Here is a 54,188-nt window from a genome sequence, read left to right as displayed (position 1 = left end):
CGATCACCGGCCACGTCGCCCGCCGCTCCAGCCCCGAGGTCCGCGCCACCCGCTGGATGTCGGCGATCCGGTCCATCGCCTCGTCCAGGGCCTCGGCCATCCGCCCGTGCATGTACACCGGGTCGTCGCCGCTGACCATGATCGGGTGGTAGCCGTGGCCCCGGAACCGCTGCAGCAGCTCGTCCTCGGGGATGCGCGCCGACACCGTCGGGTTGGCGATCTTGTAGCCGTTCAGGTGCAGGATCGGCAGGACGGCGCCGTCCTGCACCGGGTCCAGGAACTTGTTGGAGTCCCAGCTGCCCGCCAGCGGCCCGGTCTCGGCCTCGCCGTCGCCGACGATGCAGGCGACCACCAGGTCCGGGTTGTCGAACACGGCCCCGAAGGCGTGGGCGAGCGCGTAGCCCAGTTCGCCGCCCTCGTGGATGGAGCCCGGGGTCTCCGGGGCGACGTGGCTGGGGATGCCGCCGGGGAAGGAGAACTGGCGGAACAGGCGCTTCATGCCGGGCCCGTCGCGGCTGACGTCCCGGTAGACCTCGCTGTAGGTGCCCTCCAGCCAGGCGTTGGCCACGGCGGCCGGGCCGCCGTGGCCGGGGCCCATGATGTACATCATGTCGAGGTCGCGGGCCTTGATGACCCGGTTCAGGTGGGCGTAGCAGAAGTTGAGCCCCGGGGTGGTGCCCCAGTGGCCCAGGAGGCGGGGCTTGATGTGCTCGGGGCGCAGTTCCTCCCGCAGGAGGGGGTTGTCGAGCAGGTAGATCTGGCCGACGGAGAGGTAGTTGGCTGCGCGCCAGTAGGCGTCGATGCGTTGGAGTTCGTCCTGGCCGAGTCCCATGCTCTTCTCCCTGGATGGTGTGGTCGGGGGAGTGCGGGGATCGGCGGGCTCCCGGGTGAGGGGGAGGGGCTCGTCGATCAGGGCCACGGTAACCGCGGGGGATCGCCGAACTCCAGACGCCGAGCCGGTCCGGTGACCTTCGGGGGGATGCGGGGTTCGGGCGCCCCGAAACGGTCATTCGATGGGATGGAGGGTGCCATGGGCATGAACTTCACAAGGACACGCAAATGATGCATAAAGCATGTTATGCATCAAAACTCGGTGGATGGGGGTGGGGGTGGAGCGGGGGACGCCCGCCGTTCGGCACCCGGCTGCTTCCGGCTGTTGCCGGTGGTCGGAGCCGGAGAGGGCGCCGGGGACCGACGGCGGTGGGGTGCGGGGAGTCGGGGGCCGGGATCTCCGGGGGCCGACGGAGGTGGCCCTGGGGGGCATGGGTCAATGCCGGCGGAACGCAGCGGGCGGTGCCGCCCGGGAGTGATCCCACCGGTGGCGCGGGAGCCCAGGTGACGAGTGTGCGCGGGCGGTCGAAGACGCCGCGGGCGATGGCCGGCGGGCCGATGTCGCGGGCGGGCGCCCGGACCGCAGGACATGACTCTCCGGATTCGCAGATCACCTTCCGCGGTCATCGATCCTGTGGCCGACGTGCCGCCTGGGCGCGCCGCCTGTCGGCTCGCCCCGGATTCCGTCGGCGCTCGTGCGCGCGGGCGTTCGTCGAGCCCCGGGCGTCCGTGTGCCGCGCGGCGGGATGGCGCTCGAGGCCCCGAACGGCGGCCGGAACACCGGAACGCCTGCGGTGCGGGCGTTCCAGCCCCTCTCGGCCTTCTCGTGCACGCCGCCGATAATGCACATTATGTCAAGTAAAACGTTGGAGCGCCCTCCCCACAGGGTTTCCCGGCTCTCATCTCGAGGACAGAACCTGACCTCCACTCTTCCTAGGGTGGATCCACGGACACGGAGCCACCCCCGAGGAGCACGATGGGCACCCCCACCACTTGGCAGGACATGACCGCGCGACGCCTGTGGCGGCACGGGCTCGCCGCCCCCGGCGACAGCGCCGCCGACGTCGTCTCGGCGATGTGCGGCGCCCACGCCCAGGTGATGTCGGCGGCCGAGCTGTCCGTGGGACTGCGTCTCAAGGGCGCGGACCGCACCCGCGTGCGGTCCGCGCTGTGGGACACCCACGAACTCGTCAAGACCTTCGGGCCGCGCGGGACCGTGCACCTGCTGCCCGCCCGGGAACTCCCCCTGTGGTCCGCGGCGCTGGAGTCCGCCGAAAACGCCCGGGGAGGCAAGGGCGCCCACAACGGCCTGCTCACGCCGGAGCAGGTCCGGGAGCTGGAGCTCGCCGTCACCGAGGTCCTCGCGGACCGGGAGCTGACCGTAGACGAGCTCACCGACGCGCTGGCCGAGCACGCGGGCCCCTGGGCGGCGGACCGGGTCATGGAGGCCTTCCAGGACAGGTGGCCGCGCTGGCGGGCGGCCACGCAGACCCTGGCCAACCGGGGTGCGCTGTGCTTCGGCCCGATGCGCGGGCGCAGGGTGACCTACACGAGTCCGCGCCGTTGGCTGCCGGACTTCGCGCCCGCGGAGGCCGGGGCGGCGCTGGAGCACGTGGTGCTGTCCTATCTGCGGGCGTACGGTCCGGCGACGCCGCAGCACTTCGCGCAGTGGATGGCGGCTCCCCGGCGGTGGGCGAGCGCGCTGTTCGCGTCGCTGGAGGGGCGGATCGAGCCCGTGGAGGTGGAGGGGACGGTCGCCTACCGGGTGGCGGGGGACGTCGGGGAGGCTCCGGGGTCGGTGCCGGAGGTGCTGCTCCTCCCCTATTTCGACGCCTACACGGTGGGGTCGCACCCCCGTGACGTGGTCTTTCCCGGTGCGGTCGGGCGGCGTGCGCTGGCGGCGGGCCAGGCGGGCAACTTTCCGGTGCTGTACCTGGACGGGGTGGCCGCGGGCGTGTGGCACCAGCGGCGTTCGGGGCGTCGGCTGGACGTGACGGTGGAGGCGCTGGTGCCGCTCTCGGCGGCCCGGCGCGAGGCCGTCGCGGAGCGGGTGGAGCGGATCGGCGAGATTCTGGAGGCGGTGCCGCGGTTGACGTTCGGCACCGTGTCGGTGGGTCCGCACGCCTGAGGGGTGGTGCCCCTCCCCCGGTGCCCGGCGCCGCATGCGCGCGGCCTCCTGGGGCGTCCTCCGCCTGTCGTGGTCAGGGGAATCGCTTGCGGATCGCCGCCGTGATCGCTTCCGGCGCGTGCTCCTGGATGAAGTGCCGTGCGTTCGGCAGTTCGACCACCTCCAGGTCGGTGAAGGCGGCGCGTATCCGCGGGAGCGAGGTCCTCGGGCGGAACACCATGTCCTTCATTCCCCACACCACCAGGGCGGGCTTGTCGCCGAGCAGGGCGGGCACGTCCCGGGAGAGCCGGTCCAGCAGCGGGCGGGCGGCGCGGATCTGCCCGGGCATGGCGGCGAGGCCGCGGCGGGCCTGTGGGGTGGGCTGTACCGCGCGGTAGTGGTCGGCCTCGTTCGCGGTGAGCGTGCGCCTCAGTTCCGAGAGCATGACCCGTTCGATGAGGAAGTTCTGTTCGAGGATCCGCCGCTGCATGGGAGGGCTGCTCATGATGACGCTGAAGGCCCGGTTCGCCAGGGCGTCGACCGGCCAGAACACGGTGTTGCCCAGGACGGTCCCCCGCAGGCGGTCCGCTCGGCGGGTGGCCGCTCCCAGACCGATGGGGCCGCCCCAGTCGTGTCCCATCAGGACGAACCCGTCGAGTTCGAGGTGGTCGATGAGTTCGCCGAGGACGGTGGTGTGTTCGGCGACGGTGTAGCCGAAGGCGGCGGGGCGTTCGGACGGCCCGAAGCCCAGGTGGTCCACGGCGATGCAGCGGTAGCGGTCGCGCAGGTCCTTCACGAGGTGGCGGTAGAGGAAGCTCCAGGCCGGGGCGCCGTGGCAGAACAGGATGGTCGGCCCGGTCCCCTCGTCGATGTAGTGGACCCTGCCGGCGGAGGAGTCGAACCAGCGCGACTGGAAGGGGTACAGGTCTGTGTCGGGGACGAAGCCGGTCGGCACGGGGACTCCTTCTGTGGTGTGTCCGCCGCCCGGACGTCTCCGTCCGGTCGCGCCGCCGCGAACCCTTTGCGTGGAATTTCAGGGCCACCCTACAGAGCGGTCGCGCGGCGGGGGTCGCGGGCCCGTCGTGTGTGCGGGCGCCGTAGGCATCGGACGGGTGTTCGGTGATGTGCGTCACTCTGGGATGGCGTTTGCGGTTGGGTGTTCGGGTAGTGGGCTGGTGCACTCGCAGCTCCGTCCCGTACGGGTTCCGCAGTCCCGGGGCGTGTCGAGCGCGAGTGCCGGCCGCGCGCCGATCGGGGGGTGACGTGCGTGGCCGCGCCGTAGCCCCGGTCCGGGGGGAACCGGGTGACGGCGCTCCGAGAGGGCCCCTGCGCGGCGCCGCGTCGCGCGGGGGCCTCCGGGAGCGGGGACACTTCGTCGGCCGGCGAAACGAGTCGTGCCTAGGTTTTCGACCATGACTTCCGACGGACATCTGCGTATCGAACCCCGCATCCTCTACTTCGGGACCCCTGTGGCCCTGCTTTCGACGATCAACGGTGACGGGACGCCCAACCTGGCGCCCGTCTCGTCGGTCTGGGCGTTGGGGATGACGGTGGTGCTGGGGCTGGGGGCCACCGGGCAGACGGCGCGCAACCTGGGGGAAGGTGCCGGGCTGGTGGTGAACCTGCCCTCTGCCGACCTGTGGGAGCGGGTGGAGCGGTTGGCGCCGCTGACGGGGCGGTACCCGGTTCCCGAGGGGAAGCCGCCGGGCTGCCGGTTCGAGGCGGACAAGTTCGGTGCGGCGGGCCTGACGGCCCAGGCGTCGGAGCTGGTCGGTCCCCCGCGTGTGGTGGAGTGCCCGTTGCAGTTGGAGGCCGTGGTGCGCGAGGTGCGGCCGGACGGTTCCGGTGCCCATGTGGTGGTGGAGGCCGAGGTGGTGCGGGTGCATGCCCGGGAGGATGTGGTGGTGCCCGGGACCGACCATGTCGATCCGGAGCGCTGGCGGCCGCTGGTGTACAGCTTCCGGCACTACTTCGGGCTCGGTGCCGAGGTGGGCCACTCCCACCGCTCCGAGACCGCCGGGGGCCGCTCCCCCGCGTCGGTGCGGGGTGTCGCGTCGTAGGGCGGGTGCGTTCCGTTCGGCCGGCCCCGCCGTCCGGGGCCGGCCCTCCCCCATTGGTGGGTGCCCGGTACTGACAGGATCGGCCGTGTCGGTCCGGTGCCCGGGGTGCGGCCCCTCCCCTGCCGGGCCCGCTCGGGTGGAGGTCGCCGGTGGTGGAATTCGTGTGCGCGGGGTGCGGGGCGGTGCTGAGCGCGCCGGTGGAGCGGGTGGTGCTGCCCGACCACGCGCACCAGAAGTGGGGCAACGGTGTGCTGATGCCGGTGTTGATGCGTTCGGGGACGTATGCGGTGGACCCCCGGCGGTCGGGTCCGCCGTGGCTGCCGTGGGAGGCGGTGGACGAGGCGGAGGCGGCGGCCCACGGTGTTCTCGCCCCGGTGCACTCGGTGCCCCTGGGGGCGGCGGGGGCGGTGGTGCTGGCCCCGGGTGACGTCCGCGGAACGGTGCTGGTGACGGAGTGGTGTGCCGGTTACTGCTGCGGCTTGGACGGGTCCGCGGGGCCGAACCTGGCGTGCGCCGGGTGCGGGCGGGCGGTGGGCGCCCGGATCGACGACTGTTCGCTGTGGCAGTCGGTGCGCCTGGAGGCGGACGCGGTGCGGGCGGTGGGTTCCGGGTCCGTGCCTTCGGGGTGGGCGCGGGCGCTGGCGGATGCCCGGTGGGAGGAGCCTCCGGGCGGGGCGGCGCCGGGGCCCGGGGCGGGGGCGTGGCCGAGGGCCTCGGCCCTGGAGGGTGTGTGGGAGGCCGCCGCGGGGGCGGCGCTGGCGCATCTTGTGGTGGCGGGGGCGGGGGTGGGCGTGGTGTGCGAGGGGGCGGCGGCGGTGCTGTTCTCGGCCGCGTGCGAGGCGCTTCTCCCGGCCGGGGACCGGGGGTTGCGGACGGCGCTGGCGGGTCCGGGGCTCGGTGTGCCGGACGCGGATGTGCTGGTGGTGCCGGTGCATCCGCAGACGGGCGAGGTGTGGCGGCCCGGTGGGGGTGCGCCTGTGGTGCCGCTCGCCGCGGGCGCCTGGGCGCACCTGGCGCTGCCGGGCGGGGCGGCGTCGGCCCTGGCGTGGGGGCGGGCGCCGGAGCCGGCCCTGCTCGATGAGGTGTCGGTGGGGGTGCTGCCCCATCGGCGGTTCCGGCCGGACCGGGGGGTGTTCCTGGATGTGCTGGCCCGGCTCCCGCGGGTGAGGGAGCCGGTGGTGCGCGCGGTGTACGAGCGGGTGCAGGTTGCGTGGGACGCGTTCTAGGCGGGGGTCAGAGGGGGCGGGACCAGGTTTGGCCGGTGAGGTCGGTGCCGAAGGAGTGGTGGCGGTTCTCGGCGGTGAGGGTGAATCCGTGGGCCTGGTAGATGCGGCGGGCGGCGGCCAGGACGCTGTTGGTCCACAGGGTCATCCGGGTGAATCCGGCCTGGCGGGCGAAGTCCAGGCACTGGCGGACCAGGAGGGTGCCCAGGCCCAGGCCGCGGGCGGCGGGGTCGACCAGGAGCAGGCGCAGGCGGGCGGTGTCGGGGGCGTCCGGGTCGGGGACGCAGAAGACGCAGCCGGCGCGGGTGCCGTCGACTTCGGCGATCCAGGCGCCGCGGGGGCCGTCCTGGTCGGTGTAGTCGGCGACGATGCGGGCGACCAGTGCTTCGAAGTCGGTGTTCCAGCCGTATTCGCGGGCGTAGATCTCGCCGTGGGCCTGGATGGTCCATCCCAGGTCTCCGGGGCGGTCCAGGGGCCTGATCTCGGCCTTCGGTTCTCCCATGGCCGCACCTCCGTCACTGAAACACTCGTTTCAGTGCGATGATAGCCCCGTGACGGCGGCGGGAACAAACGCCCCTTCGGCGCGCGAGAGCGAGCTGCTGGAGGCGGCCTACACCTATGCGCTCGGCCATGGTCTGGCCGAGCTGTCCCTGCGTCCCCTGGCGGCGGCGATCGGGTCCAGTCCGCGGGTGCTGCTCTACCTCTTCGGGAGCAAGGAGGGGCTGATCCGCGCCCTGTTGGCGCGGGCGCGGCGGGACGAGCTGGACCTGGTGGACCGGGTCGGGCGGCGGGCCCGCGGGCGGGGCGGCGACCTGGCCTCGACGGCGCTGGAGCTGTGGCGGTGGCTGGCCGACGACGCCCACCGGGCGCTGTTGACCCTGTGGGCGGAGAGTTACGTGCGTTCGCTGACCGAGCCGCAGGGGCCGTGGGCGGGGTTCGCCGAGGCCACGGTGCGGGACTGGCTGGAGCTGCTGGCCGGGGCGCAGGACGTCGGGGAGCGGGGGTCCCCCGAGGGGGTGGCGCGGCGCACCCTGGTGTTGGCGGTGCTGCGCGGTGCGCTGCTGGACCTGTTGGCGACGGGGGACGTGGAGCGCACCACCGCGGCGGTCGGGCTGGCGCTGTCCCGGGCCGGGTGACTCAGCCGGCGGGTACGGCGCGGCGGAAGGTGCGCCGGTAGGCCGCCGGGGAGACGCCCAGGGCGGCGCGCAGGTGCTGGCGCAGGGAGGCGCCGGTGGCGAACCCGACCCGGGAGGCGACCTCCTCCACGGCCAGGTCGGTGGTCTCCAGCAGGTGGCGGGCGCGTTCCACGCGCTGGGCGGTGAGCCAGCGGCCCGGGCTGGTGCCGACCTCGTCGGTGAAGCGGCGTACGAAGGTGCGCAGGCTCATTCGGGCGTGGGCGGCCAGGTCGGCGAGGGAGAGGGGTTCGTCCAGGTGTTCCAGGGCCCACTGGCGGGTGGCGGCGGTGCCGGTGCGGTCGGGGTCGGGCACCGGGTGCTCGATGTACTGGGCCTGGCCGCCGTCGCGCCAGGGCGGGACGACGCACATGCGGGCGACGTGGTTGGCGACCTCGCTGCCGTGGTCGCGGCGGACCAGGTGCAGGCAGATGTCCACTCCGGAGGCGGCGCCGGCGGAGGTGAGCAGGTCGCCGTCGTCGACGAACAGCACGTCCGGGTCCAGGTCCACGTGGGGGTACCAGGCGCGGAAGACGTCGGTGAGCGCCCAGTGGGTGGTGGCCGGGCGCCCGTCCAGCAGGCCGGCGGCGGCCAGGGCGAACGCGGCGGTGCAGATGGACACCAGGCGGGTGCCCGGGCGCAGTCCGGCCAGGGCGGCCAGCAGTGCGGGCGGGGGTTCGCGGGTGATGCGCCCGGTGTCGAACGGGGGGATGACGACGGTGTCGGCCCGGGCCAGGAGTTCGGGGCCGTGGTCGACGGTGATGGAGAAGTCGGCGTTGGTGGGGACGGTGGGGCCTTCCAGGGCGCAGGTGCGCACCAGGTAGCGCCCGTCGGCGGAGCCGAACACCCGGGCGGGGATGCCCAGTTCGAAGGGGTAGACGCCGTCCAGGGCCAGGACGGCGACGAGGTGCGGGCGGGGTTCGGCGCTCATGGCATGATCGTATCGAAAGATGGCGATCATGCCATTGTCCGTCGGTCGGCCGCGGAGCAGGCTGGTTCCCATGAGTCACACGAGCGATGACGCGATGATGCGGGCGGTCTCCCAGGACGCCTACGGCGGCCCCGAGGTGCTGCGGGAGGTGCGCCTGCCCCGGCCGGTGCCCGGGCCGAGCCGGATCCTGGTGCGGGTGCGCGCCGCCGGGGTCAACCCCACCGACTGGAAGCACCGGGCGAACGCCGGGTTCCTGGACCGGCTCCCGCTGGTGCTGGGCTGGGACGTGGCCGGTGTGGTGGAGGCGGTCGGGTACGGGGTCACCCTGTTCGAGCCGGGCGACGAGGTGTTCGGGATGCTGCCGTACCCGTACGGGGTCGGCTCGCACGCCGAGTACGCGGTGGGGCCGGCCCGGGCGTTCGCGCGCAAGCCGGCCGGGATCGACCACGTCCAGGCCGGGGCGCTGCCGCTGGTGGCGCTGACCGCCTGGCAGGCCCTGGTGGACACCGCCGACGTGCGGCCCGGGCAGCGGGTGCTGGTGCACGCCGCCGCGGGCGGGGTGGGGCATGTGGCGGTGCAGATCGCCAAGGCCCGCGGGGCGTACGTGATCGGTACCGCCAGTGCGGCCAAGCACGGGCTGCTCAAGGAGTGGGGCGCCGACGAGGCGGTGGACTACCGGGAGGTGGACTTCGCCGAGGTGGTGCGCGATGTGGACGTGGTGCTGGACCCGTTCGCCGGTGAGGTGCTGGACCGGTCGCTGGGGGTGCTGCGGCCGGGCGGGATCGCGGTGTCGATCCTGGCGGTGACCGCCGGGCAGCGGGCCCGGGCGCGGGAGCTGGGGGTGCGGGTGGCGGGCCTGCTGGTGGAGGCCGACCACGCGGGGATGGCGGCGATCGCCGATCTGGTGGAGCGCGGTCTGCTGCGGGCGCACGTGCAGGAGGTGTTCCCGCTCGCGGAGGCGGCCCGGGCGCACGCGCTGGGCGATACCGGGCACGTGACCGGCAAGCTGGTGCTGGAGGTCTGACCGCGGGGCCGTCCCTGTCCGGGGCGGCCCCGGCTTTCGGCCTCTTTCGCGGCGGGGGCCGGGACCGCGCCTGCTCTCGAAGAGGTCACTCGTTGTCGGCCGGAAGCAGGTGCGTCGCCAGGCGCAGGGTCGGGCGGCTCATCCGGTGCCGGTGCTCGGCGAGGAAGTCGAGCAGGCGTCGTCGATCGATCTTGCCGGCCTCGCGCAGAGCGGTGCCGACCGGTTTGGTGACGAGTTCACTGGGGTCGTCGAGTAGGAGATCGGCCAGGGCGAGCGGGTCGTCGAGGTCCCCTTGCCTGATGAGCCAGAAGGAGGCGGTGATCGCGGTCCTCCGCTCGATCGCCGCCTCGGACCTCGCCAGATCGAACAGCGGTCGACGCGACTTGTCGAGCAGGTACCAGCCGACGACACGCGGGGCCGAGCGGTCGACGAGGTCCCAGATGTTGATGAATTCGTGGTGGTTCATGTAGGTCTCGTAGAGCCGACGCCGCCCGTCGTCGTCCAGGCTGCGGTGCCGCGCCTTGAAGTCGAGGATCGAGACGCCGACCATGCGCATCTCGTACCACGGGCCGGCCAACAGGCCGGGGACGTGGGAGAGGTCGATGTCCTCCCACTCCTCGGCGGTGTCGAACACCTCCCGCATCCGCACACCGATCGCGTCCAGGCCGCTGTCGGGCGGCAGGCGTCGCATGATCTTGTCCCTCTCCGCGGGGCTCTGCCGGTTGATCAAGGCGTCCTGGATCCGCTCAAGGGGCTGTGCCATTCCGCCGGCCTTCCTGTCGTCGGTCGGTGTTCCGGGGAACCCGCCGGTCCGGGCCCGGGCCACGGGTGAACACCCGGGACCGGGGCGGGTCCCCGATTCCAGAGAACACGTCAGAGCGTCCCGATGCCAGAGCGCGCGTCGCCCGTGTGCGGGCCGGGCCCGGGGGGTCGCCCGGCGGTCTCGTCGTCGGTCGGCGGGGTTCCGGCCGGTACGGCGGTGGCCGCGGTCGTTGCGCCTTTCCCGGCGGGGTCGCCGGACCGGTCCTCCCCCGGTCGTCTTCTCCCGTGTGCCGGCCGGGTGTACCGGTCAGGCGGTGGCGGGTTCGGGGAAGGGGACGCCGGCGGGGCGGCGGTGCGCCCAGGGGCGGGCCCGTTCCAGCTGGGCGGCCAGGCGCAGCAGGAGCCCCTCCCCCGCCGCCGGGGCGATGAACTGCACGCCCAGCGGCAGTCCGGTGTCGGTCCAGTGAAGGGGCACGGACATGGCGGGGGTGCCGGTGAGGTTGGCCAGGAGGGTGAACGGGGTCGCGGTCAGGTTGTTCATGACCTCGGTGGTGACCAGGTCGGTGCGGGTCACCAGCCATTCGGTGCGGGTGCGCACCAGGAGGCGTTCGGCGCCGCGCAGCCAGGCGGGCGGGTCCAGGCGTCCGATCGTCACCGGCGGGCCGGCGATGGTGGGCGTCAGCAGCAGGTCGTAGCGGGAGTGGAAGTCGGCCAGCGCCAGGATGTGGGCGTTCCAGCGGTCGTGGCCGCGCACGTAGTCGCCCGCGGTGCGGGCCCGGCCCATGGCGGCCAGGATGAGGGTGTCGGGTTCGAAGTCGTCGTCGGTGCAGCCGGTGTCGGCCTTGACGCCGTCGACCAGGGCGGCCATGGACCCGTACCAGAGGGTGAGGAAGTCCTCGGTCAGGGCGCGGCCGTCGATGGCGGGTTCGGCCTCGGACACGTCGTGGCCCAGGTCCTCCAGCAGGGCGGCGGCGTCGCGTACGGCGCGCACGGCCTCGTGGTGGACTCGGGTGCCCAGGGGCGATCGGTCGGTGAAGCCGATGCGCAGCCTTCCCGGTTCGCGGTCGGTCTCGGCGGTGTAGGGGCGTTCGGGCGGGGCGATGGGGTAGGGCGAGGTGGGTTCGGGGCCGGCCATGACGTCCAGGAGCAGGGCGCTGTCGCGGACGGTGCGGGTCAGGACGCCGTTGACGGAGGCGCCGTGCATGGGTTCGCCCCAGGCGGGGCCGAAGGGGACCCGGCCCCGGCCGGGTTTGAGGCCGAACAGGCCGCAGCAGGCGGCGGGGATGCGGATGGAGCCGCCGCCGTCGTTGCCGCCCGCGGCGGGTACGACGCCGGCGGCGACGGCGGCGGCCGAGCCTCCGGAGGATCCGCCGGGGGTGTGGGCGGTGTTCCAGGGGTTGCGGGCGGGGCCGAACTCGCGGGGTTCGGTGATGCCCTTGGCTCCGAATTCGGGCACGTTGGTCTTGGCGAAGGGGACCAGGCCGGCGTCGAGCCAGCGGCGGACGATCTCGGCGTGGCCGGTGGCGGGCACGTGGCGCAGGGCGCGGTTGCCGGCGGAGGTGGGGAATCCGGCGTAGTCCTGGAAGAGGTCCTTGAGCAGGAAGGGCACTCCGGACAGGGGGCCTGCCGGGGGGCGGGCGGCCCGGCGGCGGGCCTCGTCGTACATCTTCAGGACGAGGGCGTTGAGGCGGGGTTCGACCTGTTCGGCGCGGTGGATCGCGGCCTCCAGCACCTCGGGGGCGCTCACCCGGCCCGTGGCGATGAGGTCGGCCAGGCCCACGGCATCGTGTTGCAGGTATTCGTCGACTCGCATGCACGGAACCTAACACCGTTATGAAACGTGTTCTAGTTCTGTGCGGCTCACACTCGCAGGGTCTCGCCCTCGCGGGCGTGGGCGACCGGGCGCCCCAGGGCGGCGCCGGCGCGGGCCGCGGCCCGCTCGGGGGTCAGGGAGGGGCCGGTGTGGGTCAGGACCAGGCGGGCCGCCCCGGCCTCGGCGGCCGCGGCGGCGGCCTCCTCCGGGGTCAGATGCGCCCGCTCCTCCCCCGGCGGCGGGGCGTCGTGGTCGGCCTCGCACAGGAACAGGTCGGCGCCGCGGGCGGCGGCCGCCAGCTGCGGGCAGGGGGCGCTGTCGCCGCTGTAGGCCAGGGTGCGCCCGTCGTGGCGGGCGCGCAGCGCGTAGGCCGGCACGTCGTGCACCACCGCGTGCGAGGTCAGTTCCAGGTCGCCCAGGCGCACCCGGTGGCCGTCGTGCAGGTCATGGAAGGAGAACGTGTTCTCCAGGAACGCGGTGTCGGGTCGGCCGAAGAACCCCGCCAGCCGCCGCGCCAGCCCGGCGGGGGCGTAGACCGGGATCGGCCCCGCGGCGGCGAGGCCGCCGTAGCGCAGCGCGTAGAACGCCGCGGCCAGGTCGGCGCAGTGGTCGGCGTGCAGGTGGGAGATCCACACCGCGTCCAGGGCGGCGGGGTCGGCGTGGGCGCGCAGGGCCGCCAGGGTCCCGAACCCGGCGTCCACCCACACCGACCGCTCCCCCGCCCGCAGCAGGTACCCCGAGCAGGGCCGGCCGGGCAGCGGGGCGGGTGAGGCCGTGCCCAGCACGGTCACCGTCATGGTCATGCCGCGGCTCCGGGGCGCAGGCGGTCCAGCAGGCCGGGGGTCTCGGGGTAGGGGCGCTCGGCGGGCAGCAGGGCGGCGGCCGCCTCCGTCTCTCCCCGCCGGACCAGGTCGTGGACGCGGTGGACGGCGGGGGTGGCGTCGGTGATGGAGACGATCCACTCGTCGGCGTAGCGGGTGGAGGCCTCGCCCGCCAGCCCCAGCTGGAGGGAGCGGTGCTCCAGGGGGCGCAGGCGCAGGTCGCGTTCGGGATCCCACTGCACCCGGGCGGGGGCGGCGGCCAGCTCCCGCCGCCAGGCGTCGCGGTCGGCGTGCACCCCGGGCCTGTAGTGGGACAGGCAGGCGCGGCGCAGCGCCCACTCGAAGCCCTCGCGGGTGATCTCCACCGCCAGCACCGTCTCCTGGCCCTCCTTGCGGGCCCATCCGCACCGGTACATCATCCACAGGTACGAGGGCTTGATCCAGGTCATGCGGCCGCGCTTCCAGTCGGCGGGGAAGCGGCCGTCGCGGGCGGCGGGCAGCCCCAGGCGCGGGGAGTAGGCCTGGTAGACGGTCACCGTGGTGTCGGTGTACCGGGCGCGGATCTGGTGGAGCGGGACCTCGGTGTTCACGGTGTTCACCCTGGCCGCACCCGCCCCGCCCCCGCAAGCCGATTTCGCGGCGGTCAGCGGCCGTGCAGGGGGACGGCGGCCTTGAGGAGCATCTCCGCGTACTCGTCCTCGGGGTCGGAGTCCAGGACGATGGCGCCGCCCGCGCCGACGGTCAGCTCCTCGCCCCGGCGGACGGCGGTGCGGATGGCGATGCTCAGGTCCGCGGCGCCGGAGTCCGACAGGTAGCCCAGGGCGCCGGAGTAGACGCCGCGCGCCGACCCCTCCAGGGCGTCGATGATCTCCATGGTGCGCAGCTTGGGGGCGCCGGTCATGGACCCGCCGGGGAAGCAGGCGCGGACGGCGCCCACCGCCGACACGTCGGCGCGCAGCCGCCCGCGGACGGTGGACACCAGCTGGTGGACGGTGGCGTAGGACTCGGTGTACATGAACGCGGGCACGCCGACGGTGCCGACCTCGCACACCCGGCCCAGGTCGTTGCGGAGCAGGTCGACGATCATGAGGTTCTCGGCGCGGGTCTTGGCGCCGGTGCGCAGCTCCCGGGCCAGGCGGGCGTCGGTGGCCGGGTCGGGGTGGCGGGGGGCGGTGCCCTTGATGGGGCGGCTCTCGGCCTCGCCCTCGCCCGTCACCCGCAGGAAGCGCTCGGGTGAGGCGCTGAGCACGCTGGTGGGGCCCAGGCGCAGCAGGGCGGCGTAGGGCGCCGGGGAGGCGGCCCGCAGGCGGCGGTAGAAGTCCAGGTCGGTGCCGGTGTAGCGGGTGTGCAGGCGGTTGGTCAGGCAGATCTCGTAGCTCTCCCCCGCCGCCAGCTGGGCCAGGCACTCCTTGATGTCGTTGAGGTAGCCCTCGCGGGGGCGTTCCAGCAGGCCGGCGGGGTCTTCGGGGGCGGCGGCCGGGGGCGGGGCGCCCAGCGGGGGGAGGTCGGCCAGGGCGGCGGCGGTGGCCGCCAGCCAGGCGTCGCCGTCGGGTCCGTCGTCGGCGCAGACCAGGTGGGTGCGGCCGGTGTGGTGGTCCACGGCGACGAACCGGTCGCAGCGCAGCCACACCGCGTCGGGGGTGGGCGGGGTGTGGGCGGCGGGGGCGCCGCAGTCGGCCTTGAGCTCGTAGCCGAAGTAGCCCACGTACCCGCCGGTGAACTCGAAGGGCAGCGGAGCGGGGGTGCGCGGCCGCTGCCGGCGTTCCAGGGCGTCGAACACGGTGCCGGGCTCGGTGGCGGCGGTGCCGTCGGGGCGCCGGACATGGACGGGGCCACCGACCCGGTAGGTGAGGACCTCGCCGGTGGCCGCGCCCAGGAAGGAGAAGCGGGCCGGGCCCTGGGGGCGGGAGCTGTCCAGCCAGAACGCGTACCCGGCGTCGCCGTACAGGCGGGCGAAGGCGGCCTCGGTGTCCACCGCGCCCTCCAGGGTGCGGGTACGCGGTGCGGGGGCGGCCCCGGGGAGGGCGGCGGGAGGTGCGGGGCGCGCGGGCGGCGCCGGGGCGGGGCGGTGGGGGCGGGCCAGGTCCAGGAAGTTGCCGATGAGGGCGGCGCCGTGCTCCCCCGCGATCGACTCGGGGTGGAACTGCACCCCCCAGCGGGGCAGGTCGCGGTGCTCCAGGGCCATGACCACGCCGTCCTCGGCCCAGGCGGTGGCCGCCACGGGGGCGGGCAGGGGTTCGGGGACGGCCAGCGAGTGGTAGCGCACGGCGGTGAAGTCCTGGGGGATCCCCGCGAACAGGCCGGTGCCGGTGTGGCGGACGCGGGTGAGGTGGCCGTGCCGGGGCTGGGGAGCGGACTGGACGTCGGCTCCGGCCAGGTGGGCGATGGCCTGGTGGCCCAGGCACACGCCCAGCACCGGCAGGGGTGTGGCGGCCAGCAGTTCGGGGACGCGGCCCAGGTCGCGGGGGTGCTGGGGGCGGCCCGGGCCGGGCGAGACGACGACGGCGTCCAGGTCCGCGAAGTCGAACCCGTCCCAGGCGGGGTCGTCGTTGGTGAGCACGGCGGGCTCGGCCCCGGCGACCTCGGCGATCAGCTGGAACAGGTTATAGGTGTAGGAGTCGTGGTTGTCCACGAGCAGAACGCGCATCCCGCCCCTTCTCCTGTGGATGGCGACATTCCAGGATACGGGGAGCCCGCCGGGGTCCGGTCGTCCACAGGGGCGCGGTGCCCCCTGGTGCGGGCGGGGCGGCCCGGGTACACAGGAAGTGGGGACTTCCCCTCGTTGAAGGGAGTACGCGGTGACCGGTCTGTTCGTCGCGGTCGCGGTCCTGGTGCTGGTGGCGCTGGGCGTCTATCTCGCGGTCACCGTCTCGGCCTCGGTGGGCGCGGGCAGGGCCGACCCGGGGCCGCGGCGCCCACCGGTGGACCGGGCCCAGGAGGAGCTGCGGCTGAGGTACGCGCGCGGGGAGATCGGCCGGGAGGAGTACCTGCAGCGCAAGATCGACCTGGAGTGAGCCCCGCCCCGTTCCGGGGCGGCGGTGCGGCCCGGCCGTGGGCCGGGTCTCAGTGGTGCGGGATGGGAACGCCCGCGGAGCGGAGCTCGGCCTCGACCAGTGCGTTGAGCCGGGCCCAGGCCGGCGACCGGTCCTCGCGGTGGTGGTCGATCATCCCGTACCGGGTGGCGGTGTCGGGTCCGATCCTGAAGTCCGCCGGCACCGCCAGCAGTTCGCGGTCGGTCAGCAGGTTGGCGGCGATGGCCGTGGCGAGCTCCTCGATCCGTGGGTCCTCGGGTTCCCAGGACTCCGCCTCCACACTGCGCTTGATCAGGTCGACGTACCCGGGGTCGTCCAGCCGGTGTTCGAGGTTGGTCAGGAAGTGGTCCAGGCCCTCCGGTGCCAGCGCCCGGAACAGCACCAGGGCCTCGCGTTGGCCGGCCACGTAGTCGGGACCGAAGCCGAGTCCGGCCATCCGGTCCAGGACCGCGAGGGCGCGGTCGGACAGCAGGGCACGGTCGTCGGCGAGCCGGTACAGCGCGTCCCGTCGGGCGATCAGGTCCGTGATCCGGTCGGTCAGACGCCGCTCGACGTCGGTGAGGGCGTCGGCGAACCGCTCCGGGTCGGCGTCGAGCAGGGACGCGATCTCCGACAGCGGTACGCCTGCGGTGGCCAGTGTCCGGGCCTGGACCAGCCGCAGCAGGTCGTCCGAGCCGTACCTGCGGTAGCCGGAGCCGTCACGCCGCGGTTCGGCGAGGAGGCCGAGCCGGTGGTAGTGCCGCACGGTCTTGACCGTGACCCCCGCGAACGCCGCCGCCTGCCCGATCGTGACGCCCTCGGCCCGGTCCCCCGTCATCGGTTCGGCCCGGGTGTGCGGTCGCGGCAGGGCGTCGTGCCCACGGCCTCGGCCGGGGTGTGCTCGCAGGGCGTCGTGCCCGGGGTCGGATCCGGAGATCTCCCCGAACGGGGCGGGTTCGCTGTGGTCACATGGTGAGTGTGCACCCTGCCCCTGGGGCGGGGTCAACCCGCGCGGCCGTGGACCGAGGGGGCGCGCACGGTCCCGCGCCCCGACGCGCCGCCCCTCGGCCACGGGTCGTCGGAATGGCGCGGGAAATCGGGGCTTGACCTTGCCCCGAGGTCAAGGTCGACGCTCGGGGCATGAGCGAAACGAACAAGACCGACCGGAACAACGAGACCACCGGCGGGCAGGACCGCCCGGAACTGCGGGCGGCCCTCCAGGAGATCGTCGACTCCGGGTTCGCGGGGGGTGCAGCTGCGGGTGAACGACCGGGGCCGGGAGTGGGTCGGCAGCGCCGGGGTGCGCAAGCTGGGCGAGAGCGGTGAGCCGCCGACCGACGGGCACTTCCGGATCGGCAGCGTGACCAAGACCCTGGTCGCGACCGTGGTGCTGCGGCTGGTGGCCGAGGGCGTGATCGGGCTGGACGACCCGGTGGCCGACTCCCTGCCCGGGTTCGGGCTGGACGGGAGGATCACGGTGCGGATGCTGCTGCAGCACACCAGCGGGGTGTTCAACTTCACCGGCGAGTTCGAACCCGACGGGACCCTCCTGCCGGGGATCCCGGCGCAGGGCCGGGAGTACGTGGACGGCCTGTCCCGCACCTACCGGCCGCAGGAGCTGGTCCTGCTGGCGTTGTCCGAGCCGGCCCGGTTCGAGCCGGGAACGGGCTGGAGCTACTCCAACACCAACTACGTGCTGGCCGGGCTGCTGGTCGAGGAGGTCACCGGCCGCACGCTCGCCTCCGAGATGCGGCGGCTGATCCTGGAACCGCTGGGGATGTCGAACACCGTGTCTCCGGAGGGCTCGCCGGAGATCCCCGAGCCGCACGCCCACGGCTACTACCGGTACGAGGACGAGGGCCGGTCGAAGCTGGCCGACGTCACCCGCATGAACCCCTCCTGGGCGTCCAGCGCCGGTGACATGATCTCGACCACCGAGGACCTCCACACGTTCATCTCCGCGCTCATGGGCGGCAGGCTCCTGCCGGCCCCGCTGCTGGCCGAGATGTGCACGCCCCACCCTGAGAGCGGCGACTTCCGCTACGGCCTGGGGCTGTTCGTGGAGGACACCGACTGCGGAGGCACGGTCTTCCACCACAACGGCGGCTTCGCCGGCTGGGCGGCGCTGATGTACAGCACGCCCGACGGGGGCACGACCCTCACCGCCTCACTGACCGTCGGGGACGGCGAGCTCGACTTCGCCGCCGTGGCGCAGGCGTTCGAGAAGGCGAAGCGGCGGCTCGTCGCGGAGGTCTTCTGCGGCGGGTCCCGCACGGCGAGCTGAGAGCGCTCCCGGACCCGCGTGCCCTCCAGGGGCGGCCGGGGTACGGCGGGGGGATGCCGAGGGGGCCGGCCCCGGTGTGCGGCGGGACGGCGCGGTCCTCGTCGCTGAACCCCCCTTGACGCGCACCCGCACGGCGCCTTCGCGTGCGGGTGCGCGGATGCCCGCCGCCTCCGGGGTCGCGGGGGCGGTGCCGGCGGCGGGCGGCGCACCGCGGGCTCGGGTCGGTCCCGGTACGCCGGAGAGTGCGGTCCGCTCCCCCGGCCCCCGCCCGGGCCGGGGTGGGCGCCGGATCCGGTGGCGGATGGGGGGTGACAAACGCGGAGGGGTCGTGTACGGTGTGCCCCGTCCTGTTGTCTACGAATGAGGTGGACGTTGCGCATCTGAGGTTCGCGATCATCACGCGGCACGGCCCCGACCGGCCGTTCGCCACGGCCCCGGGCCGTCGGCGGATCCGCGTGGATGGAACCTCGGTGCACGAGCCGTCCCCCAACGGGACCCTCTCACCCCTCCTGTCGGCCCCGGCCGCGTGGTGCTCGCATACGAAGCCCCTGTCACTTCGCTTCCGTATTGCGAGAGAACCATGTCCCAACCCACTGTCGCCGGTGCCTCCGTGGCCGTTTCCGCCCTGGGTTTCGCCTGGGCCGACGGCACGTCCGTTTTCGAGGACCTGTCCCTGACCGTGGGCCGCGGCCGCACCGGTCTGGTCGGCACCAACGGCTCGGGCAAGTCCACCCTGCTGCGGCTGCTGGCCCGGAGGCTGCGGCCGGCCTCGGGGTCGGTCACCGTCAGCGGCCGCCTGGCCTACCTGCCGCAGAACATCACCCTGGACACCGGCCTGCGCGTCGACCAGGCCCTGGGCATCGCCGACACCCGGGCGGCGCTGGCCGCCATCGAGTCCGGCGACGTGTCCGAGGAGCACTTCGAGGCGGTCGGCGACGACTGGGACGTCGAGGAGCGCGCCCTGGCCACCCTGGGCGGGCTCGGTCTGGACGGCATCGACCTGGACCGCACCGTCGGGGAGATCTCCGGCGGCGAGGCCACCCTGCTGCGCCTGGCCGCCCTGCTGCTGGAGCGGCCCGACGTCCTGCTGCTGGACGAGCCCACCAACAACCTGGACCTGTTCGCCCGCAAGCGGCTCTACGACGCCGTGGACTCCTGGCGCACCGGCACGCTGATCGTGGTCAGCCACGACGTCGACCTGCTGGAGCGCGTGGACCGCATCGCCGAGCTGCGCTCGGGGTCGGTCACCTGGTACGGGGGCGGCTGGTCGGACTACCAGGAGGCGCTGGCGGTGCAGCAGGAGGCGGCCGAGCGCGCCCTGCGGGCCGCCGACGCCGACATGAAGCGCCAGAAGAGGGAACTGGAGGAGACACAGGTCAAACTGGCCCGCCGCCAGAAGCAGAACCGCAGGGTGCAGGCCCAGGGCGGCATCCCCAAGATCGCCGCCGGCAACCTCAAGCGCTGGTCCCAGGAGTCCTCGGCCAAGCTCAAGGGCGTGCACGAGGACCGGATGCAGGAGGCCCGCGAGCGCCGCGAGGAGGCCGCCGAGGCCGTGCGCAGCGACGCCGAGATCAAGGTGGAGCTGCCCGAGACGGCGGTGCCCTCGGGGCGCGAGGTGCTCAAGGCCGAGGGGCTGACCCCGGTGCACGGGGCGCTGGCGAACGCGGACCTGTGGGTGCGCGGCCCCGAGCGGATCGCCCTGGTGGGCCGCAACGGGGCGGGCAAGACCACCCTGCTGCGCACCCTGCTCGGGGAGCTGGAGCCGAGGGAGGGGTCGGCGCGGGTGTTCGTCCCGGCCCGGTTCCTGCCCCAGCGGCTGGACGTGCTGGACGACGCCCTGACGGTGGCCGAGAACGTCGAGCGGCTGGCGCCGGGGGTGGAGGACCAGCGCATCCGCGCCCAGCTGGCCCGGTTCCTGTTCCGGGGGGCGCGCTCGGCGCAGGTGGCGGGGACCCTGTCGGGCGGTGAGCGGTTCCGGGCGGCGCTGGCGGCCCTGCTGCTGGCCTCGCCGGCTCCGCAGCTGCTGATGCTGGACGAGCCCACCAACAACCTGGACGTGTCCAGCGTCCGGCAGCTGACGGGGGCCCTGGAGGCCTACGAGGGCGCGCTGGTCGTGGCCAGCCACGACCTGCCGTTCCTGGAGTCGATCGGGATCACCCGGTGGCTGTTCGTGGGCGAGGAGCTGGTGGAGACCACCGCCGAGGGGGTGCGCGCCCTGCTGGCGGGCGAGCCCGCGGAGTGACGCCGCGCGCCCCGCCGCACCCGCGGCGGGGCGCGCCCGGTCATGCGCCGGGGTAGTCGCCGAAGGACCACAGGTTGCCCTCGGGGTCGCGGACGGTGAACTCGCGGGCCCCGTAGTCGGTGGTCTCCAGGGGCCGGACGATGTCGGCGCCGTGGCCGGCGGCCCGCCGGTACAGGGCGTCGGGGTCGGCGGTGACGACGTAGGTGCCCGCGGTGCCGGGCTCGCGCGACCACGCCCGGCCCGGGGTGTGGTCGCCGAGCATGATCCCGCCGGCCCCCTCGGGCCACAGGAGTTCGGCGTGGGCCACCCGCCCGTCGGCGTCGTCGTGGCGGGCGGTGGCGGTGAATCCGAAGGCCCCGGTGTAGAAGTCGATGAGCGCCGCGGCGTCACGCGCCTGCAGGGTCGCCCATACGCGCGGCCGCAGGGCCGCGGTGGCCGGGGTGGTGGTGTCGTGTGTGCTCATGGTCCCAGGCTCCCCCGGGGCCGGGCGCGGTGTCTTGTACGTTCCGGAACTCCCGGGCGGCCCAGGCGGCCGGGGGCAGCCCGGCGAAGCGGCCGAACTCCCGGCTCAGGTGGGCCTGGTCGGTGTACCCGGCCGCGGCGGCGGCGCCGGCCAGGTCGGCGTGCCCGTTGCGGCGGATCCCCGCGGCGATGCGGCAGCGGGCGTGGTCGAAGCGCATGAGGCGGGCCACGGTCTTGGGCGGGCGGCCGACCTCGCGGTGGAACAGGGTGCCCAGGTGGCGGGGGGTCAGGCCCACCTGCCGGGCGATGTCCTCCACGCGGGCCCGGCCGCCGGATTCCTCCAGCAGCCGCCAGGCGCGGACGAGTTCGGGGCGGGGGCGCCGGTCGCGGTAGCGGTCGCGCAGGTGGTCCGCGATGAGCGCGAACCCGTCCTGCCAGGTGGAGGTGGCGGTGAGGCGCTCGTGCAGTTCCCGGCCGCGCGGGCCGGTCAGGGCGAGCCCGTCGTAGTCCTCCACGCCCAGTTCGGCACAGGGGACCCCGAACAGGGAGCGCACGGCCAGGGGGTGCAGGGCCAGCTGCACCCCGGCCTGGCCGGGCTGCTGGCGCACGTGGGAGGCGCTCAGGTGGAGTCCGCCCAGGAGGACGGGGGCGGGTCGGGCCGTGGCCAGGGAGCGGGCGTCGGGTGCGGCGCGCACGCCCTCGTCGAGGCAGACGATGAAGGTGACGGTCGCCGAGGGCAGGCCCAGGTGGACCGCCTCGGGGACCGCCAGGGCCCGGTAGCCGACCATCGACACGACCCCGGGGGCGGTTCCGGCGGGGGCGGTGGCGAACTCCCAGGCCCGCTCCGGCTCGTCCATGCCTTCGACGCTAACAGAGCGGGCCCGCGCGGGTCGGCGGTCCGGCGGGTCAGCCGGTCATCTCCTCCAGGGTCTTGCCCTTGGTCTCCTTGACGAACCTCCACACGAACAGCAGCGACAGCACCGCGAAGCCGGTGTAGACGAGGTAGGAGCCGCTCAGGCTCCAGTCGCGCATGCTGGGGAAGGTGACGGTGACGGCCCAGTTGGCGATCCACTGGGTGGCGGTGGCCACGCCCATCGCGGCGGCGCGGATGCGCAGCGGGAACATCTCGCCCAGCAGCACCCACACCACGGCGCCCCAGGACAGGGCGAAGAACAGCACGAACGCGCTGGCGGCGGTCAGGGCCACCACGCCCCAGCCGAAGCTCAGGGTCACCTCCTCGCCGACGGCGGTGGCGTGCCCGAACGCGTAGGCGGCCACCGCCAGGGCCAGTGCCATGCCGGCCGAGCCCACCAGGAGCAGGGGGCGGCGGCCCACCCGGTCGACCAGGGTGATGGCCACGACGGTGCCGACGATGTTGATGATCGAGGTGAACAGGCTCAGCAGCAGCGAGTCCCCCTCGGGCACGCCCACCGACTGCCACAGGGAGGAGGAGTAGTAGAAGATGACGTTGATGCCCACGAGCTGCTGGAACGCCGACAGGGCCATGCCGATCCAGACGATGGGCAGCAGTCCGAGCCGGCCGCGCAGGTCGCTCAGCCTGGGGCGCGTCTCCGAGCCCAGGGCCGACCTGATCTCGGTGATGCGCCGGTCCAGCCGGGCGGGGCCGCCGCCCTCGACCTTGGCCAGGATCTCCTTGGCCTGGTCCACGAGTCCGACCCGCACCAGGTGGCGGGGCGATTCGGGGATGACCAGGGTGAGCAGCAGGTAGACGGCGGCGGGCACCAGTTCGGCGCCCAGCATCCACTGCCAGGCCTGGAGGGGGCCGAGCATGTTCGAGGCGCTGCCGCCGGCGGCCAGGGCGATGAGGTAGTCGGCGAGCTGGGAGACGGCGATGCCCAGCACGATGGCGAGCTGTTGCAGGGAGCCCAGGCGGCCGCGGTGGGCGGCGGGGGCGATCTCGGCGATGTAGGTGGGGGCGATGACGGAGGCCATGCCGATGGCGATGCCGCTGAGCACCCGCCACAGGATGAGGTCCCAGATCGCGAACGGCAGCGCCATGCCCACGGCGCTGACGGCGAAGAGCACGCCGGCGATGCGCATGGTGCGGATGCGCCCGTACCGGTCGGCGAGCGAGCCGGTGACGGCCGCGCCCACCGCCGAGCCGAGCAGGGCCGAGGCGACCGTGAACCCCAGGGTCGCCGAGTCGACGCCGAATCTGGCCTGGATGGCGTCGACGGCGCCGTTGATGACGGCGCTGTCGTAGCCGAACAGGAATCCGCCCATGGCCGCCGCGGCGGCGATCATGGTCACCTTGGCGAGGTCGCCTCCGCCCTCCGCGAGGCCCTCGGTCGCCCCCGCGCTGCCTTTCCCGGTCACACCCGCTCCCTTCCGCGGCGGCGCGCGCCGCCGGTCCCGGTCAGGGTGGCGGGGCGGGTGCGGGGCCGGCGGGCGCGACACCCCGGGGCGGGGCGAACCCGGGGGCGATCATGCCCGGGCCTTGGTCCGGGCCCGGGCGTGCGGGGTGGGCGGCCCCGGGTGTCAGCCGGTCATCTCCTCCAGGGTCTTGCCCTTGGTCTCCTTGACGAACCTCCACACGAACAGCAGGGAGAGCAGGGCGAACCCCGCGTAGATGAGGTAGGAGCCGCTCAGGGTCCAGTCGCGCATGCTGGGGAAGGTGACGGTGATGAGCCAGTTGGCGAGCCACTGGGTGGCGGTGGCCACGCCCATGGCCGCGGCGCGGATGCGCAGGGGGAACATCTCGCCCAGCAGCACCCACACGACCACACCCCAGGACAGGGCGAAGAACAGGACGAACGCGCTGGCCGCCACCAGCGCCACGGCCGCCCACGCGAACGGCAGGCTCACCGCGTCCCCCTCCACGACCGCGTGCCCGAACGCGTAGGAGGCGGTGGCCAGGGCGAGGGTCATGCCGGCCGAGCCCACCAGCAGCAGGGGTTTGCGGCCGATCCGGTCCACCAGCGAGATGGCGATGACGGTGCCGACGATGTTGACGATGGAGGTGAACAGGCTCAGCAGCAGCGAGTCGGACTCGGCGACGCCCACCGACTGCCACAGCGAGGAGGAGTAGTAGAAGATGACGTTGATGCCGACCAGCTGCTGGAACGCCGACAGGGCCATGCCGATCCACACCACGGGCAGCAGCAGGTAGGGGCCGCGCAGGTCGCTCAGCCTGGGGCGCACCTCCGAGCCCAGCGCCCGGCGGATCTCGGCGATGCGGCGCTCGACCCGTTCGGAGCCGCCGCCCTCCACCTCGGCGAGGATGGTGCGGGCCTTGTCGAGCCGGCCCACCCGGACCAGGTAGCGGGGGGATTCGGGGATGAGCAGGCTCAGCAGCAGGTAGAGCAGGGCGGGCAGGACCTCCACGCCCAGCATCCACTGCCAGGCCTGGAGGGGGCCGATCGTGTTGTGGGAGCTGCCGTCGGCGATCTGGGCGATGCCGTAGTTGACCAGCTGCGAGCAGGCGATGCCCAGCACGATGGCGAGCTGTTGCAGGGAGCCCAGGCGGCCGCGGTAGGCGGCCGGCGAGACCTCGGCGATGTAGGTGGGGGCGATGACCGAGGCCATGCCGATGGCGACGCCGCCCAGGACGCGCCAGGCGGTCAGGTCCCACACGCCGAAGGGCAGGGCCGACCCGATGGCGCTGGCCGCAAAGAGCACGCCGGCGACCTGCATGACCCGGATGCGTCCGAACCGGTCGGCCAGCGACCCCGCGGTGGCGGCGCCCAGCACGCAGCCCAGCAGCGCCGACGCGATGGTGAATCCCAGGGTCGCCGAGTCGACCTCGAACCTGGCCTGGATGGCGTCGACGGCGCCGTTGATGACGGCGCTGTCGTAGCCGAACAGGAATCCGCCCATGGCCGCCGCGGCGGCGATCATGGTCACGTGGACGATGTTGACGTCCGCCCCCGCTCCCCCGTTGACGGTGCTCACGTTCGCTCCTTCCGGTGGGCGTTCTCTCCAGGGTGGTCCTCCTACCCACGATGCGTCACGGATGCGCTACCGGTGGCGGGGCAACGATGGCCGACGCTTGGCCCGTTCGGGGGCGGGGCGTGGCCTGTGCGCGGCGGGGCGGTCCCGAACGGCCACCCGGGGCCGGGGCGGAAACGGGTGCGCCCTTACAAGAAGTCGACCGGTGTTTTTGGCGCGTCCGGGGGGTGCGCGGACCGGGGCCGCGCCCTCAGGATCGTGTGCTGTGACGACCTACCAGAACCTCGCCGACAAGGCGCTGCGCCGAGAACCCCCCTCCCGCGACGAACTGCGCGCCGTCCTGGGCTCCTCCGACGACGACCTGATGGACGTGGTCGCCGCCGCCTTCCGGGTGCGGCTGCGCTACTTCGGCCGCCGGGTCAAGCTGAACTACCTCGTCAACATGAAGAGCGGCCTGTGCCCGGAGGACTGCTCCTACTGCTCCCAGCGGCTCGGCTCGCGGGCCGAGATCGTCAAGTACACCTGGCTCAAGCCCGAACAGACCCGTGAGGCGGTCGCGCAGGGGGTGCGGGGCGGGGCCACCCGGGTGTGCCTGGTGGCGTCCGGCCGCGGGCCCACCGACCGGGACGTGGAACGGCTGGCCCCCACCGTCGAGGACATCAAGAGGGAGCACCCGGGGGTGGAGGTGTGCGCCTGCCTGGGGCTGCTGTCGCAGGGGCAGGCCGAGCGGCTGCGGGAGGCGGGTGTGGACGCCTACAACCACAACCTCAACACCTCCGAGGAGCGGTACGCCGACATCTGCACCACCCACGGGTTCGCCGACCGGGTCGAGACGGTGGAGCGGGCGGCGCACGCGGGGCTCTCGCCGTGCTCGGGGCTGATCGCGGGGATGCGCGAGGGCGACGACGACCTGGTGGACGCCCTGTACGCGCTGCGGGAGCTGGGCCCGGACTCGGTGCCGGTCAACTTCCTCATGCCGTTCGAGGGGACCCCGCTGGAGGGCACCTGGGAGCTGACCCCGCAGCGGTGCCTGCGCATCCTGGCCGCGGCCCGGTTCGTGTTCCCGGACGTGGAGGTGCGCCTGGCGGGCGGGCGGGAGATCCACCTGCGCACCCTGCAGCCGCTGGCGCTGCACATCGTCAACTCGCTGTTCCTGGGCGACTACCTCACCAGCGAGGGGCAGGCGGGCAGGGCGGACCTGGAGATGATCGCCGACGCCGGGTTCGAGGTGCAGGGGGCGGGAGAGCCGACCCTGCCCGCCGAGCGCCACGACCTGCTGCGGCCGCGCCGCCGGGGCGCCGGGACCGCTCTTCCGCCCAACGCCTGACACCGGTTCCGGGCGCCGTCCCCGCCCGGAACCGGCGGCTCAGCGCGGCTGGGGGACCTGCTCGGTGCCGTTCCACTCCTGGTACTGGCGGGCGGCAGCGGCGGCGGCCTGGTCGTCCTGGCGGTCGCGCACGCACTTGGCCAGGGTGAAGGTCGCGGTGATGACGTAGAGCAGGCCCATGCCGAGGAAGGCGCGCATCCACAGGTCGACGGGCAGGAGGACCACTCCGGCGCCCAGGCCGACGGAGGCGGCGGCGAAGGAGACCACGGACTGGAGGTAGAACTGGGGGGTGGACCGGGGGGTGGGGGCGAACGGGTTCATGGGCCCATGGTCTCCGGGGCGCGGGCGGCGCGCCTGAGTACGCCTACTCAGTACCGGCCCGGCACCGCCCGGGCGGCGGTCCGCGCGGTCAGGCCGGGGCGGTCGGCCGGTCCGGGCGCAGGGCCGCCAGGTCCTGTCCCGGTTCGCGGCCCATCGCCAGGCGGGCGGCGACCGCGCCCTGGTAGGCGCCCAGGGACAGGCCCTCCCCGCCCAGGCCGGTGGCCACGATCACCCCGGGCAGCCGCTCCAGGGGGCCCAGCAGCGGGAGCCCGTCGTGGGTGCCGGGGCGAAAGCCCACCCGGGTCTCCACCACGGTGGCGTCGGCCAGGCCGGGCATCAGCTCCAGGGCCGAGGTGAGGTTCTCGGCCAGCCCCTTGGCGGTGACGCGGCGGTCGAACCCGGCCTCGGGCTCGCGGGTGCCCCCGGTGACGACGCGGTCGGGGCCGAACGCGACGGTGTGGCTCTGATGTTCGCCGAAGCGCACCACCGGCCAGGGGCGGGTGTCGGTCCCGGGCAGCGCGAAGTGGGTCATCTGGCCGCGCACCGGGAACACCGGCAGCTCCACCCCGGCCACCGACAGCAGGCGCCCGGACCAGGCCCCGGCCGCCACGATCACCGCCGGCGCCTCCAGGTCCTCGCCGCCCACCCGCACCCCGGTGACCCTGCGGCCGTTCCACAGCAGGTGGGCGTCGCCCTTGCGGTAGTGCAGGCCGCGCTCCTCGGCGGCGTTGAACAGGGCGTCGCGCAGCACCCTGCCGTGGACGCGGGCCATGCCCTCGACGTACACGCCGCGGTAGGCGGCGTCCAGCAGGGGGAAGCGTTCGCGGGGCTCGCCCGGGGCCAGGCGCTCGACCCGGCCCATGCCCTCGTACCCGGGCATGGCTGCCAGGGTGGAGACCAGGTCGTACCCGGCGTCGTCGCCCTCCAGGTCCACGGACATGCCGCCGACGCGCTCGTACCCGGTGGCCTGGCCGTCGTCGGCGAGTTCGGCGATGAGCGCGGGCAGGTGGGCGGCGGCGCCCCGTTTGAAGGCCTGCATCCCGGGGTCCTCCCAGGGGAAGGGCCAGGGGAAGACGACGCCCTGCCCGGCGGCGGTGGCCTGCCCGGTGTGGGCGGAGTCCACCAGCGCGGTGGACACGCCCTTGCCGGCCAGGTGGAACGCCGCGCTGGCGCCGACGATGCCGCCGCCGACCACGATCACGTCCATCGCATCCTCCAGGGGTCCTCCGGGGCGGTCGACCACACTATGCCGCCGGTGCGGTGCCCTCCAAGCGTTCGGGCACGTGTCGGGGCCCGGGCCCGGTCCGCGCGGTGGGCGGGGAGGCCCCGCCGGGCGCGGTGCGGCGCGAACGAGCCGAAAGACCCGCGTGCCGTATCCGGGGGCGGGGTAGGCAGCGGCGATAGGTTGTGCGCTCCAGCGAGGAGCACACCCGTTTCCGGAGGTAGAACACGTGAACACGCACTCTCCCGGGGTCGCCCTGATGCGCCGGCCCGGGCCGGGCCTGGCGCAGGGCATCGTCACCCATATCGAGCGGGTGGAGGTCGATCCGGTGCTGGCCGCCCGCCAGTACACCATCTACCAGGAGGTGCTGTCCTCGGCGGGGTGGCGGGTGTTCGAGGTGGACCCGGCGCCCGAGCACCCCGACTCGGTGTTCGTGGAGGACTCGGTGGTGGTGTGCGGGGACCTGGCGGTGCTGACCCGGTCGGGTGCGCCGGAGCGGCGCGGGGAGGTCGACGGGGTGGAGGCCGCGGTGCGGCGGCTGGGGCTGCGGGTGGCGCGGATCGAGGCGCCGGGGGTGATGGACGGCGGCGACGTGCTCCAGGTGGGCGCCACGGTGTACGTGGGCCTGGGCGGGCGCACCGACGAGGCGGGCGCGGCGCAGCTGGAGCGGCTGCTCAAGCCGCTGGGCCGGGAGGTGCGGCGGGTGCCGCTGGGCGCGGTCCTGCACCTGAAGTCGGCGGTGACGGCGCTGGGCGACGGGACCCTCATCGGGCTGGAGGAGCTGGTGGACGCCTCGGCGCTGCCGCCGGTGCGCCGTCCGGCGGAGGAGCCCGGGGCGCACGTGCTGCCGTTGGGCGGCCGGGACGTGCTGATCAGCGCGGCGGCGCACGGCACCGTCCACGAGCTGGCCGGGCAGGGGTGGCGGGTGCTGCCGGTGGACATCTCCGAGTTCGAGAAGCTGGAGGCGTGCGTGACCTGCCTGAGCGTGCTGGTCCCCGACCTGTGACCGGCCTCACCTCCAGGCCGTTTGCCATTGCGGCAAAGATTTTTGTGTTTTTTGCGGGCCGGGCCGCATCCTGGCCGTGGAGGTGATCGAGGTGACGGAGAACGGCGCCTACGACTACGACGTGGTGGTGATCGGCGGCGGTGCGGCCGGGCTGAGCGGGGCGGTCGCCCTGGCCCGGTCGCGCCGCTCGGTGGTGGTGGTGGACGCGGGCGAGCCCCGCAACTCCCCCGCCGAGGGTGTGCACGTGCTGCTGGGCCGGGAGGGGGTCTCCCCCCGCGAGCTGGTGGCCCGGGGCCGCGAGGAGCTGCGCTCCTACGGCGGTGTGGTGGTCGAGGGCGAGGTCGTGGGGGCCTCCCGCGGCGACGACGGCCTGTTCGCGGTGGCGCTGGGCGACGGGCGCACCCTGCGCTCGCGCCGCCTGCTGGTGACCACCGGCCTGGTCGACGAGCTGCCCGGCGTGGCGGGTCTGCGGGAGCGGTGGGGGCGCGATGTGATCCACTGCCCCTACTGCCACGGCTGGGAGGTGCGCGGGCAGCGCATCGGTGTGCTGTCCGTGGGCCCGATGTCGGTGCACCAGGTCCTGCTGATGCGGCAGCTGAGCGACGACGTGGTGTTCTTCGCCCACACCGCGGCGCCCATCGGCGCCGAGGACCGCGAGCGGCTGGAGGCGCGCGGCGTGGAGGTGGTCGAGGGCGAGGTCGTCGCGGTGGAGACCGACGGCGACCGCCTGAGCGGGGTGCGCCTGGCCGACGGCCGGGTGGTGGAGCGCGACGCCGTGGCGGTGGCCACCCGCATGGTGGCGCGCGCCGGCTTCCTGGCCGCCCTGGGACTGGAGGTGCGGGAGCACCCGATGGGGGTGGGCGAGCACGTGCCGGTGGAGGCCGGCGGCCGCACCGGGGTGCCGGGTGTGTGGGCGGCGGGCAACGTCACCGACCTGACGGCCCAGGTCGGCGCGGCCGCCGCGGCGGGCACCATGGCGGGCGCGCAGATCAACGGCGACCTGGTCATGGAGGAGACCGACCGCGCGGTCGAGCGGATGCGCGCGCGGCGGCCGTTCTCGGCCGGGGCCGAGGCGCGGGTGCACGAGGCGGTGGCGGGCGAGAGCCGCCACGGACTGTGACGCAGGAATGGAACGAGGGGGACGTATGGGGCAGGAGTTCGACCGGGCCTACTGGGAGGACCGCTACCGGGAGCACGGCCACGGGTATGGCGCGCCGCCCAACCCGCAGCTGGTGGCCGAGGTGACCGGGCTGGCCCCGGGGCGGGCGCTGGACGCCGGGGCGGGCACCGGGGCCGAGGCCCGGTGGCTGGCCGGGCAGGGGTGGGAGGTGACGGCCGTGGACATCTCCCAGGCGGCCCTGGACGCCGCCCGCGAGCGCGCGGCCGCGCTGGACACGGCTGTGGCCGGGCGCATTACCTGGGTGCGCACGGACCTGACCGAGGAGATCCCCGGGTCCGGGTTCGACCTGGTGTGCAGCCACTACGCGCACCCCACCGGCGGGTACCGGGCGTTCTTCGACCGGCTGGCGGCGGCGGTGGCCCCGGGCGGCACGCTGTTCATCGTCGGCCACGACCACGCCGACGACCACGGCCACGGGCACGGCGGGTCGCTGGAGCACTCGCGGGTGGGTGCCGCCGAGATCGCCGAAGGCCTCGACGGGAGGGAGTGGGAGGTGCTGGTGAGCGAGTCCCGCAGCCGCGAGGTCGACCGGGGCGGGCACCGGGCCGTCCTGCACGACTCGGTGCTGCGGGCCCGCCGCCGCGCCTGAGGCCGGGACCGGGGCGGGCGGTGCCCGCCCCGGTCAGAGCCAGTCGTGTTCGCGGGCGTAGCGGGCGGCCTCGTGCCGGGTCCGGGTCTGGGTCTTGTGCATCGCGTTGGACAGGTAGTTGCGCACGGTGCCCTCGGCCAGGTGCAGGCGCGCGGCGATCTCGGCGACCGAGTACCCCTCCCGGGTCTCGCGCAGCACGTCGACCTCCCGGTCGGTGAGCGGGGAGTCGTCGATGACGGCCAGCGCCGACACGTCCGGGTCGATCCACCTCCTGCCGGCGTGCAGGGCCGCGATGACCTCGGCGATGTGCGCGGGATCGGCCGCCTTGCTGACGAAGCCCCGGACCCCCAGTTTGAGCGCCCGGCGCAGCACCCCGGGGCGGGCGTGCCGGGTCAGCATGAGGACCACCTGTCCGGGGTGCTCCCGCCGCAGCCTGGCGACGGCCTCCAGGCCGTCGGTGCCGGGCATCTCCAGGTCGATGACGAGCACGTCGGGCCGGTGCCGCAGTACCGCCTCCACGGCCTGGGCCCCCTCGGCGGCCTCGGCGAGCACGGAGATGTCCCCCTCCAGGGGCAGCAGCGCCGCCAGTGCCGACCGCAGCAGGGCCTCGTCGTCGGCGAGCACCACGGTGGTGGTCATGGGCGTCCTCTCGGGGTCGTGGTCAGCGGCCGGTGTCCGCGGCGGGGAAGGACACGGCCGTCAGGAAGCGGCCGTCCTCGCGCCGCGCGGTCAGGGTGCCCCCGGCCCCGGCGACCCGTTCCGCCAGGGCGGCCAGCCCGCGCAGGGCGGGGGTGGGGCCCCGGCCCGCGCCGTCGTTGGTGATGATGATGCCCGTCTCGACCAGGGTGATCCCCACCCGGCCGGCCTGGGCGTGGCGCAGGATGTTGGTGGTGGTCTCCCGCAGCACCTGGCCGACCAGTTCCGCGGAGCGCTCGTCCACCTCTCCCTCGCGTTCCACCTCCACCCGGATGCCCGCGGCCTCGAACAGGTTCTTGGCGTTCTCCAGCTCCGCGGACAGGTTGAGCCTGCGCTGGGCGTAGGCGAGCTCCCGGGTCCGGGCGATGGTGTCCCCGACCAGGTCGTGGACCTCGCCCAGTTCCCGTTCGGCCCGGTCGGTGTCGGTGCGCAGGAGCCTGCGGGCCAGGGCCGCCTTAAGCTTGACCACGTGCAGGGTGTGGCCCTGGATGTCGTGCAGGTCGCCGGCGAAGCGCACGCGCTCGCGCATGACGGCCACCTCCGCCTCGCGCTCGCGGGCCCGCTCCAGCTCGGTGAGGATGTCGCGGACCGCGAAGACCAGGGAGACGAGGACGAACCCGGTCGCGGCGACGGCCGCGGTGGCCACCCCGTACCGGAGCGCGGCCTCCACGGGGCCCTCGGGCGCCAGCGCCGCCTTGACCGCGACCAGGGCCGCGCCGGCGGCGACGAGCGCCGCGGTGGCCGCCCTGGGGCGGCGCGACAGTTCGGAGACGGTGATGGTGGCCACGGCCGCGACGCTGTAGACGGCCGTGGCGGAGTCGGCGGTCAGGACCCCGAAGACCCACACGGCCGCGACGAAGGCCAGGCCGGGGAGGAGGACCGCGGCGCGGGGCTCGCGGCCGGCGGCCCACCGGTTGACGATGAGCATGGTCACGGCCAGGGCCGCGCCCATCATGACCGCTTCCTGCCAGGTCCCGGCGTCGGTCGCGATCAGCAGGGCGCCGACGGCGGCGATCGCCCCGGACACGATGTCCATGTTGAGCCTGCGCAGGCGCCCCTGGGTCTCCTCGGTCTGCTCCGGCCCCATGCGCGTCCCCCCGTGTCCGCGGCCGTCGGCGCGCCGGCCCGCGGACCCGGCGCGGCGCGCTCCCAGTCTGGCGGGGGCCGGGCCGCCCCCACCAGTGACACGGCGTCACGGTCCCCGCGCCGGGCGGGGGCACGGGTCACCCGGTCGGCTTCGGGCGGGGGTCTCAGGCGGCCTCGTCGAGGAGTTCGCGGGTGCGGTCGCGGGCGTGGTCGTAGGTGAGGCCGTGTTCGGCCAGGACCGAGGCCGCGGGTTCGGGCAGGCCCTGGCGGAGCAGGGCCAGCAGGATGTGGGCGGAGTCGATGGACGTGTGGCCCGCGGCGATGGTCTCGCGCAGGGACAGCTCCAGGACCTTCTTGGCCCTGGCGTCGAAGGGGCCGCCCAGGCGGCCGCGCCGTTTGGGCGGGGCGGGTTCGGCGGGCGGTGTCAGGGCCTGGGGGCCGAAGGCCTCCTCCAGGCGGCGGAACAGGGCGTCGGTGTCGATGCCCACGGCGCGCAGGGCGTGCAGTTCCCGGTCGTTGAGGCCGGCGGGGCCGGTCGGCGGGTCGGCGAGCATCGCGGGGGTGATCCCGGCATCGGCGAGGATGCGGGCGCCGGTGCCGCCGGCGCGGGCCAGGGTGAGGAGCAGGTGGGCGGGTCCGACCTTGGCGTCGCCCTGCTCGGCGGCGGTGGCGACGGCGTCGGAGACGATGGCGCGGGCGGTGCGGCTGAAGCGTTCGAACACGGTGTCACTCCCGGTGGGCGTGTTTCTGGTGGACGGCCTGGCGGGTGACGCCCAGTCGGTCGGCGATCTCCTGCCAGGACAGGCCCTGCTCGCGGGCGGCGCGCACGTGCAGGGACTCCAGGTGGTCGGCGAGTTTGCGCAGTGCGGCGACGGCGGTCAGGCCGGTGGCCGGGTCGAGCGGCGTTCCCTCTTCCATGGTGTCAAGATATTTTGACACGCTTTTCCTGTCAAGGAATCTTGACGCATCTGCCGTCGGCAGAAACCAGAACCGCCGCCGCCCCTTCCGCGTTGGAGACGGGTGAGAACACCACCGACCCCGGGAGACCCATGTCCGCCGTCCGCCTCGTCCGCAGCGCCACCCTCACCCCCGACGTCGACTACGCCTACGCCGCCACCGTCAACGGCCCCCTGCGCGCGGTGTGGACCGCCGGGGCCTGCCCCCTGGACGAGAAGGGGGCCACCGTCGCCGTCGGCGACGTCGCGGGCCAGGCCGAGCAGGTCATGCGCAACCTGCGCACCGCCCTGGCCGACGCCGGGGCCTCGCTCGCCGACATCGTCAAGACCACCGTCTACGTCGCCTCCCCCCGCCAGGAGGACCTGGTGGCCGCCTGGGACGTGGTGCGCGCCCACATGGGCGACCACGACGCCCCCTCCACCCTGCTCGGCGTGGCCGCCCTGGGCTACGACGACCAGCTCGTGGAGGTGGAGGCCGTGGCCGTGGTGGCCGATTGAGCCGATAATCCGATGACAGGACGAAGGGGGAGGCGGTAGACCTGTCCCCCATGGACGTCCACCGCCTTCCCACCGACCCCGAGGCCGCGGCCCGGGTGTCGGCGGCCCTGACCGACCCGGCCCCCCTGCGCGACAACGGGGGCGAGCCCGCGCCCGGAGGCGTGTGGGCGAACGCCCCGGGCGCCTCCCGTGAACGCGGCGTGCTGCTGTACGTGTACGGCGGCGGGTTCGTCCACCGCGACCCGGGGCTGATCACGGCGGCCGCCCGGCGGCTGTCGGCGGCCACCGGCCGCCCCGCCCTGGCCGTGCACTACCGGCTGGCGCCCGACCACCCCTTCCCCGCCCCCCTGGACGACGTGGTCGCCGCCTACCGCTACCTGCTCGCCGAGGGGTTCGCGCCCGGGCGCGTGGCGGTGGTCGCCGAGTCCTCCGGCGCGGCGCTGGCCCTGTCCGCGCTGCTCGTGCTCAAGGCGGCGGGGGACCCGCCGCCCGGGACCGTGGTGACCCAGTCCGCCGTCACCGACATGACCCTGGGCAGCCCCTCGCTGTCCGCCGACACCCCGGGCGACCCGGGGGTGGACCGCGCCCTCATCGCCGACCTCACCGGCCGCTACCTGGGCGGGGCCGCCCGCGACCGGGCTCCGCAGTCGCCTCTGCACGGCGACCTGGCGGGCCTGCCCCCGCTGCTGATGGTGGTCGGCGGGGCCGAGGCCCTGCTGGACGACACCCTGCGCTACGCCGAGGCCGCGCACGCGGCGGGCACCCGGGTGCGGGTGGACGTCCTGGAGGGGCTGCCGCACGCGTTCTCGCTGCTCGCGCTGACAGAGGGCGAGGCCGCCGGGGAGCTGCTCATGGAGCGCGTCGCCGACTGGATCGACCGCTGGGCCCGGTGAGGGCTCAGCGCTGGGCGGCCGGGCGCACGACGATCTCGTTGACGTCCACGTCGGCGGGCTGGTCCACGGCGTAGGCCACGGCGCGGGCGATGGCGTCGGCCGGGATGCTCGCCGCCCGGTACCCGACCATGAGTCCGGCCGCGTGCGGGTCCGTGATGTGGTCCGCGAGCTCGGACTCCACGACCCCCGGGGAGACGGTGGTCACCCGGATCGAGGGGTCGGACTCCAGGCGCAGCCCCTCGGTCAGGGCCCGGGCGGCGAACTTGGTGGCGGAGTAGACCGCCGAGGTGGGCACGACCTCGCGTGCGCCGATCGAGGCGATGGTGACGACGTGCCCCGAGCCCAGGTCGCGAAAGCGAGGCAGCACCGCGGCGATCCCGTTGTAGAGGCCCTTGACGTTGACGTCGAACATGCGGTCCCACTCGTCGACGAGCAGCGATTCCAGGCGGGAGAGCAGCATCACCCCGGCGTTGGCGACCAGGACGTCCAGGCGCCCGTGTTCGGCGATCACGTCCGCGACCAGGTCGGCGAAGGCGGCCCGGTCGGTCACGTCCAGGGTGCGGGCCAGGGCGGTGTGCCCGGCGCCGGTGAGCTCGTCGGCGACGGCGCGCAGGCGGTCCGCGCGGCGCCCGGTGAGGACGACGGTGTGCCCCTGGCCGGCGAGCCGCCGGGCCACGGCTTCGCCGATCCCGCTGCCCGCGCCCGTCACCAGGACGACCTTGTGCGTGCCGTGCGCGCCCGGGGTGCCGTCGGTGTCTTCGGTGGTCGTTGCGTGTGTGCTCATGGGGTTCACCCTCGCGGCCGCGGACGGCCGGGGGAAGGCCGCGGCGCTCCTGGGAGTGCCGCACCCGGGTTCCCGGTCAGGCGCGGGCGCGGTGGGCGCGCACCCGGGAGCGGGTGGCGCAGCGCTTGGAGCAGAACCGGCGCGCGCTGCCGCTGCCGGTGTCGATGAACACCCGGCCGCAGCCCTCGGCCCCGCACACCCCGCCCGGCGGGCGCTGGCGGTCGGTGAGCAGCAGCGCCAGCATCAGGCCGGCCGAGGCGGCGAACCACTCCGCCAGGGGCGCGTCGTCGCGGGAGTCGGTGTGGACGTGCCAGTGGGAGGCGCCGCCGTGGTCGGTGAGCCGGGGCGGGTGCGCGGCGGCCAGCAGGGCGTTGACCTTGGCGGCGGCCGCCGCGGTGGTGCCCGCCTCCAGGACGCCGCGGATCCGCGCGGCGGCCTCCCGCAGCGCGGCGAGGTCGCGGCCGGTGACGGGGTCGTCCTCGCCGTGGGCGCGCAGCACCTCCTCCACGCGGGCCGGGTCCGTGTCCGCTGCGGCCAGGGCGTTGACGAGGTCGGCGGTGCGGGCGGCGACGGCCCGCACCGAGCGGCCGGTCAGGGCGGTGGAGGTCGGCATGCGGCCACTGTAACGCCTCTTCTGTTTTGAGGCGTTACTCCGTAGCGTCCGGTCCGTGCGCGACGTGATGAGGTACCTGGGCGGGGCGACGGCCGCCCGGACGGGCGACGAGATGTCGGGGCCCGCGCTGCTCCTGCTGGGGGTGGCGCTGACCGGTGAGGCCGTGGCCGGCTCGGCGCTGCTCGCCGGGCTGACCGGGGCGGCCGCGGTGGGCGGGCCGCTGGTGGGCGCGCTGCTGGACCGCTCGCGGCGGCCGGGGCGCGTGTTGGCGTGGGCGCTGGGCGGGTACGCGGCCGGGTTCGCGCTCATCGCCCTGGCGCTGGGCCGGGTCCCGCTGCCGTGGGCGGTCGGCGCGGCGGTGGCGGTGGGGCTGCTCGGCCCGGTGCTCTCGGGAGGGTGGACGGCGCAGCTGCCCCGGGTGGCGCCGGCCCGGTGGCGCGCCCGGGCGGACGCCTGGGACGCGATGACCTTCGGCGCCGCCTCCCTGCTGGGTCCGGCGCTGGCGGGGGTGGTGGCCGCGGGGGCCGGTGCCGGCGCCGCTGTGGTCGCCGCGGCGGTGCTCATCGCCCTGGCGGTCCCGGCCGCGCTCGCGCTGCCCGGCGCCCCGGCGGCGCACGCCGCCGGCCCGGTCCTGCCCGGGCTGTGGGAGGGGGTGCGCGCGGTGTTCGCCCCGGGGGCGCTGCGCCGGGCCACCGCCTCCAGTTCGCTGTCCATCGCCGGGACCGGGATGCTCGTGGTGTGCGCTCCGCTGCTGGGGTCGCGCCTGCTGGGCGGGGCCGAGCAGGGGGCGCTGCTGCTGTCGGGGATGGCGGTGTGCTCGCTGGCCGCCAACCTCCTGCTCGCCCGCCGCCCCGGTGCGCTCTCCCCCGACGCGCTGCTGCGGGTGTGCGTCTGCGTCCAGGGGCTCGGCACGGCGGGCGCCGCGCTCGCGTCCTCGCCGCCGGCGCTGCTGGTGTGCCTGGCCCTGGTGGGCGCCGCCGAGGGGCCGCAGCTGACCGCCCTGTTCGCGATCCGCCACCGGGAGGCGCCCGACCGCCTGCGGGCGCGGGTGTTCACCACCGGGGCGAGCCTGAAGATCTCGGCGTTCGCCGCCGGCGCCGCCCTGGCCGGGCCGCTGGCCCAGGTCTCGCTCCCGGCGTGCCTGGGCGCGGCGGCGGCGCTGCACCTGGCCGCCGCCCTGATCCCCCACCGGTAGCGGACACATCCTGTCCTGCACTCCTGGCAGACTGCGGGTATGTCGACCACCACGTCCTCACGCCTGCTGCGACTGCTGTCCCTGCTCCAGACCCGCAAGGACTGGCCCGGCAGCGAGCTCGCCGACCGCCTGGAGGTGAGCGCCCGCACCGTGCGCCGCGACGTGGACCGGCTGCGGGAGCTGGGCTACCCGATCCAGGCCACCATGGGCACCGGCGGCGGCTACCAGCTGGGCGCGGGCGCCGCCCTGCCGCCGCTGCTGCTGGACGACGACGAGGCCGTCGCCGTCGCGGTGGGCCTGCGCACCGCCGCCCAGGGCGGGGTGAGCGGTATCGAGGAGACCTCGGTGCGCGCCCTGGCCAAGCTGCTCATGGTGCTGCCCTCGCGGCTGCGCCGCCGGGTGGACGCCCTGGGCACCTTCACCGTCCCCATGCCGGGCCGGGGCCCCAGCGTGGACGCCGACGTGCTGGCCCTGGTGGCGGGCGTGTGCCGCGACGGGGAGCGGCTGCGCTTCGACTACGAACGCCACGACGGCACCGTCTCGCGCCGCGTCACCGAGCCGCACCGCCTGGTCTCCCGGGGGCGGCTGTGGTACCTGGTGGCCTGGGACAACGAGCGCGAGGACTGGCGCACCTTCCGGGTGGACCGGATGCGCCCGCTCACCCCGACCGGGCCGCGGGTGCCCCCGCGCGACCCGCCCGAGCAGGGGGTGGCCGCCTACCTGGCCGAGCGGATGAACTTCCACATGTGGCCGCACCGGGCCCGGGTGCGGCTGCTCATCGGCGCCGAGGAGGCCGCCGGGCGCGGCATCGGCGAGTACGGCCGCCTGGAGCCGGTCGACGACACCTCCTGCGTCCTGGAGGTCGCGGGGGACTCGCTCCAAACCATGGCCTGCTACCTGGCCATGCTCGACGTGGAGATGCGGGTGGAGGAACCGGAGGAGCTGCGCACCGAGATGGCCGCCCTGGCCGCCCGCCTGCGCCGGGCCGCCGACTGATCCCGCGGGGGCCTCCTGCGGGAAGTCCGAGCGGGCACATCCCAGAACAACTACTGTGGGCAGTTACATGACTTCCTAGAGTGATGAAAGTGGGATCCGCGTGCTCACCCGGGACCGTGCCCTCCGACCGACGCCCGCCCTCGACCCCCCGCCGACCGTCCGCGACCTGTGCCCCGGCTACCGGATCGCCCGCTGGGACTCCCCCGCCTCCCTGTCGGCGGACCGGCGGGAACGCCTCCACATGATCCTGCGCGGCCTGGCCGCCCGCGCCTTCGGCGCCGACCACTCCGCCTACTGGCACGCCCGCGTCGAGGGCGGGTTCTTCGACCGCGTCACCTCCCTGGCCCTGATCCTGGACCACGGCGGGGTCCCCGTGGGCTGGGGCGGCTACCACCGGCTGCGGCTGGGCGGGCGACCCGCCCTGTACCTGGACGCCACCGGCGTGGTGCCCGCCCACCGCCGCACCGGGCTCACCTCGGCGCTGATGACCCACTTCCTCACCCGGGAGATCCGCACCCGGCCGCTGCGCGGCATGGACGTGGTCATGCGCACCCGCCACCCCGCCGTCTACGCCGGGTGGCTGCACGGCCTGGGCCCGCACCGGGTCTTCCCCAACACGCGCCGGGCCCTCCCCGCACGGGTCCGGCGCGTGGCGGCCGAGGCCGCGGACTGGCTCGGCGACGGCCCCGGCCTGGATCCCGACACCCTGGTGGTGCGCGACGCCTACCGGGTGTTCGAGGGCGACGTCTACGGGGTGCGGCCGCGCAGCGGGCACAGCGACATCGACGACCTCTTCGCCCGCACCGTCGGCCCCAAGGACGCCCTCATGGTGGTGGCGCACCTGGACGCGGCGGCACTGGCGCGCTGCGCCCTGGCCCGCGCCGCCCGCTCCCGGGTGCGGCGCATGCCGGCCCTGGGCGGGCGGCCCCGGCGCGGCGGGGCCGCGCCGGTCCACCCCGACACCGCGGACCTGCTCACAGCGGCACGGCCTTGACGGTGGGCGCGCTGTACACCAGCCCGCCCATGTCGCGCACCTTGTCGGTGAGCGCGGCCAGGCGCAGGCTCTCCTCCCAGGGCATGTCCGGGCTCTGGGACAGCCCGGCGGCGACGCACCGGGCGACCTCCTCGGCCTCGTACTCGTAGCCGTTGGCCCGGAAGGGGCGCTCGAAGGTCTCCGGCTCGCGGCCCTCGCGGTGCAGGACCACCTCGGTCGCCGCCCAGAACAGCGGGAGCTCCACCCTGCCCTGTGTCCCGGCCAGCACGGCCCGGTCCGGCAGGGTGGTGAGCGAGGCGCACGACAGGGTGGCGGTCGCCCCCTGCTCCCCGCGCACCAGCACCGTGGTGTGGGTGTCCACCATGTGGTCCGGCGACAGCCGGCGGGTGGCCCCCACCACGGTGAGCTCCCCCAGGTACCACGACGCCAGCATCAGGGGGTACACGCCCAGGTCGAGCAGGGCGCCGCCGCCCAGGTCGGCGTTGAACAGCCGGTGGTCGGGGTCGTAGGGGGCGTTGACGCCGAACTCGGCGGAGATCTGCCGCAGTTCGCCGATCGCCCCGTCGGCGACCAGCTCGCGGGCCAGGCGGTGGGCGGGCAGGAAGCGCGTCCACATCGCCTCCATGAGGAACACGCCGTTGTCGCGGGCGGCCCCGGTCATCTCGGCGGCCTGGAGGGCGTTCATCGCCATCGGCTTCTCCACCAGCACGTGCTTGCCCGCGTTCAGGCACAGCAGGGTGTGCGGGTGGTGCCAGGGGTGGGGGGTGGCCACGTAGACCACGTCCACGTCGGGGTCGGCGGCCAGCTCCGCGTAGGAGCCGTGGGCGCGGGGCACGTCCCAGGCGGCGGCGAACTCCTGGGCGCGCTCCCATGTGCGCGAGCCGACCGCGGTGACCCGCGCCGTGGGGGTGGCCCGCAGGCCTTCCATGAAGGAATGGGCGATCCCGCCCGTGCCGAGCACGCCCCAGCGCAGTACGCCGTTCTCATCTGTCATGGGGGCATCCTAAAAACCCGGTCGTCTCCGGGTCGACGGGGGGCGGGTCCCCGGGCCCGCCCCGGCCGCCGCCGCGGGCCCGGACACGGAGGGGCCCCGGCGCGCGGGCCGCCTCGCGCGCCGGGGCCGGGGAACCTCAGGAGCGGTGCTGCTCCCGGTGGCGGTCCTCCCGGGACATCCCCTGGCGCGGGACACCCCCCTCGTGCCCCTGGTCCCGCGGACGGCGCCCGCGCCCGTCCTTGGGATCGTCGCGCATCTCGACGTAGGGCTCCACGCCCTCGGGGAGTCCCCCGGAGACGGCCCGTCCGCGCTCGATCTCGGCGTTGAACTCCTCGCCGAGCAGGATCGCGATGTTGCTGATCCACAGCCACACCAGGAAGATCACCACCGTCGCCAGGCTGCCGTAGGTCCTGCCGTAGGAGGCGAAGTTGGCCACGTAGAAGGCGAAGGCCGCCGAGGCCAGGATCCACAGCACGATCGCCAGCACGCTCCCGGGGCTGACCCACCGGAACCCGCGCCTGGCGTTGGGCGAGGCCCAGTACAGGAGCGCGATCATGAACACCACCATGAACAGCAGCACGGGCCACTTGGCGATGTTCCAGACCGTCACCGCGGTCGGCCCGAGCCCCAGCAGGTTCCCGAGCCGCTCCGCCACGCCCCCCGTGAGGGTGACGCCGACCACGGTCAGGGTCAGCAGCACGACCATCAGCAGGGTGACGCCGACACGGATCGGCAGCGTCTTCCAGATCGGCCGTCCCTCGGGGACGTCGTAGACGACGTTGGACGCGCGCATGAAGGCCGCGATGTAGCCGGAGGCCGACCACAGGGCCACGGCCAGGCTGACCAGACCGAAGATCCCGGCCGCCGCCCGGTTGGCCTGCAGGTTCTCGATCGCCGTGGTCAGGAGTCGGCCGACGTCGGCCGGCACGGTCCCCGCGATGTTCTCGGTCAGGGTCCGCGTGGCCTCGGGTCCGGCCAGGCCCACCAGGGACACCAGCACGAACAGCGCCGGGAAGAGGGCCAGGATCGCGTAGTAGGTGAGACCGGCGGCGAGGTCGGTCAGGGAGTCGGCGCGGAACTCGGTCACGGTCCGGCGCAGGGAGGCCCACCACGAGGAGGCGGGCATGTGGGTCGGCGCGTCGGCCTCCTGCCGGGCGGAGTCCCGCGCACGCGCTTTTTCGGGATCGTGTCCCGCCATCTTCCGCTCCTTCCTCGTTCGTCCCCGGCCGCCGGGTCCTCGCACACCGGCCGGGAGAGGCGGCGGCCGGGCGGACGTCCGGCCGCCGCCGTCCCGTCCGGCCCCGTCGTGTCGCCCCGGTGCCCGGGGCACGACGGAACGTGCGCGGGCGGCCGGGTCAGGAACCGCGCATCTCCTCGGCGGCAGCCCCGGCCTCGTGCCGGGCGTGCTCACCGGTGGTGCGCGCGGCCTCGGCGGCGCTGTCCCTGACGTGCTCGCCCGCGGTCCGCGCGGACTCCACGGCCTGCTCCTTCACGTGTTCGGCGGACTCGGCCACCGCCCGGCGGACCGGTTCGACCGCCTCGCCGGCGTGCTCGCCCAGGCGCTGGGCGGCCCGCTGCTCGGCACGGCTCTCGGAGAGGACCGAGGCGGCCAGCAAGCCGGCGCCGAAGGCGATCAGCCCGGCGGCGACGGGGCTGCCCTGGGTCCGACGCACGGCCTGTTCGGGCACCGACCTGGCCAGGTCGGCTGCCTGGTCGGCGGTGTGCCGGACCCGCCCGGTCACCTCGTCGCGGGAGGGGGCGGCGCCCATGACCCGCTCCTTGAGCCTGCGGCCCCTGTCCCGGATCCGCCGGGTGCCGCGGTCGGCGATGCTGCCGGGCCGGGCCCGGTCCACGAGCCGGTCGGAGTCGTGGACCAGTTCGGTGCGGGTCCGGTCGATGTCCTGCCTTATCTCGTCGGGTGTTTCGCCCATTGGACATCCTCCTTCAGGGTCTCGATGGTCCGTTCGGGCTTGGGCGAGACCTCGCGCATGCGCTTGCGGCCCGTGACGAACAGGATCAGGGCGACGATCGCCCACACCAGGGCCACGGCCAGCGCGGCCCAGCCCGATCCGATCAACACCGCCAGCCCGAACACCGCGGCGAGGCTGAGCAGCAGCAGCGCCATGTAGGCGGAGAACCCGGCGCCGCTGAGCAGGCCCGCGGCCTTGCCGGCCTTGACCGCCTCCTCGCGGACCTCGGCCTTGGCCAGGGCGACCTCCTGCCGGAACAGGGTCTGCAGGTCGCCCGTCACCTTGCCGAGCAGTTCGGAGAAGGTGGGGTCGCGCCCGTCGTCCTCATCGCGCGGCGGTGGCTGCGGAACTGTCGCCATGTCGGCCTCCCTCAGTAGGGCCGCCCCGGCGTACCGGGGGCGGCGGGCGGCGGAGCGACCTCGTCCGGCTCCGGGGCGCCGTATCCGGGCGGCTCGTGGCCGGACGCCCCGGGATGCCCCTCCTCGTGGCGGTGGAGCCACTCGGCCGGGGTGTCGGGCCCGGTGTCCCCTTGGCGCGGCCTCGGCGTCCGCTCACCGGAGCCGGCCGCCTCGGGCCGCTCGTCCCCGCCCTGGTCCGTGAAGTCGGACGACGCCTTGAGGACGCGCCCGGCCACGAACCCGGCCAGTGCCGCACCGGCCAGGAAGGCCACCGGCCTGCGGCGGGCGAAGTCCTTGGTCTCCTCGATCAGGCCGTCGATCCCCCGCCGCTCCAGGAAGTCCGCGGCGCCCTGCCCGCCCTGCGCCACCTGGCGCACGACGTCGCGCACCGGGGACCCGGGGACCCCCTGGTCGGCCATGGACGACAGCTCGTCGGACCACTGGCGCAGGTTCTGCGAGGCCCGCCGGGTCTGCTCCCGGGCCTCCTCGCGCAGCCGCGACCGGACGTCCTCCGCGACGTGCACGGCCTCCGAACGGGCCTCCGCGGTCAAGGAGCGAGCCTGCTCTCCCGCTGTCGACGCGACCTCCCCGGCCGCCTCCCGGGCGGTCCCGGCCAGCTCTTCGACCTTTCCGGCCCCGCCCGCTCCCTCGTTCGAGTGCATCACCAAGCCTCCTCGAAGCCGGTCGTCTCCTCGGTTGGGGCCGCGCCTACCCGTGCCGCCCTCCGGCTACACATCGCACGCCGGGGCCCCGCGGGAAACGCGGGTCGGAGAGGGGCGGATACGCCCCGGACCGGGCGGCGGGAGCCGGGGCGGATACGCCCCCGGCCGTCCCCGGGGGGCGGGATCGCCCTTCTCCCGGCGGATTCGCGCCCCACGGCCCCGGTCCGGGGCCCCGGCCGGGGGCATCCTAAAAACCCGGTCATCTCCGGGTCGACGGGGGGCAGGTCCTCGGTTTCCGGCCGCCGGGCCCTTACCGTGTCCCCTAGGACGCGAAGGGGTCCGTCCGCAGGAATCGGAGGGGGACATGTCGGAGACGCTCGCCCACAGGCTCGGGGTCCGCGCCGGGGACCGGCTGCTCGTCCTCAACGCCCCCGAGCGGTACCTGCGGCTGCTGGAGCCGCCGCCCGACACCCACATCGACCTGGGCCCCATCGAGGGGGCCGAGTACGACTCCGTGCACCTGTTCGCGCTGGACCGCGCGACGGTGGACCGCGAGGTCCACCCGATCCTGAAGACCCTGTCCCCGGCCGCGGCGGTGTGGGTGTGCTACCCCCAGCCCGGCGGCACCATCATCACCGACCTGCGCTCGGACCGGGGCTGGGACGTCCTGGTCGACGACGGGTGGCGCCCCGCCGCCCAGGTGCCGATCGACTCGGACTGGGCGGCGCTGCGCTTCACCCGCGGCTGAGCGTCAGCCCCCGTGGACCCGGACGCCGCCGCTGACGGTGTCCACCTGGACGCGCGGGCCGTCGGAGGAGGTGCCCACCTCGATGTCGCGCCCGCCCGAGACGGACTCGCCGGTCACGTCGTAGTCGCCGGAGGGGACCCGGACGTCGATGGAGCCGCTGGTCGTCTCCACCACCAGGGTCCGGAACGGGGCGTCGGTGGCGACCTCCACCCTCCCGGAGACCGAGGAGATCTCGGCGGTGTCGAACCCGCCGCCCACGGCCACCCCGCCGCTGGTGGACTCGGCCTCCACCGACTGCGCGGCGAACCCGGTCACGTCCACGTCGCCCGAGGTGCTGACGGCGCGCAGCCGCTCGCCCTCGCCGGAGGCGCTGACGGCCCCGCTGGTGGACTCCAGCTCCGCGGACCCGGTGACCCCCTCGGCCTCGATCCGGCCGCTGGTGGTCTCGACCTCCACGTCGCCGGTGATGTCGGCGAGCTCCACGGCCCCGCTGACGGTGGACACCTCCACCCCGCCCTCGATGCCGGTGGCGGTGACCTCGCCGCCGATGGTCTCCACCAGCACGGCCACCCCGGCGGGCACCGCGATGTCGTAGTCGATCGAGCAGCCGCCCAGGAACCACACGCCCGAGCACTCGGCCTCGATGCGCAGGTCCCCGCCCTCGGCCTCGATGTCCTCGTCGGGCTCGGTGAGGGGGGTGCCGCGCAGCTCCCGGTCCACCTGGACCTCGTCGTTCCCGGCGGCGGAGAAGGCCACCCGGCCCCCGGTGCCGTTCTCGACGACCACGCGCTCGGGGGCGGCGAAGGAGTCCCGCCGGTCCCCCCGGTCCACGCCCACGTTGCCCAGGACCGAGACCGCGGTGACCGCGATGAGGGCCACCACCAGGACGCCGCCCAGCACCAGCCACGGTCCGATGCGGAACCCCGTGCCGGGTTCCTTGCTCGACGAGGCGTACAGGCCCCGTGCCTTGAAACTCACTGTCTTCCTCTCCGTTCGGGCTCTCGCCCCCTTGTGTCCCGGTGCCGGTCAGTTCCGGTCGTGGTCGCGCAGGTAGTGCAGGACCGCCTGCACCCTGCGGTGGTCGTGGTCGTCCTGGCCCAGGTCGAGCTTGGTGAAGATCGACCGGATGTGCTTCTCCACCGCGCGCTCGGTGACGGTCAGCCGGGCCGCGATGCCCGCGTTGTTGAGGCCCTGCGCCATCACCTCCAGCACCTCGGTCTCCCTGGGCGTGAGCCGGTCCAGGGCGCTGCCCCGGTGTCCGCTGAGCAGTTGCGACACCACCTCGGGGTCGATCGCCGCGCCGCCGCCGGCCACACGGCGCAGCACGGTCAGGAACTCGTCGATGTCGGCGACCCGGTCCTTGAGCAGGTAGCCGACCCTGGACATGTCGCGTCCGCCGAACAGTTCGGCGGCGTAGCGGCTCACCACGTGCTGGGACAGCAGCAGCACCGCCACGTCGGGGTGCTCCTCGCGGATGCGGATGCCCGCCTTGATGCCCTCCTCGGAGAAGGTGGGCGGCATGCGGATGTCCACCAGGCACAGGTCCACGTCCGGGTGCTCGGCGATGGCGGCCATCAGCGTGTCGGCGTCGCCGACCTGGGCCAGCACCTCCACCCCGGCGTCCTCCAGGAGCCGGACCATGCCGCTGCGCAGCAGCACCGAGTCCTCCGCGATGATGACCCGCGGCCCCCTGTCCGGGGCCCCGGTGTCCTGCGCGGCCCCGTAGGGGACCGTTCGCGCGTCGTGGCCGTGGAACACGGTTCTCATGCCTCCCAAGGGATGTCGGCGGTCAGGACGGTGCCCTCACCGGCCGGGCTGTGCACGGTCAGGACGCCGTCGACGGCGTCCACCCGGTCCCACAGGCCGTACAGGCCGCTGCCGGAGTCGGGTTCGGCGCCGCCGGCGCCGTCGTCGGTGACGGCGACCCGCAGCAGGTCCCCGCCCTGGCGGGCGGGCCGCTCCACGCGGTGGGCGGACACGGTGACGCGGGAGGCGCCGGAGTGTTTGGCGACATTGGTGAGCGCCTCGCACACCACGTAGTAGGCGACGCCCTCGGCGCGCGCGGAGGGGCGTTCGGGCAGGTCCACCTCGACCTTGGCCGGGACGGGCGAGCGTCCGGCGGCCACGGGCAGGGCGGCGGGCAGGCCGCGGTCGGTGAGCACGCGGGGGTGCAGGCCGCGGGCGACCTCGCGCAGGTCCTCCATGACCTCGCGGGACTCGCGCTGGGCCTCGGTGATCAGCTCCAGGGCGGCGCCGGGGTCGGTGCCCACGCGGGCGCGGGCCCGGGTGAGGGTCAGGGTCAGGGCGAGCAGGCGCTGCTGGGCGCCGTCGTGCAGGTCGCGTTCGATGCGGCGCCGTTCGGCCTCGGCGGCGTCGACCATGCGCAGGCGGCTGTCCTGGACGTGGGACAGGCGGCGGCGCATGCGCACCTCGGGGGCGTCGAACAGCAGGGCCCGGTGCAGCGCCACCTCGGTGGACACCGCGTACGGGGCCAGGCGCACCCCCACGAGCACGGACAGCGGGGCCAGGACCACCTGGACCAGCGGGCCGGCCAGGTCGGAGGGCTGGCCCTGGACGAGGATGAACACGATGCCGACCAGGGCGCCGACGGCGACGGCCAGTCCGCACACCACCAGGGCCACCACGATCCCGCCGAACAGCAGCCCGTGCAGGCCGGCGGCGGTGGTGTACACGACCATGGACCAGGCCTCGCGCCCGAACACGAACCGCCACAGCCGCGACCAGCGGCCGTCGGGGGCCAGCGGGTCGGGCGGAGCGGTCTCCACGATCCCGAAGACCGTGCCCAGCCGGTGCCGCTGCACCCGGCAGGCCAGCCGGGAGAGCAGGGTCGCGGCGGCGGGCAGCAGGACCACCATGACCAGGGCCTCGGTGAGGATGTTCAGCGGCCCCCCTTGGAGGGGGCCGTTCGTGCCCGGGGCGATGACGAACCCCACCCAGGAGGCGGAGACGACCATCAGGGTCGCGGGCACCAGGTAGAACAGCGACAGCGCGAGCGAGGTCATCAGGTGGGCCGTCTCGATCGCGCGCGTGCGCCAGGGGGCACCGCGGGCCGCTGCGGAGGTGCCCGCGGACCCGGCGGGGGCCCGGGGCGGGCCGCCGGGGCGTGCGATGGATGGACTGTGACCGGTCACGTGTCCCAATCTAGGTTCGGGGCGGCCGGGACACGATGTCATCAGCACGTGGACACGGGGTGGTGGTGGCACTACCCGGGGCGTGCGGGGTCCGCGGGAGAGGGGCGAGGGTGGGCGACGGGCGGGTCGAGGTGGGGCCGGTCCTGGCCGGTGTCGGCCGGATCAACATGCTGTTCGCCCTGGACGCGGCGCCTCCCGGGCCCCGCTGGCGGGCGCTGGGCGCCCCCGGCCCGGGGGCGGTGGCGGCGGAGGTGGAGCGGGTGCGCGGGAGCTTGGCGGGATTCGCCGGGGTCCCGGCGCGGGAGGTGGAGTGGCGGGTGGGCGCCTCGCTGTTCCAGCAGGGGCTGGCCACCCGGACGCTGTCGCCGGTGCTGGCCGCGGCGCTGTGCCACGGTGCGGCGCTGCGGGCTGAGGCCTTCCACCGGGACCCGGGGGCGAAGGGGCCCATGGTGCTGCGCACCTCCCAGCGGTGGGCGGAGCCGATCGCGCGCGAGGACCCCGCGGCGGTGGCCGGCCACATCGCCGCGACCGTCCTGGCCGGGGTGCTGGAGCCGGTGGCGGCCGCCCTGGACGCGGTGCCCCGCGGCACGGGCCGGGTGGCGCCGGGGCTGCTGCGCGGCAACACCGCCTCGGCCCTGGCGGGGGCGGCGCGTTCGCTGGGCCTGGCCCGGCCCGCGGTGCGGGAGGCGGCCGAGGAGGTGGTGCGGCTGCTGGCGGCGTCCCCGGCGCTGGCCGGGACCGGCTCCTACACCGGGCGCGACGCCGGCGGGGCCGCGGTGTTCCGGCGCACCACCTGCTGCCTGTACTACCGGGTGCCCGGGGCGGGGTACTGCGGCGACTGCGCGCTCGCCGCGCCGGGGAAATCGGGGTGACACCGGGCGGGGAGCGTGCCACGCTGCCCGGATGACCACTCCTGAGATTCCTCCCCTGTACCGGGACTGCGACTTCAACGGGCCGCTGTCGGACGCCCACGCCGCCCGGCTCATCGACACCCTGGGGCCGCTCGACGGCCGACACGTCGTGGACGTGGGCTGCGGGTGGGCCGAGCTGCTGCTGCGCACGCTGGAGGGCGCGCCGACCGCGACCGGGTTCGGCATCGACATCGGCGAGGGGGCCATCGCCCACGGCCGCGCCAACGCCGCCGCGCGCGGGCTGGCCGACCGGGTGGAGCTGGTGGTGGGCGACGCCGGGAAGTGGTCGGGCGGCGGGGCCGACGTCGTGTTCAACATCGGGGCCACCCACGCCTGGGGCGGCGAGCCGGTGACCCACACCGCCAACGCCTTGGAGGCGCTGTCGGGGCTGCTGCGGCCGGGCGGGCGGCTGCTGTTCGGCGAGTGCTTCTGGGTGCGCGAGCCCACCGACGCCGAGCTGGCGGCCATGTACGACACCCCGCGCGAGCAGTACCGGACGATGCGCGGGCTGGTGGACATGGCGCTGTCCTACGGGTTCCGGCTGTGGGCGCTGTCGCAGGCGTCCCTGGAGGAGTGGGACGACTTCGAGAACCGGCACGCCAAGGCGTGGGAGGAGTGGCTGGTGGAGAACCCCGGCTCCCCCGACGCCGAGGAGGTCCGCGCCCTGTCCGACCGGCACCGGGTGGCCCGCGTCGACGGCTGGCGCGAGGTGATGGGGATGGCGTACCTGACGCTCGTGCGGGTGTGAGGCGGGCCCGTGCGGCCGGGGCCCGCCCCGGCCGCACGGTGCTCTTCCACGCCTTCGCCGCGCTGCGGCCCGCCCGGCGCCGCCCGCGACGGCCCGCGGCCGCGGGGCCTGCCCCCGGGCCGCCGGGGCCGGTCAGGCGGCGTCGGCGGCGCGGCGCACCTCCTCGATGTCGATGCGCTGCATCGCGAGCATGGCCTTGACGGCCCGCTCGGCCCGGCCCGGGTCGGGGTCGGTGACCAGGTCGTCCAGCTCGCGGGGGAACACCTGCCAGGAGAACCCGAAGCGGTCCTTGAGCCACCCGCACTGGCTCTCCTGGCCGCCGCCCTCCAGGAGGGCGTACCAGTAGCGGTCGGACTCGGCCTGGTCGGCGCACGGCACCTGGAGGGAGAACGCCTCGCTGAAGGTGAACTCCGGGCCGCCGTTGAGGGCGGTGATCCGCTGGCCCTGGATCTCGAAGTCGACGGTCAGGACCGACCCCTGGGGGCCGGGCATGCCGGGGCCGTTGTGGACGACCTTGAGGATGCGGGCGTCGTCGAACACGCCGACGTAGAATTCCGCGGCCTCCTCGGCCCGGCCGTCGAACCACAGGCACGGGGTGATCTCGAGCTCGGTCATGGTGGTGTCCCTTCGGTGCGTGCTGCTCCGTCACAGGTACCGACCCGGCGCGGGGCCGGAACTCATCGCGGTCCGGACGGTTTTCTCCGGCGTTCTCCGCAGTCCTCCAAGCTTCCTCATCCTCCCCCGTGGAGACCTAGGATCAGGGGATATCCGGAAGTGGAGGGGCGTTTCGTGGAGCAGCGGTACTACTCGGTGGACCAGGTGGCGGAGCTGTTGGGGCTGCACGTGAAGACCGTGCGCGGCTACATCCGCGACGGGAGGCTGGCGGCGACGCGCATCGGCAAGCAGTACCGGATCCGCCGCGAGGACCTGGAGGCGTTCGGCGGGGGCCCGGTGGAGGCGCCGGAGCCGCAGGGGCCGGCGTCGGCGGAGGTGTCGGCGGTGGTGCGCCTGGAGGGGGTGGACCGGGACCGGGCCGACCGGGTGACGACGCTGCTCACGGCGGCGGCCGCCACCCCCGGGCAGGGGCGCCCGCCGGTGCACGTCCAGGCGGTGCACGACCCGGGCGCGCGCAGCCTGCGGCTGGTGATCCTGGGGGACGCGGCGGGGACCGCGGCCCTGTTGGACCTGGTGGACCGGGTCGCACAGAATTGATGTCTCACATTCTGATATTGAGATCTCATCTTTAGAGACGGCGGGTGTAGGGTCGGGGTACCGCGAACACGGCGGTCCCCCGACGGAAAGGGCGACGATGACGCGCTACACCCACGGCCAGCACCCCTCGGTCACCGACTCCTACCGCTGGCGCAACGCCGCCAACTCGGCCGGGTACGCGCTCGCCGAGATGACCCCGGGGCGCTCCCTGCTGGACATCGGGTGCGGTCCGGGCACCATCACCGTCGACCTGGCCGCGCGCGTCGCGCCGGGCAGGGTGGTGGCCGTGGACTCCTCCGCCGAGGCGGTGGGGCTGGCCCGCGCCACGGCGGAGAAGGAGGGCGCCGGGAACATCGACTTCCGGGTCGGCGACGTCCACGACCTGGACCTGCCCGACGCCTCGTTCGACGTGGTGCACGCCCACCAGGTGCTCCAGCACGTGGCCGACCCGGTGCGGGCCCTGTCCGAGATGCGCCGGGTGACCGCGCCTGGCGGGGTGGTGGCGGCCTGCGACAGCGACTACTCGGGGATGTACTGGTACCCGCGGCCGCCGGAGCTGGACGAGTGGATGGACCTGTACCAGCGCGCGGCCCGCGCCAACGGCGGGGAGCCCGACGCGGGGCGGCGCCTGCTCTCCTGGGCCCGCGCCGCCGGGTTCGAGGACGTCACCTACGCCGCCGAGGTGTGGGACCACTCCTCCCCCGAACGGCGCTCCTGGTGGGGCGGCATGTGGTCGCGCCGCATCCTGGAGTCGGACCTGGCCCGGCAGGCGGTCGCCGAGGGGCTGGCCTCCCCCGCCGACCTGGAACGCATCTCGGCGGGGTGGGCGGCCTGGAGCCGGGACCCCGACGCGGTCTTCGTCATCCCCCGCGGCACCGTCCTGTGCCGGGTCTGAGACGGCGGACGAACAAGGCCCCCGCCGGTGCGGACCGGCGGGGGCTCCCGGGGCGGCCCCCGGTCTGATTGGGTGGAGAACACACGGTCACCCCCTCGTCACGGCCGGAGCCCTCCATGACCGAACCCGAACACCCCCTCCCCTCCCCCGAGCCCCCCGCCGATCCCGGAGCCCGCCCCGAGGCCGGACCCGCAGAAGGCCCGGAACCGCCCGGGGGCCCCGACGCGTTCTCGGCCGTCCTGGGCAACGCCACCCTGCTCGGGCTGGGCTACCTGCTGGTGCGCCGCCCTCACTGGGCCCTGGCCGCCGCGGGCGCGGCGCTCGCCCTGGTCGCGCTCATCGCCCTGTTCCCGCACTTCACGGCCTGGAGAGTGCTCCTGGGGCTGGTGTGGGCGGGCGCGGTCGTGCACGCCTGGTGGCTCACCCGGCGCCCCGGCGGGACCCCGGTCCCGGGCGGGGCGGCCCCGCCGCGGTGGCGCACCCGGGTGCTCACGGGCGCCTGCGTGCTCCTGGTCGCCCTCGCGTGGCTGCGGCTGGACGCCTGGGCGATCACCCGGGACGCCGAGGCCGCGCACACCGCGGGCGACTGCGACCGCGCCCTGGCCTCCCTGCGCTGGCTCCTCCCGGCGCACGGGATCGCCCACGGCCCGGCCGCCGACCGCGGCGTCCAACAGCGCCAGGCCTGTGAGCTGCTCACCGCCGCCCTGTCCGACCCCGACCCGGCGGCCGCGGCCGAGAAGCTGGAGCGGTACCTGGCCGAACCGGGCGCGCTCTGGGACGGTGCCGGCCCCGAACGCGCCGAACTCCTGCTCGACACGGTCGTGGCGCGGGCCCGGGAGCAGGAGGCCGCCGGCGAGGCGCTGGGCGGCCACGGCCCCGCGGTGGCCGCCGTGGAGGACGCCTTCACGCAGCTGGCGCGGACCCTGGAGGACGCCCCCGGCCAGAGCGGGCGGGTGGGCGCCGTCGCGGAGTCGTTCCTGTCCTCCCTCGACGGCATGGCCCCGTGCCGGGCCCGGGAGATCGACGGCTGGCTGCTCGCCCAGGACTGGGAGGACCCCGCGCTGGCCCGTGTGATGGAACCCCAGGCCGAACAGGCGCCGGTCCGGATGTTCGACTGCGCGGAGGCCCTGGCCTCGGTCCGGCCCGAGGAGGGGGCGGGGGCCCACCAGGAGTTCCTGGCGGCCCATCCCGAGCACCCCCTGGCGGCGCGCTCGGCCGAGAGCCTGATCGCGACCGAGGAGTACTGCGCGCACCCGGCCGCGTTCCCGGCCGCGCCCGCCTACGAGGGGGAGGGCCCGCACGCGATGCGCGTGTCGGGGCTGGACCCCGAGGAGTACGGCTTCCCGGACTCCTGGCGGGCCGACACCGTCGAGGAGACGGTCCTGGTGGTCTGCGTGCAGGGCCCCGAACGGGGCTCCTTCCAGCGGACGTGCGCCTACGAGCCGGGTGAGGACCAGCTGCTGCTCCCGTTCTCGGGGTCGACGGACGTGGACTTCTACGCCAGCGCGTTCACCCTCCAGGCCTACGAGCTGCACAGCGGCGAGCTGGTGGAGGAGTACACCGAGGAGATCGGCGACCCCTGCCCCGAGGAGCTGGAGTACGAGTCCTACTTCCTCGACATCGTGCCCGGGGAGTACGACTCGGACTACTCCGCGGCGGACGTGCGCGGGATGTTCGACCGCCTCATGGACTGAGCGCCGCCCGGGGCTTCCGGGGCCGGGGCCCGGGGGCCCCGGCCCCTGCTTGCACTCGGCCCGCTTGTAAACCTATGCTTTACAAGTGCAAGAAGATTTGACGAATGCGCTGCGGTCGCTGAAAACGCACACGGAGGAGTTCCTCGCCTCGCGTTTCCGGACCGCGGACGAGGACTGGGCCGGCTCGATCGCACTCGCCCTGCGCATGCAGGCGGACGCCGACGGGGTCGTGCGCGCCGTCGTGCAGCAGGCGCGGCGCAGCGGTGTCACGTGGCAGGTCATCGGCGACGCGCTCGGCGTGAGCCGGCAGGCGGCGTTCCAGCGCTACGGCAGACCGGTCGACCCCAGAACGGGAGAACCCATGGACACCACCCCCCTCCCCGGTGCCGCCGAACTGGCGGCCTCGGTGATCGAGGACCTCGCGGCAGGCCGGTGGTCGCGGATCACCGACCGGTTCGACCCGGCCATGCGCGACGGCCTGTCCGAGGACGCGCTCGCCGCCGCCTGGGCGCAGATCGTCGGCATGTCCGGGGCCTTCGAGGGGCACGGGGAGCCGGAGGTGGCCCGTGCCGCCGACGTGACGGTCACCAACACGCCGCTCTCGCTGGAGGCCGGCGACTACACGGCGCGGATCGCGTTCCGCGACGACCGGACCATCGCCGGTCTGCACATCCTCGACGAGAGCCGGCGGCCGTGACCGCCGCCGCGCCCCCGGGCGGGCGCCGCACGAGCCGCCGCGACCTGCGCTCCGTCGCCGTCTTCACGGGCCTCGCGTTCGCGCTCGCCTGGCTCCTGGCGCTCCCGCTCTGGCTGGGCGAGGGGATCGCCGACCCCTGGTTCGCCCCTGTGGCCGTCGCCGTGATGGGGACCCCCGCGATCGCCGCCCTCGTCGTCGTGTTCTTCGTGGAACGGCCGCCGCACAAGGCGCGAACGCTGGGACTGTGGCCGCTGCGGCCGGCCCGCAGGGTGCTGGGCTACGCGGCGGCGGGGGTCCTCGTGCCCATCGCGCTCGTCCTGGCGGCGCTCCCGGTCGGCGCGCTGCTGGGGGTCTACCCGGCCGACTTCACGGGCTTCTCGGCCTTCCGGGAGGTCCTCGACGAGCAGGCGGGCGCCCTGGGAGCGGACGGAATCCCGGTGCCGGTCGGCGTGCTCGTCGCCGTCCAGGTCGCCGCGCTCCCGATGGCGGCGTTCGTCAACCTCCTCCCGGCGCTGGGCGAGGAGCTCGGGTGGCGCGGGTGGCTGCTCCCGAAACTGATGCCGCTGGGCACCCTGCCGGCCCTGCTGGTCTCGGGCGTGATCTGGGGGGGGCTGGCACGCCCCGCTCATCCTCCTGGGGTACAACTACCCGGACGCGCCGGGCTGGCTGGCCGTGGTCATGATGACCGGCATGTGCACCGTGGTCGGCGCGGTCTTCGGCTGGCTGCGGCTCCGGTCGGGGTCGGTGTGGCCCGCGGCCCTCGCCCACGCGGCCTTCAACGGCGCGGGCGGGACCTACCTCCTCTTCGCCGCGGCGGGAGAGCACATCGACACCACGCAGGCGACGATCCTGGGCTGGAGCGGGTGGATCGTGCCGCTCGCGTTCGTCGCGGTCCTCGTCGCCACCGGGCGGTTCGCCCCCGCGCCGCCCCCGCCCCCCGCGCCGTCGGGGCAGGACGCGCCTCTGGAGGACGCGGGGCCGGAACGCGCCACCGGCGGGTAGCCGTACCGGCTCGCGGGAGGGGCCGGCCCACCACCCGGCCGCCGACCAGGCGGGTGGCCGCCCGGACCATCAGGTCGACGGTCCCGTTGTTCTTGGC

The 54,188-nt window shown here is 74.8% G+C and carries 55 protein-coding genes and 1 pseudogene (1 of these 56 running past the window's edge); 25 read left to right on the top strand and 31 right to left on the bottom strand.

Annotation, left to right across the window (positions count from 1 at the left end):
* A protein-coding gene (locus ABZ249_RS12570) for a phosphoketolase family protein (RefSeq protein ID WP_355261200.1) crosses the window boundary here: on the bottom strand, positions 1-832 show its 5' portion. It extends 1,517 nt beyond the left edge of the window; 832 of the gene's 2,349 nt are visible here — the first part of the coding sequence; its start codon is at positions 830-832; its stop codon lies off the left edge, out of view.
* A 975-nt stretch (positions 833-1,807) separates the two neighbouring features.
* Here ABZ249_RS12570 and ABZ249_RS12565 point away from each other — a divergent pair.
* Positions 1,808-2,959: a winged helix DNA-binding domain-containing protein gene (locus ABZ249_RS12565; RefSeq protein ID WP_355261197.1), complete on the top strand. Its 1,152-nt coding sequence runs from the start codon at positions 1,808-1,810 to the stop codon at positions 2,957-2,959.
* 73 nt (positions 2,960-3,032) lie between these two features.
* Here the strand turns inward: ABZ249_RS12565 and ABZ249_RS12560 are convergent, their stop codons facing one another.
* Entirely contained in the window at positions 3,033-3,893 is an 861-nt protein-coding gene (locus tag ABZ249_RS12560) for a haloalkane dehalogenase (protein WP_355261194.1), read from the bottom strand.
* A 457-nt stretch (positions 3,894-4,350) separates the two neighbouring features.
* Between ABZ249_RS12560 and ABZ249_RS12555 the strand changes: the two genes are divergently transcribed.
* Positions 4,351-4,998 carry a flavin reductase family protein gene (locus tag ABZ249_RS12555; RefSeq protein ID WP_355261191.1) on the top strand — a complete coding sequence of 216 codons (648 nt, stop codon included), beginning with the start codon at positions 4,351-4,353 and terminating at the stop codon, positions 4,996-4,998.
* Positions 4,999-5,147: 149 nt separating this feature from the next.
* Positions 5,148-6,224 (top strand): hypothetical protein, encoded by a 1,077-nt coding sequence (locus ABZ249_RS12550; RefSeq protein WP_355261188.1) that lies wholly within the window; start codon positions 5,148-5,150, stop codon positions 6,222-6,224.
* A 7-nt stretch (positions 6,225-6,231) separates the two neighbouring features.
* Here ABZ249_RS12550 and ABZ249_RS12545 read toward each other — a convergent pair whose 3' ends face one another.
* A complete protein-coding gene (locus ABZ249_RS12545) occupies positions 6,232-6,723 on the bottom strand; it encodes a GNAT family N-acetyltransferase (protein WP_355261185.1) in 492 nt (163 codons plus the stop codon).
* Between the two features lie 49 nt (positions 6,724-6,772).
* On the opposite strand from ABZ249_RS12545, the gene ABZ249_RS12540 reads away from it, so the two are divergent.
* Positions 6,773-7,357, top strand: coding sequence for a TetR/AcrR family transcriptional regulator (locus tag ABZ249_RS12540; protein WP_355261182.1), 585 nt, complete (start codon positions 6,773-6,775; stop codon positions 7,355-7,357).
* Between the two features lies 1 nt (position 7,358).
* Here ABZ249_RS12540 and ABZ249_RS12535 read toward each other — a convergent pair whose 3' ends face one another.
* Complete coding sequence (locus tag ABZ249_RS12535; RefSeq protein ID WP_355261179.1) at positions 7,359-8,324, bottom strand: helix-turn-helix domain-containing protein; 966 nt, start codon at positions 8,322-8,324, stop codon at positions 7,359-7,361.
* A gap of 70 nt (positions 8,325-8,394) precedes the next feature.
* Here ABZ249_RS12535 and ABZ249_RS12530 point away from each other — a divergent pair, with 70 nt between their 5' ends.
* Positions 8,395-9,348 carry an NADP-dependent oxidoreductase gene (locus tag ABZ249_RS12530; RefSeq protein ID WP_355261176.1) on the top strand — a complete coding sequence of 318 codons (954 nt, stop codon included), beginning with the start codon at positions 8,395-8,397 and terminating at the stop codon, positions 9,346-9,348.
* Positions 9,349-9,433: 85 nt separating this feature from the next.
* Here the strand turns inward: ABZ249_RS12530 and ABZ249_RS12525 are convergent, their stop codons facing one another.
* From ABZ249_RS12525 to pabB, 5 genes are all read right to left on the bottom strand, one after another.
* Positions 9,434-10,111 (bottom strand): DNA alkylation repair protein, encoded by a 678-nt coding sequence (locus tag ABZ249_RS12525; RefSeq protein WP_355261173.1) that lies wholly within the window; start codon positions 10,109-10,111, stop codon positions 9,434-9,436.
* Positions 10,112-10,417: 306 nt separating this feature from the next.
* A complete protein-coding gene (locus tag ABZ249_RS12520; protein ID WP_355261170.1) occupies positions 10,418-11,923 on the bottom strand; it encodes an amidase in 1,506 nt (501 codons plus the stop codon).
* Positions 11,924-11,970: 47 nt separating this feature from the next.
* Complete coding sequence (locus ABZ249_RS12515; protein ID WP_355261167.1) at positions 11,971-12,726, bottom strand: MBL fold metallo-hydrolase; 756 nt, start codon at positions 12,724-12,726, stop codon at positions 11,971-11,973.
* Positions 12,723-13,334, bottom strand: a complete 612-nt coding sequence (locus tag ABZ249_RS12510) for a DUF4291 domain-containing protein (RefSeq protein ID WP_355261164.1) — start codon at positions 13,332-13,334, stop codon at positions 12,723-12,725. Before ABZ249_RS12510 ends, ABZ249_RS12515 begins: the two co-directional genes overlap by 4 nt.
* Before the next feature lie 53 nt (positions 13,335-13,387).
* Positions 13,388-15,391, bottom strand: coding sequence for an aminodeoxychorismate synthase component I (gene pabB, locus ABZ249_RS12505; protein WP_355261161.1), 2,004 nt, complete (start codon positions 15,389-15,391; stop codon positions 13,388-13,390).
* A 151-nt stretch (positions 15,392-15,542) separates the two neighbouring features.
* On the opposite strand from pabB, the gene ABZ249_RS12500 reads away from it, so the two are divergent.
* Positions 15,543-15,758, top strand: coding sequence for an SHOCT domain-containing protein (locus tag ABZ249_RS12500; RefSeq protein ID WP_355261158.1), 216 nt, complete (start codon positions 15,543-15,545; stop codon positions 15,756-15,758).
* A gap of 49 nt (positions 15,759-15,807) precedes the next feature.
* Here ABZ249_RS12500 and ABZ249_RS12495 read toward each other — a convergent pair whose 3' ends face one another.
* Positions 15,808-16,593, bottom strand: coding sequence for a MerR family transcriptional regulator (locus ABZ249_RS12495; protein ID WP_355261155.1), 786 nt, complete (start codon positions 16,591-16,593; stop codon positions 15,808-15,810).
* 423 nt (positions 16,594-17,016) lie between these two features.
* Here ABZ249_RS12495 and ABZ249_RS12490 point away from each other — a divergent pair, with 423 nt between their 5' ends.
* Together ABZ249_RS12490 and ABZ249_RS12485 are read left to right on the top strand one after the other, a co-directional pair.
* Positions 17,017-18,039, top strand: a complete 1,023-nt coding sequence (locus tag ABZ249_RS12490; RefSeq protein WP_355261152.1) for a serine hydrolase domain-containing protein — start codon at positions 17,017-17,019, stop codon at positions 18,037-18,039.
* A gap of 580 nt (positions 18,040-18,619) precedes the next feature.
* Positions 18,620-20,281 carry an ATP-binding cassette domain-containing protein gene (locus ABZ249_RS12485; protein WP_355261149.1) on the top strand — a complete coding sequence of 554 codons (1,662 nt, stop codon included), beginning with the start codon at positions 18,620-18,622 and terminating at the stop codon, positions 20,279-20,281.
* 40 nt (positions 20,282-20,321) lie between these two features.
* On the opposite strand, the gene ABZ249_RS12480 is transcribed toward ABZ249_RS12485, so the two are convergent.
* The 4 genes from ABZ249_RS12480 to ABZ249_RS12465 form a co-directional block, all read right to left on the bottom strand.
* Complete coding sequence (locus ABZ249_RS12480) at positions 20,322-20,744, bottom strand: VOC family protein (protein ID WP_355261146.1); 423 nt, start codon at positions 20,742-20,744, stop codon at positions 20,322-20,324.
* Positions 20,668-21,600 (bottom strand): helix-turn-helix domain-containing protein, encoded by a 933-nt coding sequence (locus ABZ249_RS12475; protein WP_355261143.1) that lies wholly within the window; start codon positions 21,598-21,600, stop codon positions 20,668-20,670. Before ABZ249_RS12475 ends, ABZ249_RS12480 begins: the two co-directional genes overlap by 77 nt.
* 49 nt (positions 21,601-21,649) lie before the next feature.
* On the bottom strand, positions 21,650-23,080 hold the full coding sequence (locus ABZ249_RS12470) for a sugar porter family MFS transporter (protein ID WP_355261141.1): 1,431 nt from the start codon (positions 23,078-23,080) through the stop codon (positions 21,650-21,652).
* A gap of 162 nt (positions 23,081-23,242) precedes the next feature.
* Positions 23,243-24,655: a sugar porter family MFS transporter gene (locus ABZ249_RS12465; protein WP_355261138.1), complete on the bottom strand. Its 1,413-nt coding sequence runs from the start codon at positions 24,653-24,655 to the stop codon at positions 23,243-23,245.
* Between the two features lie 262 nt (positions 24,656-24,917).
* Between ABZ249_RS12465 and bioB the strand changes: the two genes are divergently transcribed.
* Positions 24,918-25,979 (top strand): biotin synthase BioB, encoded by a 1,062-nt coding sequence (bioB, locus tag ABZ249_RS12460; protein ID WP_355261135.1) that lies wholly within the window; start codon positions 24,918-24,920, stop codon positions 25,977-25,979.
* Positions 25,980-26,018: 39 nt separating this feature from the next.
* On the opposite strand, the gene ABZ249_RS12455 is transcribed toward bioB, so the two are convergent.
* Positions 26,019-26,300: a YiaA/YiaB family inner membrane protein gene (locus tag ABZ249_RS12455; RefSeq protein WP_355261132.1), complete on the bottom strand. Its 282-nt coding sequence runs from the start codon at positions 26,298-26,300 to the stop codon at positions 26,019-26,021.
* An 88-nt stretch (positions 26,301-26,388) separates the two neighbouring features.
* Positions 26,389-27,507 (bottom strand): FAD-dependent oxidoreductase, encoded by a 1,119-nt coding sequence (locus ABZ249_RS12450; RefSeq protein ID WP_355261129.1) that lies wholly within the window; start codon positions 27,505-27,507, stop codon positions 26,389-26,391.
* A gap of 244 nt (positions 27,508-27,751) precedes the next feature.
* On the opposite strand from ABZ249_RS12450, the gene ddaH reads away from it, so the two are divergent.
* The 3 genes from ddaH (at position 27,752) to ABZ249_RS12435 (ending at position 30,297) form a co-directional block, all read left to right on the top strand.
* On the top strand, positions 27,752-28,528 hold the full coding sequence (gene ddaH, locus ABZ249_RS12445) for a dimethylargininase (protein WP_355261126.1): 777 nt from the start codon (positions 27,752-27,754) through the stop codon (positions 28,526-28,528).
* An 82-nt stretch (positions 28,529-28,610) separates the two neighbouring features.
* Positions 28,611-29,648 (top strand): NAD(P)/FAD-dependent oxidoreductase, encoded by a 1,038-nt coding sequence (locus tag ABZ249_RS12440; protein WP_355261809.1) that lies wholly within the window; start codon positions 28,611-28,613, stop codon positions 29,646-29,648.
* Between the two features lie 25 nt (positions 29,649-29,673).
* Positions 29,674-30,297, top strand: coding sequence for a class I SAM-dependent methyltransferase (locus ABZ249_RS12435; RefSeq protein ID WP_355261123.1), 624 nt, complete (start codon positions 29,674-29,676; stop codon positions 30,295-30,297).
* 33 nt (positions 30,298-30,330) lie between these two features.
* Here the strand turns inward: ABZ249_RS12435 and ABZ249_RS12430 are convergent, their stop codons facing one another.
* From ABZ249_RS12430 to ABZ249_RS12415, 4 genes are all read right to left on the bottom strand, one after another.
* Positions 30,331-30,936: a response regulator transcription factor gene (locus ABZ249_RS12430; protein WP_355261120.1), complete on the bottom strand. Its 606-nt coding sequence runs from the start codon at positions 30,934-30,936 to the stop codon at positions 30,331-30,333.
* Positions 30,937-30,958: 22 nt separating this feature from the next.
* Entirely contained in the window at positions 30,959-32,080 is a 1,122-nt protein-coding gene (locus ABZ249_RS12425) for a histidine kinase (RefSeq protein WP_355261117.1), read from the bottom strand.
* A gap of 163 nt (positions 32,081-32,243) precedes the next feature.
* Positions 32,244-32,801 (bottom strand): Clp protease N-terminal domain-containing protein, encoded by a 558-nt coding sequence (locus ABZ249_RS12420; protein ID WP_355261114.1) that lies wholly within the window; start codon positions 32,799-32,801, stop codon positions 32,244-32,246.
* A 4-nt stretch (positions 32,802-32,805) separates the two neighbouring features.
* Positions 32,806-32,997: an HTH domain-containing protein gene (locus tag ABZ249_RS12415; protein ID WP_355261111.1), complete on the bottom strand. Its 192-nt coding sequence runs from the start codon at positions 32,995-32,997 to the stop codon at positions 32,806-32,808.
* Positions 32,998-33,128: 131 nt separating this feature from the next.
* Between ABZ249_RS12415 and ABZ249_RS12410 the strand changes: the two genes are divergently transcribed.
* Together ABZ249_RS12410 and ABZ249_RS12405 are read left to right on the top strand one after the other, a co-directional pair.
* Positions 33,129-33,533: a RidA family protein gene (locus tag ABZ249_RS12410; RefSeq protein ID WP_355261108.1), complete on the top strand. Its 405-nt coding sequence runs from the start codon at positions 33,129-33,131 to the stop codon at positions 33,531-33,533.
* 50 nt (positions 33,534-33,583) lie between these two features.
* Positions 33,584-34,426, top strand: a complete 843-nt coding sequence (locus ABZ249_RS12405) for an alpha/beta hydrolase fold domain-containing protein (protein WP_355261105.1) — start codon at positions 33,584-33,586, stop codon at positions 34,424-34,426.
* A 4-nt stretch (positions 34,427-34,430) separates the two neighbouring features.
* Here ABZ249_RS12405 and ABZ249_RS12400 read toward each other — a convergent pair whose 3' ends face one another.
* Together ABZ249_RS12400 and ABZ249_RS12395 are read right to left on the bottom strand one after the other, a co-directional pair.
* Positions 34,431-35,210 carry an SDR family oxidoreductase gene (locus ABZ249_RS12400; protein WP_355261102.1) on the bottom strand — a complete coding sequence of 260 codons (780 nt, stop codon included), beginning with the start codon at positions 35,208-35,210 and terminating at the stop codon, positions 34,431-34,433.
* 76 nt (positions 35,211-35,286) lie between these two features.
* On the bottom strand, positions 35,287-35,823 hold the full coding sequence (locus ABZ249_RS12395) for a CGNR zinc finger domain-containing protein (RefSeq protein ID WP_355261099.1): 537 nt from the start codon (positions 35,821-35,823) through the stop codon (positions 35,287-35,289).
* A 55-nt stretch (positions 35,824-35,878) separates the two neighbouring features.
* Between ABZ249_RS12395 and ABZ249_RS12390 the strand changes: the two genes are divergently transcribed.
* The 3 genes from ABZ249_RS12390 (at position 35,879) to ABZ249_RS12380 (ending at position 39,008) form a co-directional block, all read left to right on the top strand.
* Entirely contained in the window at positions 35,879-37,018 is a 1,140-nt protein-coding gene (locus tag ABZ249_RS12390) for an MFS transporter (protein ID WP_355261096.1), read from the top strand.
* 39 nt (positions 37,019-37,057) lie between these two features.
* On the top strand, positions 37,058-38,014 hold the full coding sequence (locus ABZ249_RS12385) for a YafY family protein (protein WP_355261093.1): 957 nt from the start codon (positions 37,058-37,060) through the stop codon (positions 38,012-38,014).
* 100 nt (positions 38,015-38,114) lie between these two features.
* Positions 38,115-39,008 carry a GNAT family N-acetyltransferase gene (locus ABZ249_RS12380; protein WP_355261090.1) on the top strand — a complete coding sequence of 298 codons (894 nt, stop codon included), beginning with the start codon at positions 38,115-38,117 and terminating at the stop codon, positions 39,006-39,008.
* Here the strand turns inward: ABZ249_RS12380 and ABZ249_RS12375 are convergent.
* The 5 genes from ABZ249_RS12375 to ABZ249_RS12355 all read right to left on the bottom strand — a co-directional run bounded on the left by ABZ249_RS12375 (position 38,989) and on the right by ABZ249_RS12355 (position 43,032).
* A complete protein-coding gene (locus tag ABZ249_RS12375) occupies positions 38,989-40,002 on the bottom strand; it encodes a Gfo/Idh/MocA family oxidoreductase (protein ID WP_355261087.1) in 1,014 nt (337 codons plus the stop codon). The two genes, ABZ249_RS12380 and ABZ249_RS12375, sit on opposite strands and share 20 nt — an antisense overlap.
* 136 nt (positions 40,003-40,138) lie before the next feature.
* Positions 40,139-41,128, bottom strand: a complete 990-nt coding sequence (locus ABZ249_RS12370) for a YihY/virulence factor BrkB family protein (RefSeq protein WP_355261806.1) — start codon at positions 41,126-41,128, stop codon at positions 40,139-40,141.
* A gap of 229 nt (positions 41,129-41,357) precedes the next feature.
* Positions 41,358-41,933: a DUF3618 domain-containing protein gene (locus ABZ249_RS12365; protein WP_355261084.1), complete on the bottom strand. Its 576-nt coding sequence runs from the start codon at positions 41,931-41,933 to the stop codon at positions 41,358-41,360.
* On the bottom strand, positions 41,909-42,331 hold the full coding sequence (locus ABZ249_RS12360; protein WP_355261081.1) for a phage holin family protein: 423 nt from the start codon (positions 42,329-42,331) through the stop codon (positions 41,909-41,911). The genes ABZ249_RS12365 and ABZ249_RS12360 overlap by 25 nt, the downstream gene beginning before the upstream one ends.
* Before the next feature lie 11 nt (positions 42,332-42,342).
* Complete coding sequence (locus ABZ249_RS12355) at positions 42,343-43,032, bottom strand: hypothetical protein (RefSeq protein ID WP_355261078.1); 690 nt, start codon at positions 43,030-43,032, stop codon at positions 42,343-42,345.
* A gap of 364 nt (positions 43,033-43,396) precedes the next feature.
* Here ABZ249_RS12355 and ABZ249_RS12350 point away from each other — a divergent pair, with 364 nt between their 5' ends.
* The gene (locus tag ABZ249_RS12350; RefSeq protein ID WP_355261075.1) at positions 43,397-43,780 is read left to right on the top strand and encodes a hypothetical protein; all 384 of its coding nucleotides are present in this window, start codon (positions 43,397-43,399) and stop codon (positions 43,778-43,780) included.
* 3 nt (positions 43,781-43,783) lie between these two features.
* Here ABZ249_RS12350 and ABZ249_RS12345 read toward each other — a convergent pair whose 3' ends face one another.
* Genes ABZ249_RS12345 through ABZ249_RS12335 form a run of 3 tightly spaced genes read right to left on the bottom strand, consistent with a single transcriptional unit; the run spans position 43,784 to position 46,803 of the window.
* Positions 43,784-44,758 carry a DUF4097 family beta strand repeat-containing protein gene (locus ABZ249_RS12345; RefSeq protein WP_355261072.1) on the bottom strand — a complete coding sequence of 325 codons (975 nt, stop codon included), beginning with the start codon at positions 44,756-44,758 and terminating at the stop codon, positions 43,784-43,786.
* Between the two features lie 48 nt (positions 44,759-44,806).
* The gene (locus tag ABZ249_RS12340) at positions 44,807-45,547 is read right to left on the bottom strand and encodes a response regulator transcription factor (RefSeq protein WP_355261069.1); all 741 of its coding nucleotides are present in this window, start codon (positions 45,545-45,547) and stop codon (positions 44,807-44,809) included.
* Positions 45,544-46,803 carry a histidine kinase gene (locus tag ABZ249_RS12335; RefSeq protein WP_355261804.1) on the bottom strand — a complete coding sequence of 420 codons (1,260 nt, stop codon included), beginning with the start codon at positions 46,801-46,803 and terminating at the stop codon, positions 45,544-45,546. The genes ABZ249_RS12340 and ABZ249_RS12335 overlap by 4 nt, the downstream gene beginning before the upstream one ends.
* Before the next feature lie 239 nt (positions 46,804-47,042).
* Between ABZ249_RS12335 and ABZ249_RS12330 the strand changes: the two genes are divergently transcribed.
* Both ABZ249_RS12330 and ABZ249_RS12325 read left to right on the top strand, forming a co-directional pair.
* Entirely contained in the window at positions 47,043-47,804 is a 762-nt protein-coding gene (locus tag ABZ249_RS12330) for a (2Fe-2S)-binding protein (protein ID WP_355261066.1), read from the top strand.
* 31 nt (positions 47,805-47,835) lie between these two features.
* Positions 47,836-48,591 carry a class I SAM-dependent methyltransferase gene (locus ABZ249_RS12325; protein ID WP_355261063.1) on the top strand — a complete coding sequence of 252 codons (756 nt, stop codon included), beginning with the start codon at positions 47,836-47,838 and terminating at the stop codon, positions 48,589-48,591.
* Between the two features lie 132 nt (positions 48,592-48,723).
* Here the strand turns inward: ABZ249_RS12325 and ABZ249_RS12320 are convergent, their stop codons facing one another.
* On the bottom strand, positions 48,724-49,206 hold the full coding sequence (locus tag ABZ249_RS12320; RefSeq protein ID WP_355261060.1) for a VOC family protein: 483 nt from the start codon (positions 49,204-49,206) through the stop codon (positions 48,724-48,726).
* A 159-nt stretch (positions 49,207-49,365) separates the two neighbouring features.
* Here ABZ249_RS12320 and ABZ249_RS12315 point away from each other — a divergent pair, with 159 nt between their 5' ends.
* The 5 genes and pseudogenes from ABZ249_RS12315 (at position 49,366) to ABZ249_RS12295 (ending at position 54,091) form a co-directional block, all read left to right on the top strand.
* On the top strand, positions 49,366-49,803 hold the full coding sequence (locus ABZ249_RS12315) for a helix-turn-helix domain-containing protein (protein ID WP_338151217.1): 438 nt from the start codon (positions 49,366-49,368) through the stop codon (positions 49,801-49,803).
* 97 nt (positions 49,804-49,900) lie between these two features.
* On the top strand, positions 49,901-50,698 hold the full coding sequence (locus ABZ249_RS12310; RefSeq protein ID WP_355261057.1) for a methyltransferase domain-containing protein: 798 nt from the start codon (positions 49,901-49,903) through the stop codon (positions 50,696-50,698).
* 116 nt (positions 50,699-50,814) lie between these two features.
* On the top strand, positions 50,815-52,392 hold the full coding sequence (locus ABZ249_RS12305) for a hypothetical protein (protein ID WP_355261054.1): 1,578 nt from the start codon (positions 50,815-50,817) through the stop codon (positions 52,390-52,392).
* Between the two features lie 97 nt (positions 52,393-52,489).
* On the top strand, positions 52,490-53,089 hold the full coding sequence (locus ABZ249_RS12300; RefSeq protein ID WP_355261051.1) for a DUF3887 domain-containing protein: 600 nt from the start codon (positions 52,490-52,492) through the stop codon (positions 53,087-53,089).
* Positions 53,086-54,091, top strand: a pseudogene (locus ABZ249_RS12295) (CPBP family intramembrane glutamic endopeptidase). Before ABZ249_RS12300 ends, ABZ249_RS12295 begins: the two are co-directional and overlap by 4 nt.
* Positions 54,092-54,188 lie beyond the last annotated feature (97 nt).

This window comes from Nocardiopsis sp. NPDC006139 (assembly GCF_040614155.1).
Lineage (GTDB): Bacteria > Actinomycetota > Actinomycetes > Streptosporangiales > Streptosporangiaceae > Nocardiopsis > Nocardiopsis changdeensis.
This window is presented reverse-complemented; position numbering and strand designations above follow the sequence as displayed.

Bases quoted from the DNA above. Each gene is read 5' to 3' on its own strand.
- ABZ249_RS12475 (WP_355261143.1), bottom strand. From the start codon at position 21,600: ATGGACGAGCCGGAGCGGGCCTGGGAGTTCGCCACCGCCCCCGCCGGA.
- ABZ249_RS12335 (WP_355261804.1), bottom strand. From the start codon at position 46,803: ATGACCTCGCTCGCGCTGTCGCTGTTCTACCTGGTGCCCGCGACCCTG.
- ABZ249_RS12535 (WP_355261179.1), bottom strand. From the start codon at position 8,324: ATGAGCGCCGAACCCCGCCCGCACCTCGTCGCCGTCCTGGCCCTGGAC.
- ABZ249_RS12375 (WP_355261087.1), bottom strand. From the start codon at position 40,002: ATGACAGATGAGAACGGCGTACTGCGCTGGGGCGTGCTCGGCACGGGC.
- ABZ249_RS12350 (WP_355261075.1), top strand. From the start codon at position 43,397: ATGTCGGAGACGCTCGCCCACAGGCTCGGGGTCCGCGCCGGGGACCGG.
- ABZ249_RS12430 (WP_355261120.1), bottom strand. From the start codon at position 30,936: ATGACCACCACCGTGGTGCTCGCCGACGACGAGGCCCTGCTGCGGTCG.
- ABZ249_RS12365 (WP_355261084.1), bottom strand. From the start codon at position 41,933: ATGGGCGAAACACCCGACGAGATAAGGCAGGACATCGACCGGACCCGC.
- ABZ249_RS12325 (WP_355261063.1), top strand. From the start codon at position 47,836: ATGACCACTCCTGAGATTCCTCCCCTGTACCGGGACTGCGACTTCAAC.
- ABZ249_RS12360 (WP_355261081.1), bottom strand. From the start codon at position 42,331: ATGGCGACAGTTCCGCAGCCACCGCCGCGCGATGAGGACGACGGGCGC.
- ABZ249_RS12530 (WP_355261176.1), top strand. From the start codon at position 8,395: ATGAGTCACACGAGCGATGACGCGATGATGCGGGCGGTCTCCCAGGAC.
- ABZ249_RS12485 (WP_355261149.1), top strand. From the start codon at position 18,620: ATGTCCCAACCCACTGTCGCCGGTGCCTCCGTGGCCGTTTCCGCCCTG.
- ABZ249_RS12480 (WP_355261146.1), bottom strand. From the start codon at position 20,744: ATGAGCACACACGACACCACCACCCCGGCCACCGCGGCCCTGCGGCCG.
- ABZ249_RS12340 (WP_355261069.1), bottom strand. From the start codon at position 45,547: ATGAGAACCGTGTTCCACGGCCACGACGCGCGAACGGTCCCCTACGGG.
- ABZ249_RS12425 (WP_355261117.1), bottom strand. From the start codon at position 32,080: ATGGGGCCGGAGCAGACCGAGGAGACCCAGGGGCGCCTGCGCAGGCTC.
- ABZ249_RS12395 (WP_355261099.1), bottom strand. From the start codon at position 35,823: ATGCCGACCTCCACCGCCCTGACCGGCCGCTCGGTGCGGGCCGTCGCC.
- ABZ249_RS12525 (WP_355261173.1), bottom strand. From the start codon at position 10,111: ATGGCACAGCCCCTTGAGCGGATCCAGGACGCCTTGATCAACCGGCAG.
- ABZ249_RS12450 (WP_355261129.1), bottom strand. From the start codon at position 27,507: ATGGACGTGATCGTGGTCGGCGGCGGCATCGTCGGCGCCAGCGCGGCG.
- ABZ249_RS12555 (WP_355261191.1), top strand. From the start codon at position 4,351: ATGACTTCCGACGGACATCTGCGTATCGAACCCCGCATCCTCTACTTC.
- ABZ249_RS12515 (WP_355261167.1), bottom strand. From the start codon at position 12,726: ATGACCATGACGGTGACCGTGCTGGGCACGGCCTCACCCGCCCCGCTG.
- ABZ249_RS12405 (WP_355261105.1), top strand. From the start codon at position 33,584: ATGGACGTCCACCGCCTTCCCACCGACCCCGAGGCCGCGGCCCGGGTG.
- ABZ249_RS12435 (WP_355261123.1), top strand. From the start codon at position 29,674: ATGGGGCAGGAGTTCGACCGGGCCTACTGGGAGGACCGCTACCGGGAG.
- ABZ249_RS12565 (WP_355261197.1), top strand. From the start codon at position 1,808: ATGGGCACCCCCACCACTTGGCAGGACATGACCGCGCGACGCCTGTGG.
- ABZ249_RS12320 (WP_355261060.1), bottom strand. From the start codon at position 49,206: ATGACCGAGCTCGAGATCACCCCGTGCCTGTGGTTCGACGGCCGGGCC.
- ABZ249_RS12355 (WP_355261078.1), bottom strand. From the start codon at position 43,032: ATGCACTCGAACGAGGGAGCGGGCGGGGCCGGAAAGGTCGAAGAGCTG.
- pabB (WP_355261161.1), bottom strand. From the start codon at position 15,391: ATGCGCGTTCTGCTCGTGGACAACCACGACTCCTACACCTATAACCTG.
- ABZ249_RS12520 (WP_355261170.1), bottom strand. From the start codon at position 11,923: ATGCGAGTCGACGAATACCTGCAACACGATGCCGTGGGCCTGGCCGAC.
- ABZ249_RS12385 (WP_355261093.1), top strand. From the start codon at position 37,058: ATGTCGACCACCACGTCCTCACGCCTGCTGCGACTGCTGTCCCTGCTC.
- ABZ249_RS12370 (WP_355261806.1), bottom strand. From the start codon at position 41,128: ATGCCCGCCTCCTCGTGGTGGGCCTCCCTGCGCCGGACCGTGACCGAG.
- ABZ249_RS12545 (WP_355261185.1), bottom strand. From the start codon at position 6,723: ATGGGAGAACCGAAGGCCGAGATCAGGCCCCTGGACCGCCCCGGAGAC.
- ABZ249_RS12400 (WP_355261102.1), bottom strand. From the start codon at position 35,210: ATGAGCACACACGCAACGACCACCGAAGACACCGACGGCACCCCGGGC.
- ABZ249_RS12415 (WP_355261111.1), bottom strand. From the start codon at position 32,997: ATGGAAGAGGGAACGCCGCTCGACCCGGCCACCGGCCTGACCGCCGTC.
- ABZ249_RS12305 (WP_355261054.1), top strand. From the start codon at position 50,815: ATGACCGAACCCGAACACCCCCTCCCCTCCCCCGAGCCCCCCGCCGAT.
- ABZ249_RS12410 (WP_355261108.1), top strand. From the start codon at position 33,129: ATGTCCGCCGTCCGCCTCGTCCGCAGCGCCACCCTCACCCCCGACGTC.
- ABZ249_RS12310 (WP_355261057.1), top strand. From the start codon at position 49,901: ATGACGCGCTACACCCACGGCCAGCACCCCTCGGTCACCGACTCCTAC.
- ABZ249_RS12455 (WP_355261132.1), bottom strand. From the start codon at position 26,300: ATGAACCCGTTCGCCCCCACCCCCCGGTCCACCCCCCAGTTCTACCTC.
- ABZ249_RS12495 (WP_355261155.1), bottom strand. From the start codon at position 16,593: ATGACGGGGGACCGGGCCGAGGGCGTCACGATCGGGCAGGCGGCGGCG.